Source organism: Faecalibacterium sp. Marseille-Q3530 (assembly GCF_017377625.1).
Lineage (GTDB): Bacteria > Bacillota > Clostridia > Oscillospirales > Ruminococcaceae > Faecalibacterium > Faecalibacterium prausnitzii_E.
Genome location: NZ_JAFREH010000001.1, coordinates 346,030 through 403,700 on the forward strand (window position 1 = coordinate 346,030; position 57,671 = coordinate 403,700).

Genomic DNA, 57,671 nt, shown 5'->3' on the forward strand with positions numbered 1-57,671 from the left:
CAGTCTGCTAGCCGAGATTCCCAGCGGGATGGCCGCTGACCTGTTCGGCCGTAAGCGCGCCCTCGTCTTGGGCGGTGTCCTGGTCGTGGCCTACAACTTATTGATAGCCTTTGCCCCGAACCTGTTTGTCATCTGCCTTGCTATGGCGTTGAACGCACTGTCCAACGCCCTGTTCTCTGGCACCAGTTCTGCACTGACCTACGACAGCTTGAAGCAAGCGGGCCGCGAACAAGATTATATTCAAGTATCGGCCAATGAGTACCAGATCACAAATGTTACCAATGCCCTCGGTTCACTGACCAGTCTTCTGCACAAATTTCTGGGCTTTTCCGGATTTTATCTTCTGAGCGCCGCTTTTGAGAGCATTTCTGCCCTTGCCATCACACGTTTAGAGGAACCCATCGTCACCGAAATGCAGGCCAGCCGGAAGCAGCATCCTCTGCGGGAGCTGCCCGCCCAATTTGCTCAGCTGATCCAGGACAGCCTGCGGGTCCTCCGCTCCTGCCCGTCAGTCGGGAGACTCATTCTGTCCAGCGCCGTCATCAGCGGCTCCAACTATCTGAGCATCATGTTCTTTCAACAGCGTCTGGTAGAACTGGGATATCCCACTTCGCTGCTGTTTCTTCCGTTACTGCTCAGCAATCTGGCTGCTATGCTGGGTACGGAATGGGGTCGTCGAATCCACCTGCACAGTTTCCGGCGGTTTTATACCCTCTGTGCCCTGCTCTGCGGCATCGGATGCCTCTGCGTGGGTGCCGCGCCTGCACTGGTGGGCATTTTGGGTTGTATGCTGGCCGAAGGCGTATTGGGTGCCTGGCTCCTGCACGAGAACCGACTGTTGAACGATGCCATCCCCAGTGACCAGCGGGCCACTCTCATCAGCATGGACAACATAGCCTACAGTCTGCTGATGATTCCCGCCAGCCCGCTCGTGGGTGCAATCGGGGACATTTTCGGGCAGGCCGGGGCCGGACTCGTTCTTCTGGGACTTGCCGTTGCCCTCAGTGGGCTGATCGTACAAAAGCAGAACTGACACAAAAGGCAGAGCCGGGATTTCTCCCGGCCCTGCCTTTTGTTTGATCTCTTAATACCGTTCCACACCATCTTTGGTGACGAGGGCATACACCAGCGGGGCCTCTTCGGGCTTTTCGGTGCCGTAGACAAGGCCGCTGCGGTACTCCTCGGCGGCAGCAGCAAACTTGTCCGCTGCGCCGTAGAAGGTCGCCAGGCTCTCGCCCTTGTGGACGTAGTCGCCGCGCTTTTTGTGCAGGACGATACCGGCGGCAAAATCCAGCGGGTCGCCTTTTTTCTGGCGGCCTGCACCCAGCAGCACACTGGCCGAGCCGATCTTCTCGGCGTCATTGGCCGTGATGTAGCCATCCTGTTCGGCCAGCAGCTCATAACGGGCAGCGGGCTTCTCGAACCGGTCGTAATCGTCCAGCACACGGATGTCGCCGCCCTGGGCCGCGAACATCTCCTTGCACTTGGCGAAGGCGGAGCCGTCCGCGATGACCGCTTCGGCCATGGCGCGGCACTCTGCCGGCGTGCCCTTACCGGCCAGCACCAGCATGTTGGCGGCCAGCTGCAGGCAGACCTCGGTGAGGTCTGCCGGGCCTTTGCCCTTGAGGACGTCCATGCTCTCCATCACTTCGAGGCTGTTGCCGATGTTGTGGCCCAGCGGGGTATCCATATCGGTGATCATCGCGGCCACGCGGCGGCCATGGTGGGTGCCGATGGAGACCATCAGCTTGGCCAGCTCGATGCTCTGGTCCACGGTCTTCATGAAGGCACCGGTGCCGGTGGTGACGTCCAGCAGGATGGCATCCGAGCCGGACGCCAGCTTTTTGGACATGATGGACGACGCGATGAGCGGGATGCAGCTGACGGTGGCCGTCACATCCCGCAGAGCGTACATCTTTTTATCGGCGACCGCGATGCCCTCGCTCTGGCCGATGACCGACAGGCCGATCTTGTTCACCTGCGCAAAGAATTCCTCCTGCGAAAGGGCCGTCCGGGTACCGGGCACGCTCTCCATCTTGTCAATGGTGCCGCCGGTGTGGCCCAGGCCGCGGCCGCTCATCTTGGCGATCTTGACGCCGCAGGCCGCCACCACCGGCGCGATGACCAGCGTGGTCTTGTCGCCCACGCCGCCGGTGGAGTGCTTGTCCACCTTGATGCCGGGAATGGGCGAAAGGTCTACCATCACGCCGCTGTGGGCCATCACATTGGTCAGCTCGGCGGTCTCTTCGTCGGTCATGCCGCGCAGGTAGACGGCCATCATCCAGGCGGCCATCTGGTAGTCGGCCACTTCCCCGCTGACGAAGCCGTTGACGATGGCTTCCAGCTCCTCACGGGTGTGGGTGCCGCCGTCGCGCTTTTTGGCGATCAGATCATAAATGCGCATAAAGTCACACTCCTCGAATATTCTTGTCTCAAGTATATCAAATCCTGCCGCAAAATCAAGCTGCATTTGTTCGTTTTCCACGAAAACGGGCGCAGCCGCCCGAAAGCAGCTGCGCCCTGTGGAACTGTTGCGATGCGAACGGATCAGCGGGAGCCCTTGTCGTAGGGGATGCCCTCGGCCTTGGGGGCCATGCTGTTCTTCGACGTGAACGCCAGAATGATCATCGAGGCGATGAACGGCATCATGTTGTAGATGTTGCTGGACCAGTGGAACTGGGCCAGGAAGGTGGAGTCGGCGATGTTGGCCAGGCTCTTGAACACCGCAAAGAACATGGCGGCAGCGCAGATGTTGAACGGCTTCCACTGGCCGAAGATCATAACGGCCATGGCCAGGAAGCCTGCACCGGCCACACCGACCTCGAAGTTCCAGGTCTGGACGGGCGGCACGATGTAGGCCATGCCGCCGATGGCGCCCAGCGCACCGGAGATGAGCACACCGGCATAGCGCATCTTGTAGACGTTGATGCCCACCGAGTCGGCTGCCTGGGGGTGCTCACCGCAGGCCCGCAGACGCAGGCCGAAGCGAGTCTTGTACAGCACGACATAGCTGATGATGAGCAGCACGATGCCCAGCGGTACAAAGATGCTCAGCTCCAGCCCGCCGATGCTGAACAGGAAGGGCTTGTTGGAATAATTCAGCTTGGCACTGCCGCTGTCGCTGAAATACTTGGCGATGACCACCGCGATGGCTGTCGCCAGCAGGTTCAGGGCCGTGCCGCCGATGGTCTGATCCGCTTTTAGGTTGATGGAAGCGAACGCCAGCAGCAGGCTGTACACCACGCCCGCCAGCGCAGCCACCAGCACCGAGATGAGCACGGTGAGGAACGGCGACAGCTCGGCCGGGAGCATGGTCAGGGTGAGCACACCCGCCACGCCGCCGATGACCATGATGCCTTCCAGCGCGATGTTGATGATGCCGGAGTGCTCGCTGAACATGCCGCCCAGCGCCACCAGCATCAGAACGATGCCATACAGCAGGGTATATTTGATCAAAAGCAGCATCTTACTTGCCCTCCTTCTTCACGTTGGCCTTTTCCGCCGGGGCAGGCTCTGCGTTCACGTTGGTCTTGTCCGCGTTCTTGAACAGCAGCTTCTGGATCTTGCCGCGGAAGAGCATGGAGAATGCGCACAGATAGATGATGATACCACTGATGAGGTCTGCGATCTCGGTGGGGTAATACTTGGTGGAAAGGAAGGTGCCGCCCACCGAGATGTGGGAGATGAAGATGGCCGAGAAGATGGTGCCGATGGGGTTGGAGCTTGCCAGCAGGGCAACGGAAATGCCGTTGAAGCCCATGGCGGGCAGGCTGGTGGAGTTCAGCGGGTTCCACTGGCCCACGTTGGACAGATAGAACAGGCCCGCACCAAAACCGGCCAGTGCACCGGCAATGGCCATGGAGAGGATGATGTTCTTCTTCTCGTTGATGCCGGCATAGCGGGCAGCGCTCTTGTTCAGGCCGACGGCCTTCAGCTCATAGCCGAAGGTGGTCTTGTTCAGCACTACCCAGACCAGGACCGCCACGACCGCCGCCAGGAAGATGGCGATGGTAGTGCTGTTGGTCTGGAACAGCTTGTTCAGGCCGAAATCCGGGATGATGGACTGCGCAAAATCTGCATTCTTGCCCAGGTTCAGGGTGCGCGTGTTGCGCACATCGTACATGGGGCCGGTGCCGTTCTGGTAGATCAGCTCATTGACGAGGTAGAGGCCGATCCAGTTGAACATGATGGAGGTGATGACCTCGTTGATGTTGAAATAGGCCTTGAAGAAGCCGGGGATCGCGCCCCAGAGGCCGCCCAGAACCGCCGCAACCAGCAGGCAGACGAACCAAGGCAGCTTGAGCATGATGGCGCAATAGAGGGCACCGTAAGCGCCCAGCGTATACTGACCGGCTGCGCCGATGTTGAACAGGCCGGTCTTGAAGGCAAAGCCGACCGAAAGGCCGGTCATGATGAGGGGAGCCGCATTGGCCAGCTCCTTGCCGACGCCGTAGGGGGTATCGTAGAAGCCGCCCTTGAAGATGCGGACGAAACCGTCGCCCCAGGCGTGGGCCGGGTTGATGGCCAGCAGCACCAGGAAACCGACGGCCATGCCAATCACGATGCACAGCAGCGCGGCCAGAACGCTCGTGATGGAGCTGTTCAGATTGCTGTGGGAAAGTTTTTTGTTTTTCATCTGTTAATTGCTCTCCTTTCCCTGCTTGCGCGCGCCTGCCATATACAGGCCCAGTTCCTGCACGGTGGTGGTCTTGGGATCGAATTCGCCCACGACCTCGCCCTCGTACATGACAAGGATGCGGTCGGACAGGTTCATGACCTCGTCCAGTTCCAAACTGACCAGAAGCACGGCCTTGCCCTTATCGCGCTGGGCCACGATCTGGCGGTGGATGTATTCGATGGCGCCGACATCCAGGCCACGGGTGGGCTGCACGGCCACCAGCAGCTTGGGGTCTTTGTCGATCTCGCGGGCGATGATGGCCTTCTGCTGGTTGCCGCCGGACATGCTGCGCACGATGGTGGCACTTCCCTGACCGCTGCGCACGTCGTACTGCTCGATCAGCCGGTCGGAATACTCCCGCACCTTCTCGCTGCGGATGAAGCCGTTCTTCTGGAACTCCGGCTGCCAGTAGCGCTGCAGCACGATGTTGTTTTCCAGACTGTAATCCAGCACCAGACCATGCTTGTGGCGGTCTTCGGGGATGTGGCTCATGCCGTCCTTCGAGCGCTCGCGGATGGAGGCATTGGTGATGTCCTTGCCGTCCAGCGTGACCTTGCCGGAGTTGAACTTTTCCAGACCGGTCAGGCCGTAGACGAATTCGGTCTGGCCGTTGCCCTCGATGCCTGCCAGACAGACGATCTCACCGGCATGCACCTGGAAGGAGACGTTCTTGACGGAATCCTTCTTGTGCTGGGCGTTGTGCATGGTGACATTCTCCACGTCCAGCACGACCTTGCCGGGGGCTGCGGGCTTTTTTTCGACCTGAAGCTGGACATCGCGGCCGACCATCATGCGGGAAAGCTCTTCCTTGGTGGTGTCCTTGATGTCCACGGTGCCCATATACTTGCCCTTGCGCAGAACGCTGCAGCGGTCTGCAACGGCCATGATCTCGTTCAGCTTGTGGGTGATGAAGAGGATGGACTTGCCCTCCTTCTTGAACCCGCGCATGATCTCCATCAGCTCGTCGATCTCCTGCGGGGTCAGAACTGCGGTGGGCTCATCGAAGATCAGGATCTCGTTGTCGCGGTAGAGCATCTTCAAAATCTCCACGCGCTGCTGCATACCGACCGAGATGTCGCTGATGAGGGCGTCCGGGTCCACACGCAGGCCGTACTTCTCACTCAGGGCCATGACCTTCCTGCGGGCCTCCGCCTTCTGCAAAAAGCCCAGCTTGTTGGGCTCCACACCCAGGATGATGTTGTCCAGAACGCTGAAGCACTCCACCAGCTTGAAGTGCTGGTGCACCATGCCGATGCCCAGTGCATTGGCATCGTTGGGGTTGCGGATGGCGACCTCCTTGCCATTTTTGAGGATCTTACCCTGTTCCGGCTGGTACAGGCCAAACAGAACGCTCATCAGCGTACTCTTGCCCGCGCCGTTCTCGCCCAACAGAGCGTGTACCTCGCCTTTGCGCAGTTGCAGGGTGATGTCGTCGTTTGCCTTGATACCGGGGAATTCCTTGGTAATGTGGAGCATCTCGATCACAAAATCCTCTGCCAATCTGCTCACTCTCCTTTCGTGCCGGTTCGACACCTATACTATTCTGTCTCTCATTATACCGTATTTTTGCCGGTTTGCACACTTCTTTTTGAATTTTTAAGGATTTGTCCTGCCAAAAGTATGACTTTTGTGCAACCTGAACAGTTTTCTGCGAGACGTTCTTCTCCAGAAATTGCAAAAAGAGGCTGCTGCACCCACTCCCTCCGTCACAGCTCCGCCGCGTCTGCTCCCTCTGGGAGGGAGCCTGAACGTGACGGCCCGCAATCAAAGCCTCCCTCATTGAGGGAGGTAGCATTGCACAAGCAATGCCGGAAAGAGTGATGCAGCAGCCTCGCAGACTACAGAAAAATTACTGGATGTAGGTGACGGTGGTGAACTCGCTGACGGTGGGCTTGGTTGCGTCGTCGGAGCTGTTGTCCACGGTGATCTCGCCGGAAGCGATCTTGGCCTTGACTGCCTCGTACTCATCCTTGGTGAAGGACTCGAAGTTCCAGCTGTCGTCATCGGTGGGCAGGCCGATGTAATCGCCATCTTCCAGACCGAAGTTGCCGTTGGTGGCAGCGATCTCGCTCCACTCGCCGCCCTCGATGTCGGTCAGAGCAGTCTCAACCGCAGCGGACAGGCCCTTCATGGCAGAGGTGATGAACGGATTGTAGGCATAGGTGCCATCTGCCACGCCGTTTGCGCCGATGTAGTTCTGGTCAACGTCAACGCCGATGACATAGCCGTTGTTCTTCAGAGCAGCCTCAACTGCAGAGGTGTAGATGCCGCCGCCGCAGGCGAAGACGACCTGCGTACCGTTGGAGTACCAGCCCTCCATACGGGAGGTGATGTTGGCATCGCCGTAGAACTGGCCGCCGTAGAAGTAGTTGATCTCGATGTTCTGGCCCAGCTCCTGTGCAGCAGCGTCAGCGCCCTGCACGAAGCCATAGCCGTAACGGATAACAGCGGGAACTGCCATGCCGCCCAGGAAGCCCAGCTTGTTCTTGCCGTCCTTGGTGATGGCATAGCCTGCCAGATAGCCTGCCTGCTCCTCCTTGAAGGTGATGCAGTAGCAGTTTGCGGGGATGGCATCGGTGCCGATGTCGCCCTGGGTGACATCAATAGCGATGAACTTGACATCGGGATACTGCTCAGCAGCCCATGCCAGAGAAGCACCGTACAGATAGCCGACGCAGACGATGACCTCAGCGCCATCGTTGACAGCCTGGCGGATCATGGTCTCGCGGTCCTCATCGGAAGCATCTGCTTCGGGGATGTAGTACTGGCAATCATCGCCCATGTAGCCGGAAACAGCAGTCCAGCAAGCCTGGTTGAAGCTCTCGTCATCGATCGTGCCGGTATCGCAGGTCAGAGCGACCTTCGTGATCTTACCAGCAGCCTCAGAGCCAGCAGATGCTGCGGAAGAAGCAGCAGCGGAAGAAGCGGTGCTGGTGGAAGAGGAAGAACCACCACAGGCAGTCAGAGCGGCAGCAGCGGCAGCGGCACCAGCCACAGCCAGGAAGTTACGACGAGAAATCATCATAGTGAAAACTCTCCTTTTATGTGATTTGAAAACTTGCGTTTTACGTTCCAAATGTGCACACTGGCACATTTACTGAACCAAGTATAGCCGGGATCTGTGACGAAAGCAAGGAATTTCTGATTACAAAATATTTACAGATTTTTTGTAAAATTCGCGTGAAAGTCTCACTTTTTGTCCAATTTTGCGCTTTTTCTGCCCGGTCTGCGGCCTCATTCCTCCACCGCTTTGTTGCCCGCCACGTTGGACGGCCCGAAGCCGAAGGGCAGCAGCTCGTCCATGCTGCGCTCGATGAAATCATCCGGCGTCCTTGCCATGATGACGTTCAGCTCCGGCCCGCCGAACTCGAACAGTGCCTGACGGCAGACCCCGCAGGGCGACGTGATCTGTTTGTTCACCTCGCCCCGGCGGGCCCCCACGACGGCAATGTCGGTGAACCGGGTTACGCCCTCACTCACCGCCTTGAACAGCGCCGTGCGCTCGGCGCAGCTGGTCGGGGTAAAGGCGGCGTTCTCCACATTGCAGCCGGTGAAGACGCGGCCGTCCTCCGCCCGCAGCGCCGCACCGACCAGAAAGTCCGAATAGGGCGCATAGGCCCCTTCGCGGGCCTTCAGCGCCATCCGGATCAGCTCCTTCTTTTCTTCCAGCGTCAGATTCGTCATGGTGTATTCCTCCTTTTTATCTCAGCGGATAAACAAACATTTCTGCATCCTTCTGCACAAATCCTATTGAGCGGAACATTGCCTGGGACTGTGCATTGAACGAATAGATCTCCGCAAAGCACTCCGGGTTGCCCTTTTCCCGTGCCAGCTCCAAAATCTTTCCTATCACGGCCCGCCCGATGTGCCGGTTCTGGTATGCCTTGCAGATCACAATGGCAATTTCTCCGCTGGTCTGTAAACAAACATCGCCGCAGAGGGTTCCTTCGCACTCGATGTAAAACAGATCGCCATGGGTGTTCAGATACTCATACATGTTTTTCAAAATGGACAAATCATAAATGCGGTTTTGATTGTCCACCTGGTGACATAGCTCTGCATCCTGATACCACGGAAGCGTAGTCTCGTAGGCTGGGTAATAGGGAACGAGGCGGAGCGATGGAGTGATGGGAATAGTTTTCCTTCCCTGCTTTTCCATTGTCCTTCCTCCTTTTTCATATCAATTAAAGTATACCCCATTTCTTCTTTTCCCGCAAGCGTTCCGATTTTTCACATTTTCTGTAATGAGATTTCTTGCATTTTTCATTACATATGCATATAATAGGTTTGAGAAGGAGGCTGAGATATATGGCAAACGCAGTCAACGTGAATTTTCGAATGGACCCGGATCTGAAGCGCAGTATGGAAGAGGTCTGCGCCGAGATGGGCCTTTCCATGACGACCGCTTTCACGATTTTTGCAAAGAAAGTCTCGCGCGAGCACCGCATTCCGTTTGAGGTCTCTGCTGACCCGTTCTACGCAGAGAGCAACATCAATCACCTGCGTCAGATCGTGCACGATATTGATACCGGAAAAGCCAAGCTGACCGAACATGACCTGATCGAGGTAGATTAAATGAGACTGCTTTGGGAAGAGGAAGCCTGGGAGGATTACTGTCTTTGGCAGACGCGGGACAAAAAGCTGCTGAAACGGATCAACACTCTATTGAAGGACATCCAACGGAACGCCTATGAGGGCATTGGAAAACCCGAACCGTTGAAGGGCGATCTGAGCGGCTGGTGGAGCCGCCGAATCGACGACACACACCGAATCGTTTATAAAGAGCAGGACGGAAACATCATCATCGCGTCCTGCTTCGGGCATTATGATGACACCTGAAAAGAGGGGGCAGCTGCCGTGTGGCAGCCGTCCCCCTCTTTCTTTTCAACCCATAATCAGTATTCTGCCCCCAGGGCGACCTTCATCATATTGGTGAAGCTGGTCTGGCGCTGCTCGGCGGTGGTGATCTCCGGCGAAACGAAGCTGTCGGAGATGGTCAGCAGGCAGGCGGCGTTCTTGCCCAGGACCTGGGCATTGGCAAACAGAGCGAAGCTCTCCATCTCGACGCAGAGGCAGCCGCGCTCATCCCGCAGCTTCTCCCAGTAGGTAGGCTTTTCCTCGGAGGGCTGGCGGTAGAAGACATCCGAAGAGTGGATGTTGCCCTCGATGAGGGGGATGCCCTGCCTGGTCGCCGAAGCGCGGAGCTTGTCGTTCAGAGTCTGGCTGGGCAGGGTGATGTCCCCCTCGAAGCCGCTCTGGACGCGGGCATAGTTGGACTCGCTGACCGCACCGTTGGCCAGCACGACGTCGAACAGCTTGGCCTTGTCGGTGTAGCTGCCCGCCGAGCCGATGCGGATGATGTTGTCCACATCGTAGAACTTGAACAGCTCGTAGGAGTAGATGCCGATGGAGGGCATTCCCATGCCGCTGCCCATCACGCTGATGGGGCGGCCCTCATAGGTGCCGGTAAAGCCCAGCATCCCGCGGACGCCGGTCACCTGGCGGACATCCTGCAGGAAGGTGTCTGCAATGAATTTTGCGCGCAGGGGGTCACCGGGCATCAGGACAGTTTTTGCGAAGTCGCCTTTTTCGGCGCTGATGTGGGGAGTTGCCATAGTAATCGTCTCCTTTTCCTTGATTATGTTATAATGAACCTCTCAGGCATCACGCAGCAGAACGAGAGGTTTTTTCCTTATCTTTTGCCGGGGAAGAAGTTCTGCGGTGCCAGATACGAGCCGCTGCGGCGGATCTCGAAGTGGCAGTGGTTGCCGCTGGAACGCCCGGTGCTGCCCACGTAACCGATGAGCTGGCCCTGACGGACTCTCTGGCCTGCACTGACGGTCAGCGACAGGCAGTGGGCATAGACCGTGGTGTAGCCGCCGGAGTGGCTGATGATGACCGAGTAGCCATAGCCCGTGCCGGCACCGGCCTTGTTGTAGCCCGCCTTGGTCACGGTGCCGCCTGCCGACGCATAGATGGGCGTACCGGCCGGTGCGCAGATGTCCACGCCCTTGTGGCCGCTGCCGTACCAGCGCGAGCAGTAACGGTAGTTGGGCACCGGCCAGATGAACTGGCCGCTGCCAGTGATGTAGGCGGTCTTGTTCGTCACCTTCTTGGTGCCGACGACCACCTTCTTGGGCACGGCTTCCTTGAGGGTCTGGGTGGAAACGACGGTCTGTTCCAACAGGGTGCCGTTCGCGTCGTAGACATTTTGCAGCGTCACAAGACGCAAGCCGTTCTCACCCTCCTGCAAGGTTTTGGTCGTGCCCTTGGTATATTCGTTCGACTGGGTGGTCTCTGTGGTGAAGGGCACCTCCTCCTGCCGGGTCTCTATCTTGGTGATGCGCACTTCCAGCGTCGCTTCCTCTTTGGTCACGATGAGGGTGTCGCCCTCCTGGATGTTGGAGCCTTCGGTCAGAGCTGCGCCCTTGAAGTTCGTATTCAGCGCACACAGCTCGCGGAAGGTCAGGTCATTCTTCTGGGCGATGGACCACAGGGTATCGCCGGTCTGGACCGTGTAGGTCTTCTCCTGCTGGCGGACGCCGGAGATCATATCCTCGATGGAATTGTCGTCCTCGAAGCTGTCGTTGAAATAGATGCCGTCTTCGAGCAGAACGGTCTTGTTGAAGCCGACGGTGACGTTTCCATCGTTCTTGTACTCTTCCTCGTAGGGGGCCAGCAGGCTGTTCAGGTAGCTGCGCAGGGCGTCGCCGTCTGCGCACACGGCCGTCAGCTCACCGTTCAGGTAGAGAGCCGTGCCCTCGCTGATCTCATCGCTGGCGCTCTTCAGGATGGCGTCGGCGGTCTCGCTCTCGTCCATGACCTGATGCGCCACCGTGATGGTATAGCTCGGCTCGATGGTCCAGTCGGTCTTGTCCGTACCGGCGTAATTGATACGCTCCATCACGTCCTCACGGGCAAGGTTGAAGACTTCTTCGTTGGCCACATAGCCGACGGTCTTCCCGTTGACCTGCACCGCCAAGGCATAGGGCTGCTGGATGGTGCGGTCATACACCGTCACGAACACCGCCAGCATACACACCGGCAGGATGTACATGGCCATCCGGGGCAACAGCCGAAAGTTGCGCCGGATGCCGCTGGTAAGATAATGGACACTGGCTTTGACGGCCGTGCCGAAGCCTTTCTCCTTCCGGACCGCGCGGGCATGCACCAGCAGTGCCCCCGTGCCTCGGAAAAAGAGGATCACCGGGCCGAACAGGTCCCGGAACATCTGGGCAACGCCGGGGAACGCCAGCGCGGCCAGTTCATGGAATACATTGCGGATGCCGTGCGCCAGCCACCGCGCGACGGCGGAGAGATTCCGGCCCGTGCGCACCACGGCATATTCGGCGGCAAAGCCCAACGCATACAGGGTCTCGCCCACCCGCAGCACCAAAGCGCTCCCCCGCAGCTTCTGCGAAAGGTCGTTCATGCGGCGCTGCGTCTTCCGGCGGAAGCGGTGTTTCTGCAGCAGCCGGCTGCACTGGAGCTGTGCCCAAAGGGACCGCAGCGTCCGCTTGTGCTTCACCGGCGGTGCTGACGGAGCCTCCTGCATCGGCTCCTTTGTCTTTTCATCGATCAAAAGGGGGTGCTCCTTCCTGACTGTAAGGATCAAAAATCACAAATTCATTTCAATTATACACGCCGTCCGCGCTGAAACAAGGTTCCTCACAAAAATTGGGCAGACCTTTCACGGACTTTTCACTTAGTTTTCATATTTCCAGGGGGTCTTCCCCGAAAAGTGCCCGCAGATCGGGCGGGAGCGGGCTTTTCACGGTGACGGCCCGGCTCTGTTCCAGAGGCGAGGCCGTGATGCGGATGCCCTCCGGCGTCACCTCGTATTCCGGCACCCAGAAGCGCTGCTCTGCACAGTGCAGCGCCTGCCGCCCGATCCGCTCCCGGCTCCCGCCGTAGAGGTCATCTCCGGCCAGCGGGTGGCCGATGGAGGCAAAGTGGACCCGGATCTGGTGCGTCCGCCCCGTCACCGGGACACAGGCGGCCAGGCTGAAACCGTGCTCTGCTCTTATTATGGTATACTCCGTCCGGCTGGGCTTGCCGTCCGGCGTCACGCACCGGCCGATGATGCTCTCGGCCTGACGGCCGATGGGGGCGTCGATGACGCCTTTACCGAGGGGCAGTTCGCCCTCCACGACGGCATAGTAGAGCTTTTCGACGTTCCGGGCCAGCAGCGGAGCGGCGTAGCCATTCTTTGCGGCCAGCACAAGGCCGCTGGTGTCCTTGTCGATCCGGTTCACCGGGCGGAAGACCGGGCTCTCGCCCCGCGCCTCCATCCGGGCCGCATAGCCGTTGGCCAGCGTATCCAGCGGATAGTTCAGCGTAGGATGCACAGCCAGGTGCGGCGGCTTGTCCAGCACGATGGCGAACGCATCCTCATAGACGGCCTGCACCGGGATCTCCGGCTGCGGGGCCACACCGGCCCCGTCAGCAGGCAGTTCGAACCAAATGTCCTGCCCGGCTTCGACCCGGCGGTTCGCCAGGATGGGCTGTCCACCAGCCCAGAAGCCGCTGCCGTGGAACTTGACCGCGCGGGCCAGCTCGGTGGAGACGGCACACCGGCGCAGAAAATTGCGCAGCAGCGCGCCGTCGGCTTCGGGCGGCACCGGAAAGATCAGTTTCATCCCTGTGCCACCTCCCCGAAATCTTTACGCCATATATAAATTATTATAACAAATTTCGCCTCCACTTGCAATTCTTGTTTTTTTATGGTATCATGAGGAACGGAAAACGAGTGGAACATACGGCGGCGGGGCGGCTTTGACCGCCCTGAGGAAAGTCCGGGCCTCACAGAGCACGGTAACTGCTAACGGCAGCCGAGGGTGACCTCAGGGAAAGTGCAACAGAAAGGAAACCGCCGCAGCAATGCGGTAAGGATGAAAGGGCGAGGTAAGAGCTCACCAGCGTATGGGTGACCATGCGGCTTTGTAAACCCTACCGGAAGCAACACCTATATGGGACGGATAGCGCTGCTCGCGTGTCCCGATGGTGGCATGAGCCTGTCAGCAATGGCAGGTCGAGACAGATCGTCGTTTAATACAGAACCCGGCTTACGGTCCATCTCGTTTTCCATGTTTGGTTTTGTCTGAGCTGCTGCGGAGGCCCCGCAGCGGCTCTTTTTGTTTGTTCCCGCAACTTTTACCACTCTGTGACTTTCCGTTTGGCCCGGAGTGTGGTATACTATGTGCACCACGGCGATTCATCTGTCCGCCGTGGTCAAACACAACAGACAGGATGTGAAATCCTCCGATGAAAGATGGTTTTTTGAAAGCAGCCGCTCTCTCGCCCGCACTGCGGGTGGCGGACTGCGCCTATAACACAGAGCAGATCCTTCAGGAGCTGCGCGCAGCCTCTGCACGCGGCGTGAAGCTGGCCGTATTCCCGGAATTCTGCCTCACCGGCTACACCTGCGGCGACCTGTTTTTGCAGCGCACGCTGCAGCAGGGCGCGCTGACCGGCCTGCAGACACTGCTGGACGCCAGCCGGGAGCTGGACGTCGTGGCGCTGGTGGGCCTGCCACTGCTGGTGCGGGGCAAGCTGTACAACTGCGCCGCCGTGCTCTGCCGCGGCCGGCTGCTGGGCCTTGTCCCCAAGACGTACCTGCCCAATTACGGCGAGTTCTACGAAAAGCGCCAGTTCACCCCCGGCTCCACCGAGGTCGAGACCCTCACGGTCTGCGGCCAGCAGGTGCCCTTTGGCACCTCGCTGCTTTTCCGCTGCCGCGAGATGCCCAGCTTCGTGCTGGGCGTGGAGCTTTGCGAAGACCTGTGGAGCGCGCTCCCGCCTTCCACCTTCCACGCGCTGGCCGGAGCCACCGTCATTGCAAACCTCTCCGCCAGCGACGAGACGGTCGGCAAGGCGGAGTACCGCCGGGCGCTGGTGGCCAACCAGTCCGCCCGCCTGCTCTGCGGCTACCTGTATGCCTCCGCCGGGCACGGTGAGAGCACCCAGGACATGGTGTTCGCAGACCACGACCTCATTGCGGAAAACGGCACCCTGCTGGCTGAAACGGCACCCTTCGCAGGCGGTCACGCCGAGACGGAGCTGGACTGCCAGCGGATGGAATCCGAGCGGGCCCGCAACACCAGCTTCGAGCCTTCCACGGACGGCTATCAGACCGTGGACTTCAGCCTGACGCTGGCTGACACCACCCTGACCCGCTTCGTGGACCCGACCCCCTTTGTGCCCGGCGACCCGCAGCGCCGCGCTGAGCGCTGCGAGCTCATCCTGAAGATGCAGGCCGACGGTCTGGCCAAGCGGCTGGAACATGCCCACGCCAAAACGGCCGTCATTGGCATCTCCGGCGGGCTGGACAGCTGCCTTGCTCTGCTGGTGGCCGTCCGCGCCATGAAGCAGCTCCGCCGCCCCACCACCGATGTGCTGGCCGTGACCATGCCCTGCTTCGGTACTACCCGGCGCACCCGCAGCAACGCGGAGATCCTGTGCGAGGAGCTGCATGTTTCCTTCTCCGAGATCGACATCGCCAACACGGTCCACAGCCACTTTGCCGACATCGGCCAGGACGAGAGCGTGCTGGACGTCACCTTCGAGAACGGTCAGGCCCGTGTCCGCACACTGGAGCTGATGGACACCGCCAACCGCACCGGCGGCCTCGTGGTGGGCACCGGCGACCTCTCGGAGCTGGCGCTGGGCTGGGCCACCTACAACGGCGACCACATGAGCATGTACGGCGTGAATGCCGGGGTGCCCAAAACGCTGGTGCGCCACCTCGTTCGGTACGAAGCCGACATCGCCGCCACCGATGCGCTCCGGACCGTGCTGCTGGACATCCTCGACACCCCCGTCTCCCCCGAACTGCTGCCCGCAAAGGACGGCGAGATCGCGCAGAAGACGGAAGACCTGGTCGGCCCGTATGAGCTGCACGACTTTTATCTCTATTATGTGCTGCGCTTCGGCTTCGGCCCGGCCAAGATCTTCCGGCTGGCCAAAGCTGCCTTTGCAGGCCGGGCCGAATACCCGGACGAAGTGCTGTACAAATGGCTGCGCAACTTCTACTGGCGGTTCTTTGCCCAGCAGTTCAAGCGCAGCTGCCTGCCCGACGGCCCCAAGATCGGCAGCGTGACCCTCTCGCCCCGCGGCGACTGGCGGATGCCCAGCGATGCGGCGGCAGCGCTCTGGCTGGCCGAACTCGAACAACTGTTTCCGCACAAAGGATGACCCATGAAACAACATTCCAAGCTTTTCGTCAACCTGATCTTTGTTCTGGCCGTGCTGGCCATTGCGGGCGTTCTGTTCGCCCTGCGGGCCGCACACGCCACCGGCAGCACCTTGGAAGCCGAGCTCATTTACGGCGACGCCAACACGGTGCAGAAGTTTTCTCTGGACAACGACGCCACCTATGATGTGGACACCGGTTACTACACCGTCCACATCGAGGTGAAGGACGGGGCCGCCCGCTTTGTGAATTCGCCCTGCCCGGACCACATCTGCGAAAGTTTCGGCTGGCTTTCGGCGGAAGATCAGACCGCCACCTGCCTGCCCGCTCGCGCCGTGCTGACCATCGCGCCGCTGTCCTGAGGGCACAGTCAAAAGGAGAGTTTCCATGTTCGATGAAAAAGACACCACCCGGCACATCCACCGGGGCGCACGGAAGGACCCGGACCGCACCGTTGAGGTGGACAGCTCCGCATTTTTTGCGCCGCAGACTGCCCAGCCGGTGACGCCGCCGCCCTCCAAAAAGCCGCCCCGGCAGAACAACTCCCCGGCCCGGCCGCCCCAAAAGCCCGGCAAAAGGAAAGGCTCCGGCTCGAAATTCGGGTCGTTCCTGCTGGTCTTGCAGGCCGTTCTCAGCGTGGCAGCCTTCGTGCAGCTCTGCCGCACCCAGATGCTTCCCGCGCTCTACCTCGTCATCATTGCAGCGCTGCTGGCCCTGTTCTGGCTGCTGGTCAAGCGCTGCCAGGAGTACAGGACCCCCGGCAGAGTCTCCCGCGTCTTCTCGGTCTTCCTGTGCGCGGCGCTGGCCCTCGGCTGCGTCTGGGCGCAGCAGGGCCTTGCCGCGCTGGGCAGCGTGACCTCCGGCCTGCTCACCGGTGCCGAGGCGAATAAGATCACCAAGGAGCCGTTCGTCGTCTACCTCAGCGGCGTGGACACCCGCGGAGAGCTGACCGAAAAGGCCCGCAGCGATGTGAACATCCTGGCCGTGGTCAACCCCGCCACCAAACGGGTGGCCCTCATCAACACCCCGCGCGACTACTACGTCGATCTGGCGGGCACCAGCAGTAAGGACAAGCTGACCCACGCCGGTCTGTACGGCGTGGAGACCAGCATGGCCACCCTGGGCAACCTCTACGGCGTGAATGTGGAGCACTACATCCGCATCAATTTTGCGGGCTTCATCAGCATCATCGACGCCGTGGGCGGTGTGGATGTCTACTCCGACCAGGCGTTCACCTCGGTGGGCAGCCCCGGTTACTATGACCCCACCACCTTTGCCGAGGGCTGGAACCATCTGGACGGCAAGAGCGCGCTGGCCTTTGCCCGCGAGCGCCACGCCTTCGCTTCTGGCGACATCCAGCGCGGCATCAACCAGATGAAGGTCATCGACGCCATGGTGAACAAGCTCAAGTCCCCCACCGTCCTGATGAGCTTTTCCAAGCTGATGGACGCCGTGTCGGACTGTTTCGTCACCAGCCTGTCGCAGGAGCAGATCTCCGCGCTGGTCCGGATGCAGCTGAGCGACCTCGCCAACTGGGATATCCAGAGCTACTCCGTCACCGGTTCCAGCGGCAAGAGCTCTCAGTGCTACTCCGCTAAGGGGCAGAGCCTCTACGTCATGAAACCGGACGAAAGCTCGGTGGCGCAGGCCAAGGAGCTGATTGCCTCCGTGCTGGGCGGTGAGGGCACGGTCAGCGACACCCAACAGACCCCGGAGAAGACCGAAGTCCACACGCCGACGGCAGACCCCAACGCCGCCGTTTCCGTGCCGGAGACCCCGGCGGACAGCGTTGTCCTGGACGAGCCTGCGGAGAGCGTCCCGGAGGAGATCCCTGCCAGCAGCGAGCAGCCCGCAGAGGCTCCGGCTGAGACCCCTGCCGAAACCCCGGCCGGCGGCGAACCGTCGGCCTCCACCGAAGTGCCCGCCGAGGAGCCTCCTGCCGAGAGCAGCAGCTCCACCGAAGCACCGTCCATTTCCCTGCCCACGCAGGAGCAGGTCGAGCAGGCGGCCTCCTCGCTCCATCAGGCGGCGTCCACCGTTCTGGATGCCCTGTTCGGTTCCAGCAGCTCCGCAGAATAAGACCCAGTTACAAAAAAAGTCCCGACCAGACCGGTCGGGACTTTTTCTTGTTTCATGTGGGAGCGGATTATTCAGCGGACTCCAGCTCGAAGGTCTTGACGGAGGCGGTGCCGTTGCGGCCAGCCTTATCGGCGCGCAGATACTGGCGGGTGGTCTCGCCGTTTGCGGTCACGTCTGCCACATACACGGTGTTCTCCTCAGCCTCGATGGGGAACTCCTCAACCATGCCCTTCATGGGCAGGGCGCTCAGGTCGTCGTATGCGCCGTTCAGCTTCCACAGCTTCATGGTGTCGCCGTTGGAGAGGGTGAACTCGCCGTAGCAGTCGGCATCGTAGGTCTTGCCGTTCACTTCGAGGGACTCGGTGCTGACCACGCTGGCGGCGGCAGCCTCGCTGGATGCGGCCTCCGAAGCAGCCACAGAAGAGGCAGCCTCGCTGGAAGCAGCAGAGGAAGCAGCAGAGGAAGCGGTGGAAGATGCGGTGCTGGAGCAGCCGGTCACAGCAAAAGCCAGAACAGCAGCGGCCAGTGCCAGACCCATTGCACGATTCAGTTTCATTGTATGATCTCCTTTGTTTGAACCAATCCTTTTTCTGTCCGGAAGCAGGAGCGGTTCTGCTCTTCCCTCACGAACAGGCACAGGGCCTAGTTTACCACAACCCCAACCATACTTCAAGCATCTTCAGCGCATTTGTTTTCAAACTGTGACTTTTACTTCCGGATCTTCTCCCATACGCTCTGGCCGTCCAGGGTCGAAGCGTCTACACCGAGGTAGTCGCAGACGGTGTGGGCGATGGTGCCGAAGCAGAGCTTCGTGCCCAGGTCCACGCCGGGCTTGACGCCCCTGCCGCAGATGAGGTACGGCACATACTCGCGGGTGTGGTCGGTGGTTTTGGTATAGGACGGGTCGCAGCCGTGGTCTGCCGTGATCATCAGCAGGTCGCCCTCCCGCATACCGGGGATGAAGTCGGCCAGGAACGCATCGAACTCGGTGGCAGCGGCGGCATAGCCTGCCACGTCGCGGCGGTGGCCATAGAGCATATCAAAATCGACGAGGTTCACAAAGGCCAGGCCCTCAAAATCGCGGGTCTGCAAGGCTTTGGTGAAGGCGATGCCGTTGGTGTTGCCGGTTGTCTTGATTTTCTCGGTCACGCCCTCGCCGTCAAAGATATCGAAGATCTTGCCCACGGCGATGACGTCCTTGCCTGCGTCCTTCAGCAGGTCGAGCATGGTGGCGCGGGGCGGCTTCAGGCTCAGGTCGTGGCGGTTGGTGGTGCGGTAGAAGGTCTCCGCCGTGCTGCCCAGGAAGGGGCGGGCGATGACGCGGCCCACGCCGTATTCGCCCTTCAGCATCGCGCGGGCGATCTCGCAGTAGCGGTACAGTTCGTGCACCGGCACCAGCTCCTCGTGCGCGGCCACCTGAAAGACGCTGTCGGCGCTGGTGTAAACGATGAGGGCATCCTCCCGCATGGCCTGCTCGCCGTAATCCCGGAGCACCTGTGTGCCGGAATAGGGCTTGTTGCAGAGGACTTTGTGGCCGGTCTTTTCCTCGAACGCATGGATGAGTTCCTCCGGGAAGCCGTTCGGGAAGGTGGGCAGCGGTTTCGGGCTGACCACACCGGCGATCTCCCAATGACCGATGGTGGTATCCTTGCCCATGCTCTGCTCCTGCAGGCGGGCAAAGGCCCCTGCCGGGGCAGCGGTCTTCTCCCCTGCCGTCACACCGTCGATGTTAAACAGGCCGAGCTTCTGCAGATTGGGGCAGTGAAAGTTCGGGTGCTTTGCAATGGCACCGAGGGTATTGGTGCCCGCGTCGCCAAAGGCGGCTGCATCCGGCTCTGCACCGATGCCAAAGCTGTCCAGAACGATCAGAAACACACGTTTTTCCATAGTTTTGTTCTCCATTTCATTTCCAGAGCGTCCCACCCGAAAGTGAGACTTTTTCTGGTTCCATTATAAGCAGTTCCGCTCCCGGATGCAAGGGCTTTCCGGATGCAGGCATTCCTTACGAAATTTTAACCAATTCTTTGCTAACTCCCTCTTGCCCTATTGTATCCAAGCGTTTATAATATAATATGGTATGGTTTTGAGAACGACCATATTGGCGTCTTTCGCCGCGGCAGGCCCCGAATGCCGGAGCCTGCCAAATGCAGCCGATCGGGCTGCTGCGTTAAGATAGAGAGTAGAATAGAGAAAGATCGAGGTAATCAACATGAGAAAAACGAAGATCATCTGCACCCTGGGCCCTTCCACCGACAAAGGGGATGTCCTGCGCGAGCTGATCGCCAACGGCATGAACGTGGCCCGCTTCAATTTTTCCCACGGCTCCTATGAGGAGCACGGCGGCCGTCTGGCCAATCTGAAGGCACTGCGCGAAGAGCTGGGCAAGCCCGTTGCTGCCCTGCTGGACACCAAGGGCCCTGAGATCCGCCTGAAGGAGTTCAAGAACGGCGTCGAGATGCTGGAAGCCGGCCAGACCTTCACCCTGACCACCCGTGAGGTGGAGGGCACCAAGGAGATCTGCTCCATCACCTACAAGGACCTGCCCCACGATGTGCACGAGGGCGGCACCATCATGCTGGACGACGGCCTCATCATGCTGCGCATCGAGAAGGTCACCGACACCGACATCACCTGCACCGTGCTGAACAGCGGCAAGATCAAGACCAAGAAGGGTGTCAACGTGCCCGGCGTCCATCTGTCCATGCCGTACCTGAGCCAGAAGGACCGCGAGGACATCATCTTCGGCATCCAGAACGGCTTCGACTTCATCGCAGCCTCCTTCGTGCGCACCGCACAGGACGTCTACGATATCCGCAACCTGCTGAACGAGTACGACTCCAACATCCGCATCATCGCCAAGATCGAGAACCGTGAGGGTGTCAACAACATCGACAGCATCCTGTCCGCTGCCGACGCCGTCATGGTCGCCCGCGGCGACCTGGGCGTCGAGATCGACTTCACCGAGCTGCCCGGCATCCAGAAGAACATCATCGACCGCTCCTTCTCCTTCGGCAAGCCCATCGTCACCGCCACCCAGATGCTGGACAGCATGATGGTCAACCCCCGCCCCACCCGCGCCGAGATCTCCGACGTGGCAAACGCCATCTATGACGGCACCTCTGCCATCATGCTCTCCGGCGAGACCGCTGCGGGCGCTTACCCCGTCGAGGCCCTGAAGACCATGTCCGCCATCGCCGAGCGCACCGAGAACGAGCCCCACTACCGCGACGAGCGCTTCAAGGATGCCGCCCACGGCCAGATCAGCGTCAGCGATGCCACCGCACACGCTGCCTGCCTGACCGCACGGGACGTCAACGCTGCCGCCATCGTCACCGTGTCCGAGTCCGGCAACACCGCCCGCCTGCTGAGCAAGTACCGCCCCACCCAGCCCATCATCGCCTGCGTCATGAACGAGCAGGTCCAGCGTCAGCTCTCCCTGAGCTGGGGCATCACCACCCTGCTGATGGGCCCCGCCAAGAGCACCGACGAGCTGATCGAGATGTCCACCGCGCTGGCCCAGAAGAACGGCTACCTGCACAACGGTGAGCTGGCCGTCGTCACCGCCGGTGTCCCCGTGGGCGTTTCCGGCACCACCAACATGATCAAGATCCACATGGTCGGCAACTGCCTGTCCACCGGTGTGGGCGTCGGCCGCGAGAACGCCGACCTGACCAGCGCTTCCGGCAAGGCCTGCGTCTGCCGCACGCTGGACGAGGTCCGCGCCAAGTTCAAGCCTGGCATGGTGCTGGTCGTGCCCTCCACCACCAACGAGATGCTGGAGTACGTCCGCGATGCTGCCGCTCTGGTGGTCGAGGAGGCTGGCCTGAACAGCCACGCCGCCATTGCCGGCAAGGCCCTGCTCAAGCCCACCATCGTGGGTGCCCTGGGTGCCTGCAGCCACATCCGCGACGGTCTGGACATCGCTGTGGACTGCGCCCACGGCAGCGTCCAGCGCCTGCAGGCCTGAGAGGTGCACGAGATGGAACGGATCGCGAGTTTTTGCGTGGACCACACCAAACTGGACCGCGGCATGTACCTGAGCCGTCAGGACGGCGATGTGCTCACCTGGGACATCCGGATGAAGAAGCCGAACCACGGCGATTATCTCTCCACCGGGGCCGCCCACACGCTGGAGCACCTGTTCGCTACCTACGCGCGGAACAGCGCTTTCCGGGACGGCGTCATCTACGTCGGCCCCATGGGCTGCCGCACCGGCTTCTATCTGCTCACGCGCGGCCTTGCCCCTGCCGAAGCGTTGAAGCTGACGGTGGAGTCCTTCCGCTTCATGGCGGCCTTTGAGGGCGCTGTCCCCGGTGCCAGCGAAGTGGAATGCGGCAACTACCGCGACATGGACCTGCCCGCCGCCAAGGCCGAGGCAGCCGCCATGCTCCCTGTTCTGGAAGCGCTGACCGCTGACCAGCTGCACTACTAACTCCCATCAAACCAACGACCGGGAAGTCTCTCACCCAAGAGGCTTCCCGGTTTTTTGATAAAAAGATGGATTTTTATGTGCAAATCCTTTATAATGATTTTAGTCTAATTCCCTCTTTTCACGGAGATCCCGATCCTGCGAGGGGCTGACAAGATCACATTGCGGAGGTTCAGGATATGGCAGAATACATTTTGCTGATCGACAGTAACTATGAGGAGGCCGAGGGCTTTGTGCGCGGGCTGAAAGAAGCGACCGCTTCCCCCTGGGAAGTCGAGCTTTATCCCAACAACACGACCTACGGTCTGCGCCGCTACCTCAAGTTTTTCACGGTGGCGCTCCATGTGGTCACCCACCCGGCCCGGTATTCCGGCAAGACCCTGCTCTGCTGGCAGCAGTTCTACGGCATCGCCATCGCGTTTTTCTGCCGGTTGTTCCACCTCAAAAAGCGGTTCCGGCTCGTCATCATGACCTTTATCTACAAGCCGCGGTCCGGCTTTGCCGGGAGGCTGTTCGAGCGTTTTGTGCGGTACTCCGTCACTTCCGACGCAGTGGACCGCATCCTGCTGACCACCCGCGCCGAGGCCCCGCGCTACGCCGAGACCTTCGGTCTGCCCCTTTCCCGATTCGGTTTTGCCCACTGCGGCTCGATCCCGCACGACCCCGCCGCCTACGACGACCCGGCACTGAAAGCGCAGGGCTACTATTTTGCCACCGGCCGCAGCAACCGCGACTATGACTTCCTCATCCGGGCGTTCCGGGGCCGCCCGGAAACGCTCTGCATCGCCTGCGATGTCCTCGCCCCCTGCCCGGAACCCAACATCCAGGTCGAACAGAACCTGTTCGGCGAGGCCATGCTGCGCCGGATGCGGAACGCCAGAGCCGTTCTCTTCGCCTTTGAAAACGACCAGGTCGCCTCCGGGCAGCTGACCTTCCTCACGGCCATGGATCTCGGTGTACCCGTCATCGTGACCCAGACACAGGGCCTGACAGACGACTATCTCACCGATGGCGTCACCGGCCTTGTGGTGCCCAAGGAGGAAGCGGCTCTGCACGAGGCGATGGACCGGCTGGCCGCAGACCCTGCCTTTGCCGCCCGGCTGAGCGCCAACGCAGAGCAGGCGTTCCGCACCCGGTTCACCTATTACCATGCCGGCAAAGAAGTCGGCGCACAAGTTTCCGAAAGCGAGGTGGCCTGAATGCCCTGCATCAGCGTGATCGTCCCGACCTACAATGTTCTGCCCTATCTGGACCGCAGCATGACGTCCCTGCTGGGGCAGACCCACCGGGACCTTGATATCCTTCTTATCGACGATGGTGCCACCGACGGCTGCGCCGCCCGCTGCGACGCCTATGCCCGGCAGGACCCGCGCGTTCGGGTCGTCCACCAGCCCAACGGCGGCCTCAGTGCAGCCCGCAACACCGGGCTGGACCATGCAGTCGGCGATTTTGTCGCCTTCCTTGACCCGGATGACTACGCCGACCCCCACATGCTGGAACGGCTTCTGACCACGCTCACCCAGGCGCAGGCCGACACCTGCTTCTGCCGCTATTACGATGTCTCCGCCGACGGCAGTGTCCGCCTTGCCCCGGAGGACTATGCGCGTTCCCTCTACACCGGTGCTGAGATCGACCAGCTTCTTCTCGGCATGGTCGGCTCCCGGCCGCACCATCCCCACGATGTGGAGATCGGAATGTCGGTCTGGAAGGGGCTCTACTCCCTGCCCATCCTCCGGGCGCACCACATCCGGTTCCTCTCCGAGCGGGAGTACCTGTCCGAAGATCTGCTGTTCCATCTGGACTATCTTGCCCACGCCGGGGCAGTCGCCATCGTACCGGAGCCTCTCTATTATTACTGCCAGAACCCTGCCTCCCTCACCGGTGTATACCGGGCCGACCGCTTTGCGCGGGAAAAGCGGTTCTACGAGAAGGTCTCGGCAGAGCTTGCCCTGCGCTTCCCGCCCGAAGTCTACCGTCCGCGGCTCGACAAGGCCTTTTTAGGCCGGGTCCGCCGCTGCATCGCGCAGGAGGCCGCACACAACAAAAACAGCCTGCGGAACATCGCGGCCATCTGCCGGGATCCTCTTGTGCAGGCTGTTCTCCGGGAGCTGGATGAGAGCCAGCTGCCCCGGCTCAAGCAGGTGCTCCACTGGGCTATCCAGCACCATTGTGCGCTCTTTTTGTATGGGGCATTCCGGCTCAGATAAGCCCCAGCGCTGCAAATTCCCGCGCCATGCCGTCGTCGGTGACGGCGGGGCAGAGATGTAGCGCAACGACCGGGAAGTCTCTTTCCAACGAGGCTCCCCGGTCGTTTTTCTGTTTGATCTTCTAATTTTTTCTCCGGAACTGTTCGGTGAGTGCCCTTGCGCCTTGGACCAACACTTCTCGTTCGGTGTCCCAATGCTTCAGGACCTGTTCCAGATGAAGCGTCAAAAGAGACGCTTCGTAGTAATTTTCCGTGTGGCCGCACCGAACATTTTCCCACGCCCACATGCTGTCCGGTTCAAATTCGTATGTACAGATTGCCTTGATCTGCGCACGGTGCTTCCGATACGCCTCCACATGCGTCTGCTTTTCTGCCACATCTTTCTTATTGTACGGATCATAAAACCGAAGTGAAAGATAGGTCCCGTCCTGATCACTATCCATCCGCCAGAAAATGCGATATCCGTCTTTTTGAGTGGGAAACAAATACTCCGCAATGACCATTTCCGTCCAGGGCCTGCCAAAACTGGAGCCATGGTAGACCTCATAAAGAACACTGCCTCGTTTCCAGAGCGTTTCCGGAAAGATCATCCGCATCAATGTATGTTGCGCGATCGCACTGTTATTCAGCCGTTCCGGCTCCTGCAAAAAATCCTTTTCCCGCGCCTGTTGCTCCAGTTTTCGCTCCAGAAAGGTGAGATAGGCGTCCAAAATCTCGCTTTTTCCTTGATAAGGTGTCAGGCATTGTAAAAACGCTTCGCCCGTAATGGTGACGTCTGCATCTACGAGTCGGTCTGCATCATAGAGAAAGCCCGTCTTGAAATAAACCGTCCTGAGTTCCACATTCTCATGGATGCCGCAGAGCCGCCGCTCTTCTTCGGAGAGCTGCGTCATTCGTTCGCGATATCTGCGGATCTGTTCCCCATGTTCCGAGCTGTCCGTCTTATCTTCCACCAGGATCACACGATTTTTTCCCGTCAGGCAGATCAGAATGTCCGTTTTATAAAACTGCTGTATCGTCTGAAGCGTCTGTCCGCTTTCGATCGTCACCTCGCCCATTTTCTTCAAAAGGTCTACGGCCAGCGGGTACAGATTCGATGCCGGTTCATTCAGCCAATTCAAACACCAGCAGATCACTGCATCCTGCGACAATTCACTGGTCGCATAGTCAAAAAGATTATTCATTGGTTTGTCCTCAGATCAGCCCCAGCGCTGCGAACTCCCGCGCGATGCCGTCGTCGGTGACGGCGGGGCAGATGCGGTCACAGCGTTTTTTCAGGTTGTCTGAGCCGTTGGCCATGCAGACGCTGATGCCGACAACATCCGTCATCTGCAAGTCGTTGTCGCTGTCGCCAAAGCCGATGGTATCGGCCAGCGAGCAGCCCAGGTGATTGCAAATAGCCCGGATGCCGCTCCCCTTGTTGAATTTGCGGTTGATGAGTTCTCCGTTCACGATGCCGCCGCCCTCGTCGCCAAGGCGGGATTCGCAGAAGACGAACTGGTCTTCGTACTGCCGCTTCACCTCCGTCAGGCAGGCTTCGTTGGGCGCAATGAAAACGATCTTGTAGACCGGCTCGCCGTGGTATTCCTCGATGGGGCGGATGGTCATCCCGAACTCCATCATCTTCCGCCAGCGCTCGGCCTCGCTGTTGGTCTGGCCCGGCTTTTTGGGGAAGAGGTTGGCAAACCGCTCGATCATTTTGATGCCGCCATAAGTATCGTCCCGCACTTCCAGTGTACACTCGGCCCCGCATGCTTGCAGCGCCGCCCGCAGGCCGCGCACCTGCTCCGGCTCCATGGGGAGGTCCACCAGGACCTTTCCCTCACAGCCCACATAGCCGCCTGCCGAGCAGACGAAGCCGTCGAACCCGTAGTGGAAGAGCGGTTCGGTCATCCGGAGGTTCCGCCCGGTGCAGAGAAAGAGCTTGTGCCCGTTGGCGCGGGCACGGCGGAGGGCCTCCACCGCGCTGTCCGGCACGGTCATCTCACCCGGCGGCAGCAGGGTGCCGTCGATATCCAGAAAAATCAGTTTTTGTTTCATTTTCCCATCCCCATCCAGCGGAAGAGCAGGCCCAGCACCAGCATAGCCAGCAGCAGGCCCAGCACCGCGTAATTCGTGCGGGGCGTCCGGCTGCGTCTGCCGCCCCCCTGTTTGCGATTCGTCGTGTTTTTGCGGGCCGTGCCGTTCCGGCTGCCCGCAGTGCGGCCCGCGCTGCCGGAACGCGGTCTGCGGTTGGCCGCATTGCCCGAACCTGATCCGTTCCGCTGGCTGGCGTTCCGGGTTTTTCCGGTGCTGCGCGTCTCCTGTCCCTCCGGCTGCGATGCCCTGGCGACGGGCTTTCTTGCCCCGCAGCGGTTCAGAAATGCCTCTGCCTGCCGGTAATACTGCTCCAGCTCACTGGTGCGCAGGGCTGTACCCGCATAGCTCTCTTCCAGCGCCTCCACGGCTTCGTTAAAGAGGATGGCCGCCTGGGTCCCGGCGGTGCGGTCCGATGCGTGTGCGGCCTCGTTGCGGGCCGTGCGCACCGCGTTGCAGGCGCGGCGGGCAGCACCGGGGTGTTCGGTATTGCCCAGCAGGTCCAGCGGATGAGCAGCGTCCTTTTCGGGGTCCAGCAGCACCCGCATACACAGGGTGGTGTCCAGCTGGCTCCAGCTCGTCTTGCCCGAAAGGTCGGGCATCCGCTCGTAATACTCCGGGCTCTCCTGCTGGCGCTGGGCGATGTGTTCCAGCAGGGCGTTCAGGCTGTGGGCACCGGGCTTTCGCTCCCAGTGCCAGCGCAGCAGCTTGCGGCTGATCTCGTCGCAGGCTGTTTTGATCTCAAATGCCACTTGCAGTGTTTCGTCTGGCATAGTATCCTCCCTTGAGAAAACCAAAAACGGAGGAAGCGTTGGGCCTCCTCCGTTCGTTTTTTACATCATGAACTGATAGTACACAAAGCCCCACAGCGCGATGCCGGCGCAGATGATGGCCGTGAGCGGCGGCACCCAGCGGATGAGCGTTTCGGCCACGCCGTCGTGGGCTTCGGTCTGCTCTTCCTCTTCGGCGTCCTCCGGCTCGGCCGGGCGAACAGCCTCCCGCCCTCTGGCCGGGATGACGCGGGTCCCCTCGTCGTCCGCATGGGCCGGGCTGGTTTTGCCGGGAAATGCCGCACGGGTGGAAGCATCCAGCACACGGGTGCTCTCTGCATCCGGCGCGTTCTCCAGCGGCGGCGCAAAGGAAGCGGGCCTGTCCACTTCCTCAGCCGAAGGCCGCAGGGTCGTGCGCGGCGGCATCACGCGGGTGGCCTCCGCATCCGGTTCTGTCCGGGGCGGCACACTGCCCACGATGCGGGTCGGCTCTTCCGGCGGGACCGGGGCAGCGCCCACAACACGGGTGCGCTCGTCCGGCTCCGTCTGCACAGGCCGCACCGGCTCGGCGGCGGGCACAGGCTCCTTCTTTTCCGGCTGCAGCAGGGTGTTCAATGCGTTTTGCAGCAGGATGCGGTCGCAGCCGCACTCGGTGCAGTAAACGGTGTCTTCTTCCTTCGGGTGGAAGGAACCGCAGGCGCAGTACCAGCCGTTCTCGAAGACCTGGGGCATATACTTGAGGCCCTGACGGTTCATCCGGGCTTCCAGCGCCTTTTGCAGCTCCGGGCTCAGGCGGCGCGGGGCGGGCAGGCGGACGCGCTTGATGGCGTCCAGATGCACGACCTTTTTGCCGCTGTAAACATTTCGGAGAGACACATCCACGCTGGTGATGGCCTTCTGGGTCACGAACACCGCATCGTCCATGCCGAAGCTCTCGCCGGGCTTGACCTCGATGTCGCGGTACTCGAACTGGTCCTCACAGAGGATGACGCCATCCACGCCCTTGCACTTGAAATGGATCTCCAGTGCGGTCAGGGTCACGCGGGAAATGTTCTTAAAGGTCAGGCAGACCGCATGGTCGCCGCTGGCCTCGCCCTTGAGCAGCTCCACGCAGACGAACTGCACCGGGCTGCCGGGAGTGTAGTAATTCGCTCTTGTCCGTGCGACCGGATCAAAATTTTCCTCCACAACACTCGCTCCCTTCGTGGTTTATTCTTCGCTCGTCGGAGCATCCTGCTCCGGGATGAACGCTTCGCCGAGCTGGGCATTCTCGGCCTGCTCGGCAGGTTCTGCCGGTTCGGCCGGCTCAGCAGGCTCCACCGGGGCCGTCTCCACGGGGGCCGATGCCTCCGCTTTGGGTTCGTCCCCGTCACGCGGGGACAGCTTGCCGCCCGCCATCACGGTATTGAACTCCTGCTCGTTGAGCTTTTCACGCTCCATCAGGGCCTGTGCCAGTGCATGCAGCTGGTCGATGTGCTCGGTCAGGGTGCGGCGGCAGGTCTCGTAGGCCTCGTCGATGATATCCCGCATCTCGCTGTCGATCTCGGCGGCGGTCGTCTCGCTGTAGCCCTTGCCCTGGCCGAAGTCGCGGCCCAGGAAGGTCTCCTCCTGCGAGGTGCCGTAGACCACCGGGCCAAGCCGCTCGGAGAAGCCGTACTTGGTGATCATCTGGCGGGCGATGTTGGTGGCCTGCTGCAGGTCGTTGGAGGCACCGGTAGAGATGTCCTCCAAAATCAGCTGTTCGGCCACGCGGCCGCCCAGGCTGGACACGATGTCCTCGAACATCTCGCCCTTGGTCACGTAGCTGCGGTCCTTTTCGGGCAGATACATGGTGTAGCCGCCTGCCTGACCGCGCGGGATGATGGTGATCTCATGCACACGGGGGTGGTGCTTGCAGTAGAAGCCCGCCACCGCGTGGCCTGCCTCGTGGTAGGCCGTGAGCTTTTTCTCTTCGGGGGTCACGACGCGGCTCTTCTTTTCAGGGCCTGCCATGACCTTCATGGATGCCTCCTCGATGTCCTCCATCGTGATGGCCTTGCGGCTGCGGCGGGCTGCCAGCAGCGCGGCCTCGTTGACGAGGTTTTCGAGGTCTGCACCGGCAAAACCGGCGGTGCGCTGGGCAATGACCTTCAGCGACACATCCGGGGCCAGAGGCTTGTTCTTGGTGTGGACCTTCAGGATCTCTTCACGGCCCTTGACATCCGGCAGGCCGACATAGACCTGACGGTCGAAGCGGCCGGGGCGGAGCAGCGCCTTATCGAGGATGTCGGCACGGTTGGTGGCCGCCATGACGATGACGCCGTCGTTGGCCTCAAAACCGTCCATCTCGACCAGCAGCTGGTTCAGGGTCTGCTCGCGTTCATCGTGGCCGCCGCCCAGGCCGGCGCCGCGCTGGCGGCCGACCGCGTCGATCTCGTCGATGAAGATGATGCAGGGCATGGTCTTCTTGGCCTTATCGAACAGGTCACGCACACGGGAAGCGCCGACGCCGACGTACATCTCCACGAAATCCGAGCCGGAGATGGAGTAGAACGGCACACCGGCCTCACCGGCGCAGGCGCGGGCCAGTAGGGTCTTACCGGTACCCGGAGGGCCCACGAGCAGGACGCCGTGGGGGATGCGGGCACCGAGGGAGTTGAACTTGTCCGGGCTCTTGAGGAACTCGACGACTTCCTTCAGCTCTTCCTTCTCCTCGTCCTCACCGGCCACATCGGCGAAGGTCGCGGTCTTCTTGTTCTCATGCTCATCCTTGACCTTGGCTTTGCCGACGTTCATGATGCCGCCGCCACCGGCACCGCCCCGCATCATGGAGAAGAGCAGGAAGCCGGTGCAGCCCAGCATCCCCAGATAGAACAGGATCTCCATCCAGGGGATGGTCTCCTTGAGGGTGGTGTAGTCGTAGGTCATCGGTGCGTCGGGGTTCGCCGCATCGTAGGAAGCGATATATTTGTCCACATTCTCAATGAAAACGTAGGCATAGGGCAGCTTGTAACGGACGGTCACGGTGCCGTCGTCGTTCTTCACCGCGCCGACGGAAGCCGCCGAGGAGGTGGAGAACATCCCGCTGAGCAGGCCGCCGGTAGCCTGCGTGGTGCCGGCTGCGGACGCGGTGTCCGGCAGGGCCAGGTCGCCCTCCTTCAGCGTCAGGGTGATGATGCTGGTGTTCCGGTCCAGTGTGAAGTCCGTGACCTGATTGTGCTCAAAGTAATGCACCACGGTGGAGTAGCTCATGGTCGAGCCGCTCGTGCTGCTGCCGCCGGTGCCCAGCACCGACCAGATCATCAGCACAGCCGCCAGCGCCAGCGCCAGGATCAGGGGGTTAAAGCGAGGTCGTTTCGGTTGCAAAAGGGATCAACTCCAGTTCTATTCTTACTTATTTTTCGTAGACAGCGGGCTTGAGCACGCCGACATAGGGCAGATTGCGGTATTTCTCATCGTAGTCCAGGCCATAGCCCACCACGAACTCGTCCGGCACCTGATAGCCCTCGTAGTCGGGCTGGATGTCGGCCTTGCGGCGGCTGGGCTTGTCGAGGATGGTGCAGATCTTCACGGAGTTCGGGTTGCGCATCTTGAGCATCGGCACCAGGTTGGACAGGGTGACGCCGGTGTCGAGGATATCCTCCACGATCAGCACATCCTTGCCGGAGAGGTCGCCGTCCAGATCCTTGATGATCTTGACCAGACCGCTGGAGGTGGTGTTGCTGCCGCCGTAGCTGGACACCACCATGAAGTCGATGCTGCACGGGATGCTCACCGCCCGCATCAGGTCAGCCATGAAGACCACCGAGCCCTTCAGGATGGAGACGAGGACGAGGTTTTTGCCCTCGTAGTCTTTGCTGATCCGGGCGCCCAGTTCCGCGACCTTGGCCTTCAGCTGTTCTTCGCTGACCAGGACTTTCTCGATATCGTCGTGCATACTCATTGTTGTTCCTCCATTTTTTGCGCTTCCATCTGCAAGACGTTTTCACTGTCCGCCGTGGGAGCCAGCCCGTCGGCAAAGCCTGCACCGCAGACCCACACGACCTCGCTCCCCGCCGCAAGCAGCGGCAGACGGTCTCGTTCTTCGGGCGGGATGCCCGCTTCGTTCATCCATTTGCGCAGCTCTTTGCGGATGCCGCGTCCCGCCGGGCGGAACGTATCCCCCGGCTGGCGGCAGCGCAGCGTGAGCGCAGAATATAACATTATTATTCTAGCATAATCTGCCTGATTTTTTAAGTCTTTTTTATGAACACCCTGTGTTTTTTCTTGAAAACCGCCCGGAATCTGCCGGGCTGCGAGCATCCAGCCCCCCGGAAGGGCAATTTCCAGCGGTCCTGCCGGGTCAAACGGCAGCGGGAGCACCGCAGCCGCCGGGTCGTCCGGGGCTGCCGCGGTAGGCATTTCTTCCATCCAGAGCACTCCGCCGCCCGCACAGAAGCGGACGCTTCCGGTCAGCTGGACGGCCCCGCTCCCCTGCTCCACCAGCGCGCAGAGCAGGCGGATGTATTTTTCCTCCGCGTCCCGCACTGGGGCCACCAAACTGTGCAGGGCGGCTTCCAGGATCAGCAGGTCGGCCTCCTGCAGCCCTTCCAGCCCCCAGACGGGCCGGCCGCTCTGCAGCGCATACCGCGCCCCCGCCGGGAGGGCGGGCGGCAGCAGGACCTCCGCGTCTTCCAGCAGCTCTTCCGCCCGCTGTGCAAAGTAGGCATCCGCGCGGGCGGCCTTTTCGCAGAAGCGGGCGAAATTTTCCTCCGCCGCCTCGTTCACCGAGCGCAGAGCCGGGAGCGCCGCGTGGCGCAGCCGGTTGCGGGCGTAGGCGTCGGAGGCATTCGTCTCGTCCGTCACCCAGCGTTGGCCGCATGCCGTGCAGACCTGCTCGGTCTCCGCGCGGGTCAGGCAGAGCAGCGGGCGGCAGAAGCCGGGGCGGCTGGGCCGGATGCCCGCTGCGCCGTGGAGACCGGCCCCCCGCGCCAGCCGGAACAGCAGCGTCTCGGTCTGGTCAGTAGCAGTATGGGCGGTGGCGACCGCATCTATCCCACCGGCCCGCAGAGCATCGAAGCAGGCATAGCGAAGCTTCCGCGCCCAGTCCTCCCCCGGATGCGCCGGGACGGCAGCACCCACGTCAGCCGGATGGAATACGCGCAGCGGCACGTTCAGCCGGGCGCATTCGGCGCGGACAAAGGATTCGTCCCGGTCGGCGGGCTCTCCCCGCAGGCCGTGATTCACATGGCAGGCCGTCAGCTCGTAGCCGAACACCGGCTGGACCAGTAGCAGCAGCCGGAGCAGCGCCATGCTGTCGGCCCCGCCCGAAACGGCGGCGCACAGCCGCTGCCCCGGCGCGAACAGCTCGTTTTCCTGCGCGAAGGCGCGCACTTTTTTCACGATCTCGTTCATCAGCGTTTGAAATCCACATCCATAAAGCGGGTATGCGCTCCATCCCAGCCCAGCGGCACCGTGCTGGTCTCGCCGTGGCGGTTCTTGGCCACGATGCACTCGGCGGTATCGGCGTCCACCTCGCCGCCGTCGGGATTCTGGCTGGCGTAATAGGAATCGCGGTAGAGGAACAGGACGCAGTCGGCGTCCTGCTCGATGGAACCGGAGTCACGCAGGTCAGACAGCTGCGGCCGGTGGCTGGAGTTGTTGCCCTGCTTTTCCACCGCACGGGACAGCTGCGACAGCGCGATGATGGGCACGTTCATCTCTTTGGCCATGATCTTGAGATTTCGGGTGATGGAGCTGATCTCCTGCACACGGTTCTCGGTGCGCTGGCCGGTGGTCATCAGCTGCAGATAGTCGATGACGATGAGCCCGACGTTCGGGCGGGTGGGGTCCTGATTGACCCGGCGGATCTTCGCCTTCATCTCGGTGATGGTGATACCGGACGTGTCGTCCATATAGATGGGCGCATCGTGGAGCTTCTCGGTCGCCATGGCCAGATACTCCCAGTCCTCGGCGCGGAGGGCACCGGTGCGGAACGCCTGGCTGTCGATGCCCGCTTCCGCCGAGAGGATGCGGTTGGTCAGCTGTTCCTTGGTCATTTCGAGGCTGAAGATGGCCACCGGTACCTTCTGCTGCATGGCCACGCGGGTGGCGATGTTCAGCGCAAAGCTGGTCTTGCCCATGCCGGGGCGGGCAGCCAGGATGACGAGGTCACCGCGGCCCAGGCCGGTCAGGACGGTATCCAGCAGGCGGAACCCGGTGGGGATGCCCTTGTATTTGTCGGCATCGGGGCCGCTGATCTTCTGCAGGTTGGTCAGCGTTTCCACCATGCTGGAAGAAAGGGGCGTCAGTGCGCTGGAATCCCGCCCGGAGCGGATCTCGTAGATGCGCTGCTCGGCGTTTTCCAGCAGCAGGTCGGCGTCCGGTTCATCGCCCGCATCCTGCAAGATATCCTTCGCCACCCCCATCAGCTGGCGGACCAGATATTTTTCCTGCACGATCTGGGCATAGGCCTTGACGTTTGAGATGCTGGGCACCGTCTCGGCCAGACCGGTCAGGTAGACTTTCGCCTCGTCCGCGCTGGGGAAGACGCCGTCCGAGATGACTGCGTCCAGCAGGGTGACGAAGTCGATGGTCTGGTCGCTCGTGAAGAGCCGCAGCATCTCGGAATAGATCTGTGCATTCTGGCGGGTGTAGAACATCTCCGGCCGGATGATCTCGACCAGGTCGGTCAGGGTATCCGGCTTGAGCAGCACCGCGCCCAGCACACTCTGTTCGGCCTGCATGTTGTAGGGCAGGTTGATGCCCACGCTCTCCAGATTCAGTTCATTGGAATAGTGTCGTTCGTTCGGCATGGTATCGTTTTCCTCTCAGAAACCCAAAAAGCGCCCCCTGCACTGAGGGGGCGCTGACAGGCATTTTGGAATCAGGCCTGCTCCACTTCCACCATGATCTTGAAGGAAGCCACGACACCGACATGCAGACGCACCTTGGCGTTGAACACGCCTGCGTCCTTGATGTCCTTGGTCTCCAGCTCGATCTTCTTCTTGTCGATGGGAGCACCGGCCAGCTGGGCCAGAGCCTCGGCAACTTCCTTGCCGGTGACCTTGCCGTGCAGGCGGCCGGATGCGCCGCCCTTGGCCTTGATGGTCACAGTCTTGCCGTTGATCTTCGCCGCCAGAGCCTGGGCAGCAGCCACCGTCTCGGCCTCGTGGAAATCCGCAGCAGCCTCCTTGCCGCGTGCGATATTCACCGCGCTGGCGTCGGCCACAGCGGCCAGTTTGCGCGGGAACAGAAAGTTGCGGGCGTAGCCGTCGGAGACCTCGTGGATCTCGTCCTTCTTGCCAATGCCCTTGACGTCCTGCTTCAGAATCACTTTCATGATAGTATCCCTCACTTCTCACCGGAAAAACCGGTGCCGTTCTTGTAAGTTCTAGTATACAGCAATTGACCGCTTCCGTCAACTTGATATCAGGCCGCATCGCCGGGTGCTTTTCCCTCGTGCAACCGGGAAACCGCTGTTATGCCAGTTCGTTTTCCGCCACCGACAGTGCCACCTCGATGACCTTGTCCATATCGTAGTACTTGTACTCGCCCAGACGGCCGCCGAAGATGACCCCCGGCTCGGCATCGGCCAGCTTCTTGTATGCGGCGTAGAGCGCACCGTTCTTCTCGTCGTTGACGGGGTAGTACGGCTCATCGCCTTTCTTCCACTCGGCGCTGTACTCGCGGCTGATGACCGTTTTGGGCTGAGTGCCGAACTCAAAGTGCTTGTGCTCAATGATGCGGGTGTAAGGGGTCTCGGCGTCGGTGTAGTTCACGACGGCGTTGCCCTGATAGTTGTCGGTGTCCAGCACCTCGGTCTCGAACCGGACGCTGCGATACTGCAATGCGCCCAGCTGGTAGCCGAAGTAGGCATCGACGGGGCCGGTGTAGACGACTTTCTCCGCCAGCTTGTCCAGAGACGCCTTCTCGGCCAGATAGTCCACGTTCAGGCGGACTTCCACACCGTCCAGCATCTTCTCCACCAGAGCGGTATAGCCGCCGTTGGGGATGCCCTGATACAGCGCGTTGAAATAGTTGTTGTCGTAGGTAAAACGGACGGGCAGGCGCTTGATGATGAACGCGGGCAGCTCGGTGCAGGGGCGGCCCCACTGCTTGCCAGTGTAGCCCTTGACCAGTTTTTCGTAGATATCGGTGCCCACCAGACTGATGGCCTGCTCTTCCAGATTCTTCGGCTCGGTGATGCCCGCTTCGGCCTTCTGCTGCTCGATCTTGGCCCTGGCCTCGGCCGGCGTGACCACGCCCCACATCTTGTTGAAGGTGTTCATGTTGAAGGGCATGTTGTAGATCTCGCCGTGGTAGTTGGCCACCGGGCTGTTGGTGTAGCGGTTGAACTCCGCGAACTGGTTCACATACTGCCACACGGACTTGTTGTTGGTGTGGAAGATGTGGGCGCCGTAGCGGTGCACGTTGATGCCCTCCACCGGCTCGGTGTAGATGTTGCCCGCGATGTGGCCGCGCTTGTCGATGACGAGGCAGCGCTTGCCGGCCTTCTTCGCCTCATGGGCAAACACTGCGCCGTACAGACCGGCACCCACGATGAGATAATCATACTGCTTCATGGGAAGATTCCCCTTTCCTCATTTTTTCGTATCCGGGGCGCTCTTTTTCTGCGACTCCCGGTACTGGTCGATGGCGGTCTGGATGCGCGCCCGCGCCGCCTCCGGGGTGATGTGCTTGAGCTGGGCCGCCGCCATGGTCTGGTGGCCGCCGCCGCCCAGCGACTCCATGATGACCTGCACATTCACGGCCCCCAGACTGCGGGCCGAAACGTTCACGCCCGTGCCCACCTGAACAGCCACGAAGCTGGCATCGACGCCCTGAATGGTCAGCAGGTCGTTCGCAGCCTGCGCCACGGCCACGCGGGCCTCCGGGGCAAGCTCGCCGCCCACCGAGATGGCACAGCCTTTGTACATCTGGGCGGCTTCCACCAGCGCAGCCTTGGCGTTGTATTCCACCATCGTCACATCGAACAGCTGGCGGACCCGCTCGGTCTCCGCGCCATAGCGGCGGAGGGCCGCAGCGGCCTCAAAGGTGCGCACACCGGTGTGCAGGGTGAAGTCGCGGGTGTCCAGCATAATGCCGGAGAGCAGGCCCTCGGCCTCGACCCGGTTGGGCTTGTCGTCGCGGGTGCCGACATACTGCAGCAGCTCCGTGACCAGCTCACTGGCCGAGGACGAATACGGCTCGTGGCAGACCAGAGCCGGGTTCTCGATGAAGCCGACGCCCTTGCGGTGGTGGTCGATGACGGCCACCTTGCCGCACTTTTCCAGGATCTCCTTGCTCTCCACGAGGCCGGTCTGGTATGTATCCACCACGATGCAGAGCGTTTTTTTCGAGACGATGGGCAGCGCCCCCTTGGGGTCGATGAAGTCATCCTCCTGCCCGGCCCGGACCAGAGCGTCGATGAGGGAGCCTGCCAGCGTGGCGTCCCGGCGGACGGCGATGACGGCGGGCACATCGCAGATCTTGCAGATGCGCAGCACACCCTCTGCCGCGCCGATGGCGTCGAGGTCGCTCATCCGGTGGCCCATGATGACCACATGGTCGGCCTCCTTGATGAGCTTGACCAGCTGGTCGGCCACAATGCGGCTGCGGACCTTGCTCCGCTTTTCCACGCCGTGGCTGACGCCGCCGTAGAAGGTGAAGCCGTCCGGCGTCATCTCGGCGGCCTGGTCGCCGCCGCGGCCCTGCGCCATATCCAGCGCCTGCACCGCCATATCCTGCGCCTCCCGCAGGGTCTTGGCCCCGCGGCCGATGCCGATGGAGATGGACAGGTTCACGCTGGGGTCGAGGGCGCGGATCTTATCCAGCACATCATAACCGCGCTTTGCGTACTGCTCCAGATGGCGCTCTTCCACCACGGCGATATACCGGCCGCTGGCCACCCGGCGCAGAAAGCCGGTGCCCCGCCCGATCAGATCCTCCAGCACACGGTTGATGCCCTCCAGCAGGCGGGCGCGCTCGCTGTCCAGCATATCGCTGAAGACATCGTCGTAGCCGTCCACCAGAAAGACCATGTAGCCGGGGCGGCTGGCCTTGTACTCGGCCTCCACCCGGCGCAGCGCGGTCTCTTCGTTGAAGATCAGGAGCGTGACGCTCTCGCTCTGGCCCGGCACCGTGGAGCTGTGGATGCTCCACACGCCGTCGGCCAGGTTGAGCTGCTGGCCGTCCGCCGTGCGGCAGAGCTGCAGGTCCAGGCCGGGCAGCAGCTTCTGCGCCCGGCTGGCCAGACGGTCTTCGCCGCCCAGCAGCCGCTGGCGGAATGCCGTGTTGTACCACAGCACCGTCTCGCCGGAGAGCACCGCCGCCGGCTGAGACAGGGATTCCAGACTGTACTGGGTCTTGGAGTTTTCAAAGCTCCCGCCCGTTACCCAGCGCGCAAGCCAGCTGCGCAGCCGGTAACGGAAAAGCCCCATCCCGATGCCCCACAGCACCACCAGCACCGCCAGCACCGGCCAGCCCGCCGGGCGCTGGACGAGCAGCACCAGAAACAGCAGGCCGCACAGAACGGCCAGCGCGCCGGTCAGTATCTCAAGCGTCCATCTCGGTTTTCGTTTCATCAAATCTTCTGCCTCCTGATCTGCCGCCGCGTCGGGCGGCCTCTATCAGACCTCCATCAGGATGGGGAGGATCATCGGGCTGCGCTTGGTGCGGCGGTAGATATAGCTGCTCAGCGCCTCGCGCACACGGGTCTTAACGCTGTTCCAGTCGCGGACGTGTTCGTCCACGCAGCGATCCAGCGCGTTTTCTACGATGCTCTGGGCACCGTCCATCAGGCTCTCGTTCTCGCGCACGTAGACGAAACCGCGGCTCACGAGATCGGGGCCGGCCAGCACCTTGCCGGTCTTGCTGTCCACGGTGGCCACGATGATGACGAGGCCGTCCTCCGACAGGTGCTTGCGGTCCCGCAGGACCACATTCCCCACGTCGCCCACGCCGAGGCCGTCCACCATGACGGCACCGGCGGTGACCGGTTCGCCCAGCTTGATCTCATCCCTGGTCAGGATGACGTTGGAGCCGTTTTCTGCGATGAGGATGTTGCTGGTGGGGATGCCGAGGCTTGCGGCGGTGAGGGCATGCTTTTTCAGCTGCTTGTACTCGCCGTGCACCGGCAGGAAATACTTGGGCCGGGTCAGGGTGAGCATCAGCTTCTGCTCCTCCTGGCAGGCGTGGCCGGAGACGTGGACATCATACATGCTCTCGTAGATGACCTCTGCGCCCAGCAGCAGCAGACCGTTGACGATCTTGGTCACGCTCTTCTCGTTGCCGGGGATGGGGTTGGCGGAGATGATGATGAAGTCGCCGGGGCCGACGCGGACCTGACGGTGGCTGCACGAAGCCATGCGGGAAAGGGCGCTCAGCGGCTCTCCCTGGCTGCCGGTGGTGATGAGGACCACCTGTTCCGGCGGATACTGGTTCAGTTCTTCCACGCTGATGAGGGTGCCCTCCGGGATGTGCATATACCCCAGCTCCTGCGCCATGGCCGTGTTGTTGACCATGCTGCGGCCGCTGAATGCCACCTTGCGGCCATCTTCCACGGCCAGGTCGATGATCTGCTGGACGCGGTAGATGTTGGATGCAAAGGTCGCAATGATGATGCGCTTGTTCCGGGCACGGGCAAACAGGTTGCGCACACCGGCGGCGACCTTCTGTTCGGTGGCCGTAAAGCCCGGACGCTCGGCATTGGTGGAGTCGCTCAGCAGGGCCAGAACGCCCTTCTGGCCGTACTCGGACAGGGTGGTCAGGTCGGTGACGCCGCAGGCCAGCGGGGTGTAGTCGATCTTGAAGTCACCGGTCTGGATGATGGTGCCTGCCGGGCTGTCGATGGCAAAGGCCACCGCATCCGGGATGGAGTGGTTCACATGGATGGGCTCCACTGTAAAGCAGCCCAGCTTGAGCTTCTGCTTGGGGGTGATCTCCACGAACTTGGTCTTGCCTGCCAGGCCGAACTCTTCCAGCTTATTCCGGATGAGGCCGCAGGTCAGGCGGGTGCCGTAGATGGGCAGATCGAACTTTTGCAGCAGATAGGGGATGCTGCCGATGTGGTCTTCGTGGCCGTGGGTGATGAGCAGGCCCTTGATCTTCTCCTTATTCTGCACCACGAAGGTGAAGTCCGGGATGACCAGATCCACGCCGTACATGTCGCTGTCCGGGAAGACGAGGCCGCAGTCCACGATGATCATATCGCCGCAGCACTCATAGACCGTCATATTCTTGCCCACTTCGCCCAGGCCGCCCAGCGGGTAGATGTGGATGGGCACAGCGGCCTCCTTGGGCTGCTGCGGGCGGCGGGGCCGCCGCTGATAATAGGGGCGGCGGGTGCGGGGCCGCTTTTCGCCGGTGGATTCCGTGTTTCTGTTCTGAGCCTGTGCCATGGTCTGGCTCTGTTCCTTTGCCTGTGCCATTCGTACCTCCAAAAATCAATCACAAAACGCAGGCTCGCCCGTTCTGCGGGCGGCCTGTCCTCACAAAGAAGCGGGCAAGCTCTGCCGCTTCCACCAAACCATCGTATAGAATTTATCGTTTCAGCGCCGTTTCACGAGCGCAGAGTCGGGTCTGCGCAGCACATTGCAACCTGTCAGTCCATCTGTTCGATGCGACCGCGGCGCAGCCGTGCAGCCCCCTGAGCGCACCCCTCCGGTGCACCCCTATACGCATTTTGTTACAAACAGTATAGTATTTCTCACCCTTTTTGTCAATTCCAAGGTTGGGCTGTGCGGCAGCAAATTATGCGTCCCCCTCTTGACAGAAACGGAAAAATGGCTCTAAATAGAAGCATCTACAACAATACACCGGGAGAACCACATGAAACAAGTTGAAGTTTACACCGACGGCGCATGCAGCGGCAACCCCGGCCCCGGCGGCTGGGGTGCGGTGCTGCGCTACCGTTTCAACGGCAAAGTCTACGAGAAGGAGCTCAGCGGCGGCGACGCGTCCACCACCAACAACCGGATGGAGCTGACGGCCTTCATCGAGGCGCTGCGCCAGTTGAAAGAGCCCTGCGAGGTGCGCCTGTGCTCCGACAGCCAGTACGTCATCAACGGGCTGGAAAAAGGCTGGGCCAAAGGCTGGAAGCGCCGGGGCTGGAAAAAATCCGACGGCTCCCCTGCCCTGAACCCGGACCTGTGGGAACAGGCGCTGGAGCAGGAGGCCCGCCACAAGATCACCTATGTCTGGGTCAAGGGCCACGCAGGCCACCCGGAGAATGAGCGCTGCGACCAGCTGGCCGTGGCACAAAGTCAGGCACACGGAGGGAGACAGGGACGATGAGCGATACGTTTTTGCCCGGCAGCGGGTTCGACACCTACGAAGAACAGGATAAGGTCCTGGTGGGCCTGTGCGGCGGCAGAGGCTGCCGGGCCGCCGTCCGCATCCTGCAGCAGCAGGGCTTTGCCGTGGCGGGCGCAGTGGTCCGCCTGACCGACGCCGACGACACCGTGCAGGCCGCAAAGGACGCGGCCAAGGCCCTCGGCATCGAGTGCGTCACCCTGAACGCTTCTGAGCTGGCAAGCCAGCTGGCCGAAGAAGCGCTGCCCGGCGACCTGCGCTTCCCTGCCCTGCTGGCCGCTGCCGACCGGCTGGGCATCCAGTACATCGCCACCGGCCACCATGCGCGGGTGGAGACGGATGCAGACGGCGTGAGCCACCTGCTGCCCGCCGCCGATGCAGCCAGCGACGAGAGCGCCGCTCTGGCCGCTCTGCCGCAGGAGACGCTGGCCCGGCTCATCCTGCCGCTGGGCGATTTCTCGCCCGATGAGCTTTCCGACCTGGCCGAAGAGCTCCAGTTCTGATCCTGCCCGGAAACGCACAAGAGGCCCTGGACCGTTCGGTCCAGAGCCTCTTTCTTTTTGATTTCAGCTGTTCTGGGGGTGGACGATGTCGCGCCAGTCGAGGTCGCCGCGCTCCAGACCATGGATGAGCACCTCTGCGGTGGCGATGTTGGTGGCCAGCGGGATGTTGTGCACATCACACAGGCGCAGCAGCGTCATCTCATTGGGCTCACTGGGCTTTGCATTGATGGGGTCGCGGAAGAACAGGAGCAGATCGACCTCGTTGCAGGCGATGCGGGACGCAATCTGCTGGTCGCCGCCCTGGATGCCCGCCAGGAATCGCTGGACCTGCAGGCCCGTTGCCTCGGCGATCATCTTGCCGGTCGTACCGGTGGCCACCAATTTATGCTGGCTCAAGATCCGGCAGTATGCCGTACAGAACTGAACCATCAGCTCCTTTTTGGAGTCATGCGCGATCAGTGCAATCGTCATCGGTCAACCTCTCCTTTACGTTTCCCATGTGCTGGGCCATTTCCTTGCACATATCATAGTATCATAATTTCTCTCTTTTTACAACAGGTTTTTGGACAAAAGCGCCGATTTTTTCGGGAGTTTCTCCAATTTCCACCGAAATCCGCGCATCATCGTCACGCACCTGCCGTGGCTGCGGCATCCGCCGGAGCCGCAGCTGTGTCGTTCTGCCCGGCATCCTCTGTCTCCCCGGCGGCAGGGTCGGCTGTGCCGTCCGCAGGGGCCTCGGCCGCATCGGCTGCCGTTTCGGGCTGCGCCAGCGACTCTGCTGCCGCCTCGTCCACGGTCAGGGTGCCGTCCTTCATCGCATAGTAGGCGTTGAAGATGTCCGCCACCAGTGTGCCGGTACGGGCACCGGCACCGCCGTATTCCACCACGATGCCGATGGCGATCTCCGGGTCTTCTGCCGGGCCGTAGGCGATCATGGCGGCGTTGGTGTAGTGCTTATAGGTGCTGCCTGCATAGTAACCCTCGCTGCGCTGGGGGCTGCCGGTCTTGCAGGCGATGGTGTGAGGATAGTTGGCCAATGCCGGGATGGTCTGGGCCACCCCCAGCATCCCTTCCTTGACCAGGTCGAAGGTCTCGCCCTTGTCCTCGACGACATCCATGACCTCCGGCTGGGTCTCTTCCAGCGTCTTGCCGGTGTTGGAGTCGAGGATGGCCTTGACGAAGTGGGTGCGGTAGCGGGTGCCGCGGTTGGCCAGCGTGGCGGCATAGGTCGCCAGCTGGATGGGCGTGACCGCCGTGTTGCCCTGGCCGATGGCGGCCTGTACGTCCAGCGACTCGGTGTAGTTGGAGTCGTTCTTGGTGGTCAGGCGGCCCAGCGCCTCGCTGACCTCCACGCCGGTGCGCTGGCCCAAGCCCAGCTTGTAGGCATAGGCGTCGTAGACATCGCTGGTCAGGCGCCGGCCCACATCGTAGAAGAAGATGTTGCAGCTCCACTTGATGGCAGTCACGACGTCGATGTTGCCGCTGTGGCCATGGCGGGTGCATTTGGGGTGATAGTCCTTATAATAGGTATAGACGCCGTTGCACAGCACCGTGGAATACCGGTTGATCAGCCCCGTATCCAGCGCCGCCACCGCCACGCTGGGCTTGTAGGTGGAGCCGGGGGTATACAGGCCCTGCAATGCGCGGTTGAACAGGGGCATGTTCTCGTCCTCGCTGTATGCGCTGTAATTGGCGGCGTAAAGGTTCTGGTCAAAGCTGGGGTAATTGGACGCTGCCAGCACACCGCCGGTCTTGACGTCGATGACGACGACCGCACCGGCGCTGGCCTGCTTGCTGTCCCCATAGCTGTTCCGGATCCACTCCACGTTCTTTGCCAGCGCCTGATCGACGGCCTTCTGGAACTCGCTGTCGATGGTCAGCTGGACGGTGTGGCCCGGTTCCGGCACGGTGGTCAGGGCCGTGTTCACGATGACGCCGTCCGAGTTGCGGGTGATGGTCTCCACGCCGTCCTTGCCGCGCAGCTCGTCCTCATAGGCAGATTCCAGGCCGGAAATGCCGATGACGTCGTTCATGTTGTAGCCTTTTTCCTTGAGCGGATAGGTCACCTGACCGTTCTCGTCGGTCACCTTCCACTTTTCGGCCGTGATCTTGCCCACCCGGCCCAGCACATGGGGCAGAACCGTGCCCTGCTCGTAGCTGCGGGCGCTCGTCTCCACGATCTCCACGCCCGGCAGGGTGAGGCTGTTCTCCTTGATGGTGGCCACAGTGGCCTCGCTGACGTTTTCCGCCAGAATGAAGTTGTTGACGTTGGAAAACGCCTGCAGCTGCATCTCGTAATGGATGCCGCCCAGGATGCGCTGCCAGTAGAAAGAGAAATCGGCAAGGTCATAGTCCTCCACCAGCTTTTCCATCACATCGTCGGCGGTGGCATACTGCTGCAGGCCGAGGTTCTCCTTCATGGCGGCAAGGGAGCGCTGCTCGGCGGCGTTGTCGCTCTCCGCCGTGTACGCATAGTGCCCGGCGGCATCGGCCTGCCCGATGAGCAGGCTGTCGTTCCAGCTCTCGCCGTTCTCGCCCAGCAGGCCGACCAGCTTCTGGAGCAGGGCGTCCAGATCTTCGTCGCCCATCAGCAGCTTGTTCAGCACCACGTTGTAGCCCGTCACGCTGGAAGCGATGCGCTCGCCCTTGCTGTCCACGATGTTGCCGCGGGCGGCCGTGACGGTAAATTTATAATCGGTCGTGTTGGTGGCCTGCGCCTTGAAGCTGTCGCCGTTGACCAGCTGCAGAAAGATCAGCCGGAAGCCGTACAGCCCGATGATCACACCTGCGGCGGCGATGAGAAGCATCATCCGCCGCGCGGCCGTTTTGCGTTCGTCTTGGTTCATCCGTTCTCCTTTTGGCGCAGCCGGTTCAGACTACGTCGTTGTCGATCTTGAATTCCGCATGGATGCGGCGCACTGCCCCGAACAGCACCAGACAGACCGGGATGGTCAGCGCCGCCGTGGGCAGCACGAACCACAGATACCGCTCCACTGCCCCGCTGTAACCGGGCATGTAGTAGAAGAACAGCCAGTCCAGCGAGAGCACCAGCAGCACCGCCGCCGTTTCCAGCAGGACAACATTCGCCGCCGAGGTCTTGAAGTAGAGCTGCATGACCGCCGAGAGCAGAAAGCAGAGCAGCAGCAGCTCAAAGGCCAGCAGCCCGGCGGTGCGGCCTGCGGTGTAGTCCCACATCAGGCCACAGACGGCACCGAAGATGCCCCCCGCGAACTCGCCCTCCTCCACCGCGACGGCCAGCGCCAGCGGCAACAGCCAGAGGGGCTTTGCCTCCCCCAGCCGGAACAGCCCCGGCAGGGTCTGCAAGACCGTGCACAGCAGCATCAGCAGCGCATAGCAGACCCATTTGGTGATCTGGCTGCGCTTGCGCTTGCGGCGTGATTCCATGGCAGGGCCTCCTCAGAAATTGGTAATGATGAATGCGTGGCGCACCGTGCGCGGGTCTGCGCCCGGCTCGATGACCGCGATGGACGATTTGCCGCTGACCTCCGGCACCACTTCCCGGACCACGCCCACCAGCACATCCGCCGGGAAAACGCCGCCCAGCCCCGTGGTGATGACCTGGTCGCTCTTCTGCGTCAGGGTATTGCGGTTCAGGTTGGTCAGCACACACAGGCCGTCGGCCGCATAGTCCGAGCTGCCGGTGATGATGCCGTTGTCCCGCGTGCGGGAAACGACGCCCGCCGCGTTGAAGTTGGGGTGCAGGATGGTCATGACCTTGCAGCTGGTGGTTTCCACTTCCACCACCACGCCCAGCAGATAACCCTCGTCGCTGACGACGGTGTCGTTCAGCTCCACGCCGTCCACCGAGCCCTGATCCAGCGTGAAGCCGTAAAAGGCATCCAGCGGGTCGCGGCCGATGACGAAGGCTGAGACGCAGCTCATCTCCGGGCGGGTGTTCTGGATGTTGGCCAGCGCCTTGTAGGCTTCGTTCTCCGCCTTGAGCCGGTCGTAGTCCACCATCTGTTTGCGCAGCTCGGCGTTCTCGGCGGTGAGCTGCTCGTTCTCGTCCAGAATGGCCCCGATGTTGGTATAGTTCTCCCACAGGGAGGCCACGCGGTCGCCCACCATGGCAGCCGCCTTCTGGAACGGGGCCACAGCCACGCTCAGCAGCTCCTGCGGGGCGGCGGTCAGGCGGTCGTTGGCACCGGCATAGGCCATGATGCCCACCAGGAACACCGCGATGCCGATGAGGATCTTAAATTTCCAGGTTTCGAAAAAATCTTTCAAGGGAACTTCCTCCGGTTGCAAAAAAGCGCGGACAGCCAGAGCCGTCCGCACTCTCTGTTACATATGGGGCCCGTCGGTATCCAGAACGTCATGCAGGACGTCCACATGATCCAGCACGGCACCTGCGCCCTTGGCCACGCAGTCCAGCGGGTCCTCAGCCACATGCACGTCGATGCCGGTCTCGCTCTGGATCAGCTGGTCCAGACCGCGCAGCAGTGCGCCGCCACCCGTCAGGGTGATGCCGTGGTCGATGATGTCGGCGCTCAGTTCCGGCGGGGTGCGCTCCAGCGTCTCCTTGATGGCGCTGGTGATCTTCACCAGGCACTCCAGCAGAGCCTCGCGCACGTCCTCGGAGTGGACGACGATGTTCTTGGGCAGGCCGTCCACCAGATTGCGGCCCTTGATCTCCATGGTCATTTCGGGGTCCAGGGGGTAAGCAGAGCCGATCTCGATCTTGATCTGCTCGGCGGTGCGCTCACCGATGAGCAGGTTGTACTTGCGCTTGATGAACGCGATGATGGCCTGGTCGAACATGTCGCCTGCCATCCGGACGCTGCGGGACGCCACGATGCCGCCCAGCGAGATGACGGCGATCTCAGCCGTGCCGCCGCCGATGTCCACGATCATGCTGCCCGTGGGCTCGCTGATGGGCAGGCCTGCACCGATGGCCGCAGCCATGGGCTCCTCGATGACGGAGACCTGGCGGGCACCAGCCTTCAGGGTCGCCTCACGCACCGCGCGGCGCTCGACTTCCGTCACGCCGGACGGGATGCAGATGACCACGCGGGGGCGGGAGAACATGCTGTTGCCGCAGGCCTTCTTCAGGAAGTTCTCCAGCAGATTGGCCGTGATGTCAAAGTCCGCAATAACGCCGTCCTTCAGGGGGCGGACGGCCACGATGCTGCCGGGGGTGCGGCCGATGACGGCCTTTGCCTCGGTGCCCACGCAGCGGACCTCATCGGTCTTGGTGTCCACCGCCACAACGGACGGCTCGCGCATGATGATGCCCTTTCCCTTCATGTAAACCAGGGTGTTGGCTGTACCCAGATCAATGCCAACGTCTTTTGAAAACAAACTCATAATGAAGCTCTCCTTCGTATTTCCGGTCTATCCAAAACGCAGGGCGGCGCAAACCAGTCCGCCGCCGATCGCAGAATAACACGACTATATTATAGCCGCAAGTAGAAGTTTTCTCAAGCGTTTTTACAGGTTTTTCCGGATTTTTTCATAAATCTCCGCGCCAAGCCGCTCAAAATCGCTCCAGCAGCCGGATGGTGCGGCTGACGGGCAGCCCCATGATGGTGTAATAGTCGCCCTCGATGCCATCCAGCCAGAGGGCCGCACGGCCCTGGATGGCATAGGCACCGGCCTTGTCGTAGGGTTCTTCGGTGGCGGCATAGCGCTCGATCTCCGCTTCGGAGATGGGGAAGAACTTCACGCGGCAGGTGTCCACGAAGCTCTCGGTGCGGGTGCCGTCCGAGATGCAGACGCCGGTGTGGACCTCGTGCACCGCACCGGAAAGGGCCCGCAGCATCCGTCTGGCGTCCTCCACGCTGTGGGGCTTGCCGAACACTTCCCCTTTCACATCCACGACGGTGTCGCAGCCGATGACCACCGCGCCGGGGTGCTGGGCCGAGACTGCCTGGCACTTGCCCCGCGCCAGCATTTCCACCAGCTCAGCAGGGGTGTCGGCGGTCACGGTGCTCTCGTCAAAATCGCTGGCGCAGACGGTAAAATCGGTGGTGTACAGGCTCAGCAGCTCTCTGCGCCGGGGGCTGCCGGAGGCCAAAATCAGTTGTTTCATTTTATTTTCCCGTCGAGCCGAAGCCGCCCTCGCCGCGCTGGGTACCGCCCAGCTCCTCCACCTGCGCGAAGGCTGCGGTGTACACCGGCGTGATGCAGAGCTGCGCCACCCGTTCGCCGGGCTGGATGGTGTAGGCCTCGCCGCCCAGATTGACCATGGGCACCTTCAGTTCCCCGCGATAATCGCTGTCCACGACACCGACGCCGTTGGCCATGCACAGGCCGTGCTTGATGGACAGGCCGCTCCTGGCATAGACCAGCGCCACGCAGTGAGCGCCGGGCAGCTCGATGGCAAGGCCGGTAGGCACCAGCACCCGCTGCATGGGGGCCACGGTCAGGGGTTCGTCCAGCACAGCGCACAGGTCGGCTGCGGCCGCGCCCGGCGTCGCGTAGGCGGGCACCTTCGCCCGCGCATCCAATACTTTATAGTTTACCGTGATGGGTTCCATGTTATACCTCAATTCGTTCCTTTGAAATACAGCCCGCGGGTGAACTCGCCCTCGAACGGGGCATGCTGGCGGATGCTGTCCAGAATGGCGGCGGCTTCCTCGCGGGTCTCCAGCGTGAAATAGGCCACGCCGTAGTCCACCGTCAGGGCACCGGGCTTGTCACCCATGTAGATGGGCACCGGATTATAAATAGTACGCACCCCCATGCCGCAGCGCACCGGGAACTTTTTGGCCTTGCGGTCGGTCAGCAGGCCGGTCTTGTCGCAGTGGGCGCAATCGTGGATATTTTGCAGCGGGCAGGCACGGGTGACCATCAGCGGCATGTGGCCGTAGACGATCACGCCCGTGGGCACCGGCTGGCCGTTCTGCGCCGGAGCAATGGACGCGATGTCGCTGTCCTTGACCTCCGGCAGGATGAGGATGGCGTTCAGGCCGTGGTCGGCATAGAACTGAGCCGACAGCTGGTTGGTCACATTCAGGCCGAAACCGCCGGAGAGCGGCAGGCCCCGGCACATCCGCAGGTGGGCGATGTTGCCCGCCTCGTAGCCCGCAAACCCGGCCTCCTGCGTCGCCGCAATGCGGCGGGCGGTGTCCGCTTCCAGCGCGCCGAACATGACGCGGGGCAGTTCGAGGATGGTCTTGCTGCGCCACGCACGGGGGACGCGGTCTGCCTGCGCGATGGGCAGGATGAGCGCTTCGAGGCCGGAGAGTGCCTGTTCCGGCACCTGGTCCCAGCTCTCGAACCGGGCGCGGAGGGTCCGATGGGGCGGCAGTGTGCGCTGCGGCAGCGGCGGCAGCTCCACCTCGTGCATCGGCCAGGGGCGCAGGGTCTCGCGCTTCTGCTGCAGGCCCTCCAGCGCGGTGCGGCGCAGTTCATTGACGGCGCTGCTCGGCACGAACCACGGCCCGCCGTCCATCTCCACGTCGATCTTTTCCACCGCGAACGGTGTGCCGCCCGTCTTGGACAGGCTGCGCTGCAAGCTCTCGGTGGGGTCGGTGCGGGCGGGCTGGGGTTCGGCGTCGCCGTAGGCAAAGGCGCGGTTGCCGTCTGCATCGGTGACGGTCAGCTTCTCGCCGCCCTCCTCGATCTCCAGCTTCATCTTCACCGGCACGCGGGAGCGCTCCCGGCGGTACAGCTCCCGCAGGGCGGGCAGGGTCTTCCGGGTCAGTTCCGCGTCGGCCTCACTGCGGACGCCGAACATCGTGCCGTCGATCTTGCCGTCCAGATAGCCGGACGTGAAACCGGACCGGCTGAACGCATTCTTCAGCAGGTCGCGGTCATAGGCGCGGCCTTCGCGGCCCGCCAGGCAGGCATTGACCGCCGCCGCCACGTATTCCGGTGTGCGCAGACGGCCCTCGATCTTGGCCGAGGCCACGCCGATGGCCTGCAGCCTGTCCAGCTTGTCGATGACGGAATTGTCCTTCAGGGACAGGTGATGCAGGCGGCCCGGCCTGCCCTCCGGCAGGGGGTTCGCCTCAAACGGCAGGCGGCAGGGGCCTGCGCAGGAGCCGCGGTTGCCGCTGCGCCCGCCCAGAAAAGCCGACATGTAGCACTGGCCGCTGACGCACATGCACAGCGCCCCGTGGACGAAGCACTCGGTCTCGATGCCGCAGTTCCGGGTGATGGCTTCCACCTCCGGCAGGCTCAGCTCACGGGCCAGCACCACGCGGGTGAAACCCAGGTCCTTCAGCTCCAGCGCGCCCTGCAAGGTGTGGACGCTCATCTGGGTGGAGCCGTGGCGGGGCAGTTCCGGGGCGATCTCCCCGATGAGCTTTGCCACGGCCAGGTCCTGGCAGATGACGGCATCCGCGCCGCTGGCGGCCACTGCCCGCACGGCATCCGCCAGCTGGGCCAGTTCGGTTCCGTAAACGGTGGTGTTCAGCGCCACATGCACCTTGACCCCGCGCACATGGCAGAAGCGGACGGCCTCCTTCAGGCTGTCCGCATCAAAGTTTCCCGCGCTGGTGCGGGCGTTGAAGCCCGAAAACCCCAGATACACGGCGTCCGCACCGCTGAACACAGCGGCATGGAGCATCTCTTCACTGCCCACCGGGGCAAGGATCTCAATCTTCGACATTCTGTTCCCTCTGTTTTTCCTGTTCCTGCTCGGTCTGCGCGGCCTTTTCGCGGTCCTGTTTTGCCTTCAGGCGGGCCAGCTGCTCCCGCAGGGCTGCATTTTCGCGCCGGAGCGTCTCATTCTCAGCTTTTGCCTTATCCTCCGCGAGCTTCGCATGGGCTGCATCCGCGATATAGCTCTGGATCTGGCTGCGCATGTTCTCGGCGCTGCCGGTGCTTTTTTTGTACTCGTCCAGATAGTCCATGGCGCAGAACACCGCCGCCTTGGTCACCGAAAGATTTTCGTTTCCGTCCAGCAGCTTTGCGATATCCTCGTCCAGCTTTTTGGCCAGAGAGGTGATATACTTTTCCGAATCCGTCGTTGCGATCGCATAGGGCGCGCCCGCAATGTTCACTCGCACTTTATTAACCATCGTATCCTCACTTTGCACGCCGCGCGGCTTCTGCACGGCGGGAGCGGTTCCGAGTTTCCCGGTTTTTCGGACTCATTTTCGGGATTTTCGGGCACAAACCCGCCTGCGCCCGAAAACCGGGGCGCGGCTTTTTCGTTCTGAGCGGAATTTCTCTCCGAATTGCCGGGGTGCCGCCGTTCTCCTGCAGCAGCTCCCGGCCCGCTGTACCCTTATTATAATATAAATGGAGCGCAAGAAAAAGTGCTAAATCTGAATTTTTAGCAGATTTGTCAGAAAGACGGGTCCAAAAATAGCAGTAACGGCAAAAATTGGCTCTTTTCCTTGCATTCATGCGCAGAACTGATTATAATATCATTGTTGTGTGGCAGGGCTGAGGGAAAGAGGAGAGTTTCCCTGCTGCGTTCAAATTCAGAAAAAGCACCCGTGAGTGTGCGGATAGGAGTTCCTTTATGACTACGAAAGAATTTGCAAAAATTCTTCAGGACAAGCTGACCAGCGAGTACGGCGTGGATCTGAGCGTTGCTTCCAACCAGCAGATCTATCGTTCCCTCGCTCTGATCTGCCGCCAGATGATGAGTGAGAACCACCAAAAGTTCCAGTCCAAGGCGATCGGCACCGGCGCCAAGCAGGTTTATTACCTGTGCATGGAGTTTCTGATGGGCCGCAGCCTGAAGATGAGCCTGTTCAATCTGGGCCTGAACGATGTGGCGCAGCAGGCTCTGGCCGCTGCTGACATCAACATCGACGGCATCTTCGAGGAAGAGCCCGATGCCGGTCTGGGCAACGGTGGTCTGGGCCGTCTGGCAGCCTGCTATCTGGACGGCATGGCCACCACCGGCATCTGCGGCACCGGCTACTCCATCCTGTACGAGTACGGCATCTTCAAGCAGAAGATCGTGGACGGCTGGCAGCAGGAGCGCGCCGACAACTGGCTGCCCGGCGGTCAGGTCTGGCTGAAGAGCCACCCGGACCAGGCCATCGAGGTCCGCTTTGACGGCGAGATCCACGAGAACTGGGATCACGGCTTCCATTATATCCAGCACACCAACTACAACAGCGTCATGGCGGTTCCTTCCGATATGTACGTGCAGGGCTACGACGGAAAGGGCGTTGCCAAGCTGCGCCTGTGGCAGGCAAAGGCCCCGGACTTTGATATGTCCAGCTTCTCTCTGGGCAACTACAACACGGCCATGAGCAAGAACGCCAACGCCGAGCTGATCTCCAAGGTCCTCTACCCCAACGACAACCACGTCGAGGGCAAGATCCTGCGCCTGCGCCAGCAGTACTTCCTGTCTGCCGCTTCCATCGGCGACATCGTCCAGAGTCACCTGGCTACCTACGGCACCCTGGAGAACCTGGGTGACAAGGTGGCCATCCAGCTGAACGATACCCACCCGACCCTGGCCATCCCCGAAATGATGCGCATCCTGCTGGACGAGTGCGGCTTTGGCTGGGACAAGAGCTTCGACATCTGCCAGAAGGTCTTCGCCTACACCAACCACACCGTCATGGCCGAGGCTCTGGAAAAGTGGAACGTGGACATCTTCAAGATGACCCTGCCCCGCATCTACCAGATCGTGGTCGAGATGAACCGCCGCGCCCGCGAAGAGCTGGAGAAGGCTTTCCCCGGCGACGAGGGCAAGATCAACTACATGGCCCTGATCGGCGACAACCAGGTCCGCATGGCCAACATCTGCGCCTATACCTCGCACAGCATCAACGGCGTGTCCAAGCTGCACAGCGAGATCATCAAGGACAGCGTCTTCCACGATTACTACCTGTTCAAGCCGAAGGCGTTCAAGAACGTGACCAACGGCATCGCTTACCGCCGCTGGCTGCTGGCCTCCAACCCGGAGCTGTGCAAGCTGCTGGATGAGACCATCGGCGACGGCTACAAGCACGACGCTGCCGACCTGAGCAAGCTGAACAAGTATGCCGATGACAAGACCGTGCTGAAGAAGCTGAACGAGATCAAGCTGGACAACAAGAAGAACTTTGCCGCCTATCTGGAGAAGAGCACCGGCCAGTCCATCGACCCGAACTCCATCTTCGACTGCCAGGTCAAGCGGATGCACGAGTACAAGCGCCAGCACCTGAATGCGCTGAACATCGCTGCTCAGTATCTGTATCTGAAGGAGAACCCCAACGCCGACTTCATCCCCAAGACCTACATCTTCGGCGCAAAGGCTGCTCCCGGCTACTACATGGCCAAGCAGATGATCCGCATGATCTGCAAGCTGGGCGACCTCATCAACAACGACCCCGCCGTCCGCGAAAAGCTGCGCGTGGTCTATCTGGAAGAGTACTGCGTCTCCCTGAGCGAGCACCTGATGCCCGCTGCCGAGGTCTCTGAGCAGATCTCTCTGGCAGGCACCGAGGCTTCCGGTACCGGCAACATGAAGTTCATGCTGAACGGTGCCATCACGCTGGGCACTCTGGACGGTGCCAACGTCGAGATCGCCGATGCCGCCGGCAAGGAGAACGAGCTGATCTTCGGTATGCTGACGCCTGAGGTCAACAACCTCAAGCAGGTCGGCTATCACCCCAACGCCTTCATCATGGGCGACGATGTGGCCAACGCAGCCCTGAACTTCCTGGAGCGCGGCTGGAACGGTGAGAACTTCCACGAGGTCACCGAGAACCTGCGCAGCAGCGACCCGTACATGGTCATGGCCGACTTCAAGGATTACCGCCGTGCACAGGCCGACCTGCAGCGTCTGTATGCCGACCGTGAGGCCTGGGCCCGCATGAGCCTGAAGAACATCGCCAACAGCGGCATCTTCAGCGCCGACCGTTCCGTCCTGGATTACGCCCGCGACATCTGGAACGCACCTGTCGTGAAATAAACCTCTCAGTCAGCACTTCGTGCTGCCAGCTCCCCCGAAGTGGGAGCCATTGGCAGACGGGTAAAGCGCAGTTTCGCAGAAAACGTTCTGCGGCGCGGCTTTGCTTTAACCTCATGATACCAAAAGCTCCGGACTGTACAACGGCTCCGGAGCTTTTTTCGAGAAAGGAACGACCCGACTTGTCTTGCCTGTTCAACAGCTACGATCCCTATTTCAAGCAGCCCTTCGGTGCCGTGCGGGCCGGGCAGAGCGTCCGGCTCTCCCTCTGCATCCCCGAAGAACTCGGCTATGTGGACCCGCACCTCGTCCTTCAGAAAGAAGGCCGGTTCGACGTGCCGGTGTACTACCGGATGAACTTCAACGGCCAGACCCCCAAGCAGAACCACTTCTCGGTCGAAGTCACCCTCAACGACCCCGGCCTCTACTTCTACTATTTTGACCTCTATACCGACTTTCGCCGCATCGTGCGCGGGCCGGACAACTGCGGCATGGTCAGCTGGCAGGACGGTGAGAAATGGCAGATCACGGTCTACGATGCCGCCTTCGAGACGCCGGAGTCCATCAAGGGCAAAGTGTTCTACCAGATCTTCCCGGACCGCTTCTGCGAAGGGGTAGAGAACAAGCCCATGCCCTTCCCGGACCGCATCTATCAGGCCGACAAACACGCCGAGCCCTTCTGGCAGCCCAATGAGGTGGGCGGCCACCTGAACGAGGACTACTTCGGCGGCGACCTGAAGGGCATCCAGCTCAAGCTGCCCTACCTGCACGAGATGGGCGTGGATTTCCTCTACCTGAATCCCATCTTTGAGGCCCACTCCAACCACCGCTACAACACCGCCGACTACCTCAACGTAGACCCCCTGCTGGGCACCAACGAAGAGTTCGAGGCGCTGTGCGCCGAGGCGAAGAAGTACGGCATCGGCATCGTGCTGGACGGTGTGTTCAGCCACACCGGTTCCGACAGCCGCTATTTCAACCGCGAGGGCCGCTACGGCGAAGGCGGCGCTTACCGCGATCCCAGCTCCCCGTACCGCAGCTGGTACGATTTCGACCCGAAGTACAAGGGCGGCTACCGCAGCTGGTGGGGCTTCGAGACCCTGCCCGAAGTCAACGAGGAGACCCCCTCTTACGTCGAGTTCATCACCGGCGTGGGCGGCGTCATCGATACCTGGCTGCGGCGCGGTGCCGCCGGTTTCCGGCTGGATGTGGCCGACGAGCTGCCGGACGAGTTCATCGAACAGATCCGCACCGCCGTCAAGCGGGTCAGCCCCGAAAAGTTCCTGCTGGGCGAAGTCTGGGAGGACGCCACCACCAAATACGGCTTCAACCAGCGCCGCACCTACCTGCTGGGCAAGGGGCTGGACAGCGTGATGAACTATCCGTTCAAGAATGCCGTGCTGGATTTCGTCAAGGGCAAGCCCGCCGAGCAGGCTGCCAACGAGATCCTGACCATCTGCGAGCACTACCCTGCCCCCGCCATGGACACAGCGCTGAACTTCCTCTCCACCCACGACACCGAGCGCGCCCTGACCGTCATCGCCGACGAGCCCGCCAACGGCCGGGGCCGGGAATGGCAGAGCGGCCGCTGTGTGACCGGCGACGCCTACGAGGAGGGGCTACTCCGGCTCCGGATGGCCTACGCCATCATCTACACCCTGCCGGGTGTGCCCTGCCTGTACTACGGCGACGAGATCGCCATGCAGGGCTACCGCGACCCGTTCAACCGGGCCTTCTTCCGCTGGGACGCCCACGAGCAGCGTCTGCGCCCCGTTCTGGCACAGCTGGCCCAGCTGCGCCACACCTGCGAGGCGTTCCGCACCGGCAAGCTCAACGTCCTGCGGGCCGAGGGCGGCATCCTGCACTACCAGCGCATCGGCGAGGCGGAGACGGCGGAGATCATCGTCAACCGCACCGAACACATCATCGTGGAGACGCTGGCCAGCGGCAAGAGCACCGAAGTGAACCCCATGGGCTTCACCATCGTGGTGGAAGAGGTCGGCCACAACCCGAACCACAGCTACTACGATTATATCTGACCCTCAACGAACAAGGCCCGTGGGATCGCAAGACCGCGGGCCTTGTTTTCTTAAATCAGGACATCTTGTAATCCCGCCCTCGTTATTATATAATAAACAAAAAGAGGCCCTTCGTCTCGTTTCCATCTGCAAGGGAGGGAGTATCTATGCCCATTGACCCCATCTTCTGGCTCATCGCAGCCATCGGCTTTCTGGTGCTGGAGGGAATGACCTTCAGCATGGTATCCATCTGGTTTGCAGCGGGCAGCGCGGCCGCTCTGCTGAGCTGCCTGTTCTGGCCGTCGTTCCGGGTGCAGGCGGTGGTGTTCATCGTGGTCAGCATCCTCTGCCTGGCGGCGTTCAAGCCGCTGGCCGACAAGCTGCGCCGGAAGCACACCCCCACCAACGGCGACCGCAGCCTTGGCCGCGAGGCAAAGGTCCTGACCCCGGTCTCCGCCGGGAAGACCGGCCGTGTCCGGCTGGACGGCGTGGACTGGAACGCCCGCTGCGCCACCCCCGGCGACGCACTGGAGCCGGGCCAGACCTGCCGTGTGACCGAGATCCACAGTACCCTGCTCATCGTGGAGCCTGTCCTGACCGAATCATCCACCCACTGAAAAAAGGAGCGTCCCTATGCCCATCATGCTGTTTGTGATCCTTGCACTGGTCTTCGTCATCCTTCTCATCGTCATCACCAACATCGTCATCGTGCCCCAGTCCATGACCTACGTCATCGAGCGGCTGGGCAGCTACTCCGACAGCTGGAGCGCCGGCCTGCACGTCAAGATCCCGTTCGTGGAGCGGGTGGCCAAAAAGGTCAGCCTGAAGGAGCAGGTCGCCGACTTCCCTCCCCAGCCGGTCATCACCCGCGACAACGTCACCATGCAGATCGACACCGTGGTCTTCTTCCAGGTCATGGATGCCAAGCTCTACACCTACGGCGTCAACCAGCCCATTGCGGCCATCGAGAGCCTGTCTGCCACCACCCTGCGCAACATCATCGGTGAAATGGAGCTGGACCACACCCTGACCAGCCGCGATGTCATCAACGGCAAGATCACGGCCATCCTGGACGAAGCCACCGACAAGTGGGGCATCAAGGTCAACCGCGTCGAGGTCAAGAACATCATCCCCCCGCGTGAGATCCAGGAGGCCATGGAAAAGCAGATGAAGGCCGAGCGCGAGAAGCGCGCCGTCATCCTGAAGGCCGACGGTGAAAAGCAGGCCGCCATCACCGCCGCCGAGGGCGAAAAGGAAGCCGCCATCCTCCGCGCTGACGCCGTCAAGCAGCAGCGCATCCTCGAAGCCGAGGGCGAGGCACAGGCCATCCTCGCGGTGCAGCAGGCCAACGCCGACGCCATCCGCCTGCTGAACGAGGCCATGCCCAGCGACAAGGTGCTGGCCATCCGCAGTCTGGAAGCGCTGGCCAAGGTCGCCAACGGCAAGGCCACCAAGATCATCATCCCGTCCGAGCTGCAGAACCTCGGCGGCGTGGTGCCCAGCATCAAAGAGCTGCTGACTGACCCGAAGGACGCAGAATAAGGAGCCTGTTTATGATCTACGATACCCTGAACAACCTGCCCAACTATCTGGGCATGAGCGAAAATCTGGACGCCGTCATTGAGTTCGTCATGGCGCGGGACATCAACAACCTCCCCGCTGGAAAGACCCGCATCCTCGGCGAGAAGGCCGTCGTCACGGTCAGCACCGTGACCCCGCAGCCCGGCGACAAGGCCCCCTTCGTCCGCCGGGACACCCACCTGACGCTGGAGACCGACCTCGAAGGCAGCGAGCTGTTTGAAGTCTCGCTGGGCGAGTTCAGCCCCACCAAACCCACCGATGAGGCTGCTGACGTCACGGTCGGCAGTGCGGGCACCAGCATCGCCGGGATGCTCTGCGAAGGCCGCTTCGCCCTCTATCTGGCCGGGGAGCCGTACAAATCCGGCCTGAAAGCCCAGGGCTGCGGCAAGCTGAAAAAGGCCGTGTTCAGCATCGAGCTGGACGAGGACGCCGAAGAAAACGAAGCATAAAGAAACCCTCTCCGGTAAAGCCGACAGGCTTTGACGGAGAGGGTTTTGTATTGTGATCAACCCAGATGGAACAGATCAATGAGAACGACCATGGCAAGGCCGTAATAGACCACAACGGCCACCAGATCGTTGATGGTGGTGATGAGCGGGCCGGAGGCCACAGCGGGGTCGATGTGGATCTTGTGGAACAGCATGGGGATGACCGTGCCCACCAGACTGGAAACGACCATAGCGATGATCAGCGCCACGCCGACACAGCCGGACAGCAGGAAGGCTTCGCCCCAGGCATACGCCTTGAAGAAATGGATGTAGCAGCCCAGGAAACCCAGCGCCATCACAGCCAGCAGTGCGCCGTTCACCAGACCGACCCGCATCTCCTTCCAGAGCAGCTGGAGCTTTTTGGCGGTGGTCAGGTTCTCGTCCACCAGCACACGGATGGTCACGGCCAGCGACTGGGTGCCCACGTTGCCGGCCATATCCAGCACCATGGACTGGAAGCAGATGACGATGGGCAGCACCGCCACCACCGACTCGAACGCACCGACGACCGAGGAGACGAGCATTCCGAGGAAGAGCAGGGCGATCA

The 57,671-nt window shown here is 61.5% G+C and carries 51 protein-coding genes and 1 other RNA gene (2 of these 52 only partly in view); 18 read left to right on the forward strand and 34 right to left on the reverse strand.

Annotation, left to right across the window (positions count from 1 at the left end):
* On the forward strand, positions 1-1,033 hold the 3' portion of the coding sequence (locus J3350_RS01495) for an MFS transporter (RefSeq protein ID WP_207685455.1). It extends 161 nt beyond the left edge of the window; only the last 1,033 of its 1,194 coding nucleotides appear in the window; the start codon falls outside the window, past its left edge; its stop codon occupies positions 1,031-1,033.
* A 51-nt stretch (positions 1,034-1,084) separates the two neighbouring features.
* On the opposite strand, the gene J3350_RS01500 is transcribed toward J3350_RS01495, so the two are convergent.
* The 7 genes from J3350_RS01500 to J3350_RS01530 form a co-directional block, all read right to left on the reverse strand.
* Positions 1,085-2,404 (reverse strand): thymidine phosphorylase, encoded by a 1,320-nt coding sequence (locus J3350_RS01500; RefSeq protein ID WP_207685456.1) that lies wholly within the window; start codon positions 2,402-2,404, stop codon positions 1,085-1,087.
* A gap of 143 nt (positions 2,405-2,547) precedes the next feature.
* Positions 2,548-3,465: an ABC transporter permease gene (locus tag J3350_RS01505; RefSeq protein WP_207685457.1), complete on the reverse strand. Its 918-nt coding sequence runs from the start codon at positions 3,463-3,465 to the stop codon at positions 2,548-2,550.
* Between the two features lies 1 nt (position 3,466).
* The gene (locus J3350_RS01510) at positions 3,467-4,636 is read right to left on the reverse strand and encodes an ABC transporter permease (RefSeq protein ID WP_207685458.1); all 1,170 of its coding nucleotides are present in this window, start codon (positions 4,634-4,636) and stop codon (positions 3,467-3,469) included.
* Between the two features lie 3 nt (positions 4,637-4,639).
* Positions 4,640-6,154 carry an ABC transporter ATP-binding protein gene (locus J3350_RS01515; protein ID WP_207685645.1) on the reverse strand — a complete coding sequence of 505 codons (1,515 nt, stop codon included), beginning with the start codon at positions 6,152-6,154 and terminating at the stop codon, positions 4,640-4,642.
* Positions 6,155-6,527: 373 nt separating this feature from the next.
* Complete coding sequence (locus J3350_RS01520; RefSeq protein ID WP_207685459.1) at positions 6,528-7,703, reverse strand: BMP family protein; 1,176 nt, start codon at positions 7,701-7,703, stop codon at positions 6,528-6,530.
* Between the two features lie 209 nt (positions 7,704-7,912).
* Positions 7,913-8,362 carry a cytidine deaminase gene (locus J3350_RS01525; protein ID WP_207685460.1) on the reverse strand — a complete coding sequence of 150 codons (450 nt, stop codon included), beginning with the start codon at positions 8,360-8,362 and terminating at the stop codon, positions 7,913-7,915.
* 16 nt (positions 8,363-8,378) lie between these two features.
* Positions 8,379-8,837 (reverse strand): GNAT family N-acetyltransferase, encoded by a 459-nt coding sequence (locus tag J3350_RS01530; RefSeq protein ID WP_207685461.1) that lies wholly within the window; start codon positions 8,835-8,837, stop codon positions 8,379-8,381.
* Between the two features lie 149 nt (positions 8,838-8,986).
* On the opposite strand from J3350_RS01530, the gene J3350_RS01535 reads away from it, so the two are divergent.
* Together J3350_RS01535 and J3350_RS01540 are read left to right on the forward strand one after the other, a co-directional pair.
* The gene (locus J3350_RS01535; protein WP_097792575.1) at positions 8,987-9,253 is read left to right on the forward strand and encodes a type II toxin-antitoxin system RelB/DinJ family antitoxin; all 267 of its coding nucleotides are present in this window, start codon (positions 8,987-8,989) and stop codon (positions 9,251-9,253) included.
* Positions 9,254-9,517, forward strand: coding sequence for a Txe/YoeB family addiction module toxin (locus J3350_RS01540; RefSeq protein WP_207685462.1), 264 nt, complete (start codon positions 9,254-9,256; stop codon positions 9,515-9,517).
* Positions 9,518-9,573: 56 nt separating this feature from the next.
* Here the strand turns inward: J3350_RS01540 and deoD are convergent, their stop codons facing one another.
* From deoD to J3350_RS01555, 3 genes are all read right to left on the reverse strand, one after another.
* Complete coding sequence (gene deoD / locus J3350_RS01545; RefSeq protein WP_118551811.1) at positions 9,574-10,293, reverse strand: purine-nucleoside phosphorylase; 720 nt, start codon at positions 10,291-10,293, stop codon at positions 9,574-9,576.
* A 77-nt stretch (positions 10,294-10,370) separates the two neighbouring features.
* On the reverse strand, positions 10,371-12,260 hold the full coding sequence (locus J3350_RS01550) for a peptidoglycan DD-metalloendopeptidase family protein (protein WP_242700081.1): 1,890 nt from the start codon (positions 12,258-12,260) through the stop codon (positions 10,371-10,373).
* 130 nt (positions 12,261-12,390) lie between these two features.
* A complete protein-coding gene (locus tag J3350_RS01555) occupies positions 12,391-13,317 on the reverse strand; it encodes an RluA family pseudouridine synthase (protein WP_207685463.1) in 927 nt (308 codons plus the stop codon).
* 107 nt (positions 13,318-13,424) lie between these two features.
* Here J3350_RS01555 and rnpB point away from each other — a divergent pair.
* From rnpB to J3350_RS01575, 4 genes are all read left to right on the forward strand, one after another.
* An RNA gene (gene rnpB / locus J3350_RS01560) (RNase P RNA component class A) lies at positions 13,425-13,762 on the forward strand.
* Positions 13,763-13,942: 180 nt separating this feature from the next.
* On the forward strand, positions 13,943-15,871 hold the full coding sequence (locus J3350_RS01565) for an NAD(+) synthase (protein ID WP_207685464.1): 1,929 nt from the start codon (positions 13,943-13,945) through the stop codon (positions 15,869-15,871).
* Positions 15,872-15,874: 3 nt separating this feature from the next.
* On the forward strand, positions 15,875-16,231 hold the full coding sequence (locus J3350_RS01570) for a NusG domain II-containing protein (RefSeq protein ID WP_207685465.1): 357 nt from the start codon (positions 15,875-15,877) through the stop codon (positions 16,229-16,231).
* Between the two features lie 25 nt (positions 16,232-16,256).
* Complete coding sequence (locus tag J3350_RS01575) at positions 16,257-17,948, forward strand: LCP family protein (RefSeq protein ID WP_207685466.1); 1,692 nt, start codon at positions 16,257-16,259, stop codon at positions 17,946-17,948.
* A 67-nt stretch (positions 17,949-18,015) separates the two neighbouring features.
* Here the strand turns inward: J3350_RS01575 and J3350_RS01580 are convergent, their stop codons facing one another.
* Together J3350_RS01580 and J3350_RS01585 are read right to left on the reverse strand one after the other, a co-directional pair.
* Entirely contained in the window at positions 18,016-18,504 is a 489-nt protein-coding gene (locus J3350_RS01580) for a hypothetical protein (RefSeq protein ID WP_207685467.1), read from the reverse strand.
* 152 nt (positions 18,505-18,656) lie between these two features.
* Entirely contained in the window at positions 18,657-19,835 is a 1,179-nt protein-coding gene (locus J3350_RS01585; RefSeq protein ID WP_207685468.1) for a phosphopentomutase, read from the reverse strand.
* A gap of 322 nt (positions 19,836-20,157) precedes the next feature.
* On the opposite strand from J3350_RS01585, the gene pyk reads away from it, so the two are divergent.
* The 4 genes from pyk (at position 20,158) to J3350_RS01605 (ending at position 24,584) form a co-directional block, all read left to right on the forward strand.
* Positions 20,158-21,915: a pyruvate kinase gene (pyk, locus tag J3350_RS01590; RefSeq protein ID WP_207685469.1), complete on the forward strand. Its 1,758-nt coding sequence runs from the start codon at positions 20,158-20,160 to the stop codon at positions 21,913-21,915.
* Between the two features lie 12 nt (positions 21,916-21,927).
* Positions 21,928-22,380, forward strand: coding sequence for an S-ribosylhomocysteine lyase (locus J3350_RS01595; protein ID WP_207685470.1), 453 nt, complete (start codon positions 21,928-21,930; stop codon positions 22,378-22,380).
* Positions 22,381-22,556: 176 nt separating this feature from the next.
* Positions 22,557-23,576, forward strand: a complete 1,020-nt coding sequence (locus J3350_RS01600; protein ID WP_207685471.1) for a glycosyltransferase — start codon at positions 22,557-22,559, stop codon at positions 23,574-23,576.
* On the forward strand, positions 23,577-24,584 hold the full coding sequence (locus J3350_RS01605; RefSeq protein WP_207685472.1) for a glycosyltransferase: 1,008 nt from the start codon (positions 23,577-23,579) through the stop codon (positions 24,582-24,584).
* A 121-nt stretch (positions 24,585-24,705) separates the two neighbouring features.
* Here J3350_RS01605 and J3350_RS01610 read toward each other — a convergent pair whose 3' ends face one another.
* The 12 genes from J3350_RS01610 to J3350_RS01665 all read right to left on the reverse strand — a co-directional run bounded on the left by J3350_RS01610 (position 24,706) and on the right by J3350_RS01665 (position 39,818).
* The gene (locus tag J3350_RS01610; protein WP_207685473.1) at positions 24,706-25,767 is read right to left on the reverse strand and encodes a hypothetical protein; all 1,062 of its coding nucleotides are present in this window, start codon (positions 25,765-25,767) and stop codon (positions 24,706-24,708) included.
* A gap of 10 nt (positions 25,768-25,777) precedes the next feature.
* Entirely contained in the window at positions 25,778-26,623 is an 846-nt protein-coding gene (locus J3350_RS01615) for an HAD family hydrolase (protein ID WP_118551789.1), read from the reverse strand.
* Entirely contained in the window at positions 26,620-27,432 is an 813-nt protein-coding gene (locus tag J3350_RS01620) for a hypothetical protein (RefSeq protein ID WP_207685474.1), read from the reverse strand. Before J3350_RS01620 ends, J3350_RS01615 begins: the two co-directional genes overlap by 4 nt.
* A 60-nt stretch (positions 27,433-27,492) precedes the next feature.
* Positions 27,493-28,617: a hypothetical protein gene (locus J3350_RS01625; RefSeq protein ID WP_207685475.1), complete on the reverse strand. Its 1,125-nt coding sequence runs from the start codon at positions 28,615-28,617 to the stop codon at positions 27,493-27,495.
* Positions 28,618-28,638: 21 nt separating this feature from the next.
* The gene (gene ftsH / locus J3350_RS01630; protein WP_207685647.1) at positions 28,639-30,711 is read right to left on the reverse strand and encodes an ATP-dependent zinc metalloprotease FtsH; all 2,073 of its coding nucleotides are present in this window, start codon (positions 30,709-30,711) and stop codon (positions 28,639-28,641) included.
* A 91-nt stretch (positions 30,712-30,802) separates the two neighbouring features.
* Entirely contained in the window at positions 30,803-31,351 is a 549-nt protein-coding gene (hpt, locus tag J3350_RS01635; protein WP_207685476.1) for a hypoxanthine phosphoribosyltransferase, read from the reverse strand.
* On the reverse strand, positions 31,348-32,802 hold the full coding sequence (gene tilS, locus J3350_RS01640) for a tRNA lysidine(34) synthetase TilS (RefSeq protein ID WP_207685477.1): 1,455 nt from the start codon (positions 32,800-32,802) through the stop codon (positions 31,348-31,350). The genes hpt and tilS overlap by 4 nt, the downstream gene beginning before the upstream one ends.
* The gene (gene dnaB / locus J3350_RS01645; protein ID WP_207685478.1) at positions 32,802-34,202 is read right to left on the reverse strand and encodes a replicative DNA helicase; all 1,401 of its coding nucleotides are present in this window, start codon (positions 34,200-34,202) and stop codon (positions 32,802-32,804) included. The genes tilS and dnaB overlap by 1 nt, the downstream gene beginning before the upstream one ends.
* 71 nt (positions 34,203-34,273) lie before the next feature.
* Positions 34,274-34,729: a 50S ribosomal protein L9 gene (gene rplI, locus J3350_RS01650; protein WP_097792596.1), complete on the reverse strand. Its 456-nt coding sequence runs from the start codon at positions 34,727-34,729 to the stop codon at positions 34,274-34,276.
* Positions 34,730-34,868: 139 nt separating this feature from the next.
* Positions 34,869-35,972 carry a UDP-galactopyranose mutase gene (gene glf / locus J3350_RS01655; RefSeq protein WP_207685479.1) on the reverse strand — a complete coding sequence of 368 codons (1,104 nt, stop codon included), beginning with the start codon at positions 35,970-35,972 and terminating at the stop codon, positions 34,869-34,871.
* 18 nt (positions 35,973-35,990) lie between these two features.
* Positions 35,991-37,973, reverse strand: a complete 1,983-nt coding sequence (locus J3350_RS01660) for a DHH family phosphoesterase (protein ID WP_207685648.1) — start codon at positions 37,971-37,973, stop codon at positions 35,991-35,993.
* A gap of 45 nt (positions 37,974-38,018) precedes the next feature.
* Positions 38,019-39,818, reverse strand: coding sequence for a ribonuclease J (locus J3350_RS01665; protein WP_097792599.1), 1,800 nt, complete (start codon positions 39,816-39,818; stop codon positions 38,019-38,021).
* A gap of 400 nt (positions 39,819-40,218) precedes the next feature.
* Between J3350_RS01665 and rnhA the strand changes: the two genes are divergently transcribed.
* Both rnhA and J3350_RS01675 read left to right on the forward strand, forming a co-directional pair.
* Positions 40,219-40,683 carry a ribonuclease HI gene (rnhA, locus tag J3350_RS01670; protein WP_097792600.1) on the forward strand — a complete coding sequence of 155 codons (465 nt, stop codon included), beginning with the start codon at positions 40,219-40,221 and terminating at the stop codon, positions 40,681-40,683.
* Positions 40,680-41,204: a hypothetical protein gene (locus J3350_RS01675; protein WP_207685480.1), complete on the forward strand. Its 525-nt coding sequence runs from the start codon at positions 40,680-40,682 to the stop codon at positions 41,202-41,204. The genes rnhA and J3350_RS01675 overlap by 4 nt, the downstream gene beginning before the upstream one ends.
* Positions 41,205-41,267: 63 nt before the next feature.
* On the opposite strand, the gene mgsA is transcribed toward J3350_RS01675, so the two are convergent.
* From mgsA to zapA, 9 genes are all read right to left on the reverse strand, one after another.
* Positions 41,268-41,675 carry a methylglyoxal synthase gene (mgsA, locus tag J3350_RS01680; protein WP_097792602.1) on the reverse strand — a complete coding sequence of 136 codons (408 nt, stop codon included), beginning with the start codon at positions 41,673-41,675 and terminating at the stop codon, positions 41,268-41,270.
* A gap of 155 nt (positions 41,676-41,830) precedes the next feature.
* Positions 41,831-44,050, reverse strand: coding sequence for a penicillin-binding protein 2 (locus J3350_RS01685; protein WP_207685481.1), 2,220 nt, complete (start codon positions 44,048-44,050; stop codon positions 41,831-41,833).
* Between the two features lie 25 nt (positions 44,051-44,075).
* A complete protein-coding gene (gene mreD / locus J3350_RS01690) occupies positions 44,076-44,609 on the reverse strand; it encodes a rod shape-determining protein MreD (RefSeq protein ID WP_097792604.1) in 534 nt (177 codons plus the stop codon).
* 12 nt (positions 44,610-44,621) lie between these two features.
* Positions 44,622-45,452: a rod shape-determining protein MreC gene (gene mreC, locus J3350_RS01695; RefSeq protein WP_242700082.1), complete on the reverse strand. Its 831-nt coding sequence runs from the start codon at positions 45,450-45,452 to the stop codon at positions 44,622-44,624.
* Positions 45,453-45,509: 57 nt separating this feature from the next.
* Positions 45,510-46,532 carry a rod shape-determining protein gene (locus tag J3350_RS01700; RefSeq protein ID WP_097792605.1) on the reverse strand — a complete coding sequence of 341 codons (1,023 nt, stop codon included), beginning with the start codon at positions 46,530-46,532 and terminating at the stop codon, positions 45,510-45,512.
* Between the two features lie 169 nt (positions 46,533-46,701).
* Positions 46,702-47,256, reverse strand: a complete 555-nt coding sequence (locus J3350_RS01705; RefSeq protein ID WP_207685483.1) for a nucleoside triphosphate pyrophosphatase — start codon at positions 47,254-47,256, stop codon at positions 46,702-46,704.
* Between the two features lies 1 nt (position 47,257).
* Positions 47,258-47,704 carry a dUTP diphosphatase gene (gene dut, locus J3350_RS01710; RefSeq protein ID WP_207685484.1) on the reverse strand — a complete coding sequence of 149 codons (447 nt, stop codon included), beginning with the start codon at positions 47,702-47,704 and terminating at the stop codon, positions 47,258-47,260.
* 8 nt (positions 47,705-47,712) lie between these two features.
* Complete coding sequence (locus J3350_RS01715; RefSeq protein WP_207685485.1) at positions 47,713-49,782, reverse strand: U32 family peptidase; 2,070 nt, start codon at positions 49,780-49,782, stop codon at positions 47,713-47,715.
* Entirely contained in the window at positions 49,769-50,194 is a 426-nt protein-coding gene (zapA, locus tag J3350_RS01720; protein WP_097792609.1) for a cell division protein ZapA, read from the reverse strand. The genes J3350_RS01715 and zapA overlap by 14 nt, the downstream gene beginning before the upstream one ends.
* A 449-nt stretch (positions 50,195-50,643) precedes the next feature.
* Between zapA and J3350_RS01725 the strand changes: the two genes are divergently transcribed.
* The 5 genes from J3350_RS01725 to J3350_RS01745 all read left to right on the forward strand — a co-directional run bounded on the left by J3350_RS01725 (position 50,644) and on the right by J3350_RS01745 (position 57,085).
* A complete protein-coding gene (locus J3350_RS01725) occupies positions 50,644-53,040 on the forward strand; it encodes a glycogen/starch/alpha-glucan phosphorylase (RefSeq protein WP_207685486.1) in 2,397 nt (798 codons plus the stop codon).
* A gap of 179 nt (positions 53,041-53,219) precedes the next feature.
* Positions 53,220-55,076, forward strand: a complete 1,857-nt coding sequence (locus J3350_RS01730; protein ID WP_097792611.1) for a glycoside hydrolase family 13 protein — start codon at positions 53,220-53,222, stop codon at positions 55,074-55,076.
* A 146-nt stretch (positions 55,077-55,222) separates the two neighbouring features.
* The gene (locus J3350_RS01735; RefSeq protein WP_097792612.1) at positions 55,223-55,672 is read left to right on the forward strand and encodes an NfeD family protein; all 450 of its coding nucleotides are present in this window, start codon (positions 55,223-55,225) and stop codon (positions 55,670-55,672) included.
* Between the two features lie 16 nt (positions 55,673-55,688).
* Entirely contained in the window at positions 55,689-56,597 is a 909-nt protein-coding gene (locus tag J3350_RS01740; RefSeq protein WP_179859508.1) for an SPFH domain-containing protein, read from the forward strand.
* An 11-nt stretch (positions 56,598-56,608) separates the two neighbouring features.
* Positions 56,609-57,085, forward strand: a complete 477-nt coding sequence (locus J3350_RS01745; protein WP_207685487.1) for a YhcH/YjgK/YiaL family protein — start codon at positions 56,609-56,611, stop codon at positions 57,083-57,085.
* Between the two features lie 56 nt (positions 57,086-57,141).
* Here the strand turns inward: J3350_RS01745 and mgtE are convergent, their stop codons facing one another.
* Positions 57,142-57,671: the final stretch of a magnesium transporter gene (gene mgtE / locus J3350_RS01750; RefSeq protein WP_242700083.1), read on the reverse strand. The gene runs 850 nt beyond the window's last position; 530 of the gene's 1,380 nt are visible here — the last part of the coding sequence; its start codon lies beyond the right edge, outside the window; the stop codon is at positions 57,142-57,144.

Bases quoted from the DNA above. Each gene is read 5' to 3' on its own strand.
- J3350_RS01510 (WP_207685458.1), bottom strand. From the start codon at position 4,636: ATGAAAAACAAAAAACTTTCCCACAGCAATCTGAACAGCTCCATCACG.
- J3350_RS01675 (WP_207685480.1), top strand. From the start codon at position 40,680: ATGAGCGATACGTTTTTGCCCGGCAGCGGGTTCGACACCTACGAAGAA.
- J3350_RS01610 (WP_207685473.1), bottom strand. From the start codon at position 25,767: ATGAATAATCTTTTTGACTATGCGACCAGTGAATTGTCGCAGGATGCA.
- J3350_RS01685 (WP_207685481.1), bottom strand. From the start codon at position 44,050: ATGAACCAAGACGAACGCAAAACGGCCGCGCGGCGGATGATGCTTCTC.
- J3350_RS01595 (WP_207685470.1), top strand. From the start codon at position 21,928: ATGGAACGGATCGCGAGTTTTTGCGTGGACCACACCAAACTGGACCGC.
- J3350_RS01520 (WP_207685459.1), bottom strand. From the start codon at position 7,703: ATGATGATTTCTCGTCGTAACTTCCTGGCTGTGGCTGGTGCCGCTGCC.
- deoD (WP_118551811.1), bottom strand. From the start codon at position 10,293: ATGGCAACTCCCCACATCAGCGCCGAAAAAGGCGACTTCGCAAAAACT.
- J3350_RS01745 (WP_207685487.1), top strand. From the start codon at position 56,609: ATGATCTACGATACCCTGAACAACCTGCCCAACTATCTGGGCATGAGC.
- J3350_RS01535 (WP_097792575.1), top strand. From the start codon at position 8,987: ATGGCAAACGCAGTCAACGTGAATTTTCGAATGGACCCGGATCTGAAG.
- J3350_RS01500 (WP_207685456.1), bottom strand. From the start codon at position 2,404: ATGCGCATTTATGATCTGATCGCCAAAAAGCGCGACGGCGGCACCCAC.
- J3350_RS01530 (WP_207685461.1), bottom strand. From the start codon at position 8,837: ATGGAAAAGCAGGGAAGGAAAACTATTCCCATCACTCCATCGCTCCGC.
- J3350_RS01575 (WP_207685466.1), top strand. From the start codon at position 16,257: ATGTTCGATGAAAAAGACACCACCCGGCACATCCACCGGGGCGCACGG.
- J3350_RS01565 (WP_207685464.1), top strand. From the start codon at position 13,943: ATGAAAGATGGTTTTTTGAAAGCAGCCGCTCTCTCGCCCGCACTGCGG.
- J3350_RS01700 (WP_097792605.1), bottom strand. From the start codon at position 46,532: ATGAGTTTGTTTTCAAAAGACGTTGGCATTGATCTGGGTACAGCCAAC.
- J3350_RS01715 (WP_207685485.1), bottom strand. From the start codon at position 49,782: ATGTCGAAGATTGAGATCCTTGCCCCGGTGGGCAGTGAAGAGATGCTC.
- dut (WP_207685484.1), bottom strand. From the start codon at position 47,704: ATGGAACCCATCACGGTAAACTATAAAGTATTGGATGCGCGGGCGAAG.
- J3350_RS01740 (WP_179859508.1), top strand. From the start codon at position 55,689: ATGCCCATCATGCTGTTTGTGATCCTTGCACTGGTCTTCGTCATCCTT.
- hpt (WP_207685476.1), bottom strand. From the start codon at position 31,351: ATGAGTATGCACGACGATATCGAGAAAGTCCTGGTCAGCGAAGAACAG.
- tilS (WP_207685477.1), bottom strand. From the start codon at position 32,802: ATGAACGAGATCGTGAAAAAAGTGCGCGCCTTCGCGCAGGAAAACGAG.
- J3350_RS01600 (WP_207685471.1), top strand. From the start codon at position 22,557: ATGGCAGAATACATTTTGCTGATCGACAGTAACTATGAGGAGGCCGAG.
- J3350_RS01605 (WP_207685472.1), top strand. From the start codon at position 23,577: ATGCCCTGCATCAGCGTGATCGTCCCGACCTACAATGTTCTGCCCTAT.
- J3350_RS01615 (WP_118551789.1), bottom strand. From the start codon at position 26,623: ATGAAACAAAAACTGATTTTTCTGGATATCGACGGCACCCTGCTGCCG.
- pyk (WP_207685469.1), top strand. From the start codon at position 20,158: ATGAGAAAAACGAAGATCATCTGCACCCTGGGCCCTTCCACCGACAAA.
- J3350_RS01585 (WP_207685468.1), bottom strand. From the start codon at position 19,835: ATGGAAAAACGTGTGTTTCTGATCGTTCTGGACAGCTTTGGCATCGGT.
- J3350_RS01725 (WP_207685486.1), top strand. From the start codon at position 50,644: ATGACTACGAAAGAATTTGCAAAAATTCTTCAGGACAAGCTGACCAGC.
- J3350_RS01705 (WP_207685483.1), bottom strand. From the start codon at position 47,256: ATGAAACAACTGATTTTGGCCTCCGGCAGCCCCCGGCGCAGAGAGCTG.
- ftsH (WP_207685647.1), bottom strand. From the start codon at position 30,711: ATGATCTGGTCGGTGCTGGGCACCGGCGGCAGCAGCACGAGCGGCTCG.
- mgsA (WP_097792602.1), bottom strand. From the start codon at position 41,675: ATGACGATTGCACTGATCGCGCATGACTCCAAAAAGGAGCTGATGGTT.
- J3350_RS01620 (WP_207685474.1), bottom strand. From the start codon at position 27,432: ATGCCAGACGAAACACTGCAAGTGGCATTTGAGATCAAAACAGCCTGC.
- J3350_RS01735 (WP_097792612.1), top strand. From the start codon at position 55,223: ATGCCCATTGACCCCATCTTCTGGCTCATCGCAGCCATCGGCTTTCTG.
- J3350_RS01555 (WP_207685463.1), bottom strand. From the start codon at position 13,317: ATGAAACTGATCTTTCCGGTGCCGCCCGAAGCCGACGGCGCGCTGCTG.
- mreD (WP_097792604.1), bottom strand. From the start codon at position 44,609: ATGGAATCACGCCGCAAGCGCAAGCGCAGCCAGATCACCAAATGGGTC.
- glf (WP_207685479.1), bottom strand. From the start codon at position 35,972: ATGAAGCAGTATGATTATCTCATCGTGGGTGCCGGTCTGTACGGCGCA.
- J3350_RS01505 (WP_207685457.1), bottom strand. From the start codon at position 3,465: ATGCTGCTTTTGATCAAATATACCCTGCTGTATGGCATCGTTCTGATG.
- J3350_RS01540 (WP_207685462.1), top strand. From the start codon at position 9,254: ATGAGACTGCTTTGGGAAGAGGAAGCCTGGGAGGATTACTGTCTTTGG.
- J3350_RS01580 (WP_207685467.1), bottom strand. From the start codon at position 18,504: ATGAAACTGAATCGTGCAATGGGTCTGGCACTGGCCGCTGCTGTTCTG.
- zapA (WP_097792609.1), bottom strand. From the start codon at position 50,194: ATGGTTAATAAAGTGCGAGTGAACATTGCGGGCGCGCCCTATGCGATC.
- J3350_RS01665 (WP_097792599.1), bottom strand. From the start codon at position 39,818: ATGGCACAGGCAAAGGAACAGAGCCAGACCATGGCACAGGCTCAGAAC.
- rnhA (WP_097792600.1), top strand. From the start codon at position 40,219: ATGAAACAAGTTGAAGTTTACACCGACGGCGCATGCAGCGGCAACCCC.
- J3350_RS01525 (WP_207685460.1), bottom strand. From the start codon at position 8,362: ATGACGAATCTGACGCTGGAAGAAAAGAAGGAGCTGATCCGGATGGCG.
- J3350_RS01660 (WP_207685648.1), bottom strand. From the start codon at position 37,973: ATGAAACGAAAACCGAGATGGACGCTTGAGATACTGACCGGCGCGCTG.
- rplI (WP_097792596.1), bottom strand. From the start codon at position 34,729: ATGAAAGTGATTCTGAAGCAGGACGTCAAGGGCATTGGCAAGAAGGAC.
- J3350_RS01570 (WP_207685465.1), top strand. From the start codon at position 15,875: ATGAAACAACATTCCAAGCTTTTCGTCAACCTGATCTTTGTTCTGGCC.
- J3350_RS01515 (WP_207685645.1), bottom strand. From the start codon at position 6,154: ATGCTCCACATTACCAAGGAATTCCCCGGTATCAAGGCAAACGACGAC.
- dnaB (WP_207685478.1), bottom strand. From the start codon at position 34,202: ATGCCGAACGAACGACACTATTCCAATGAACTGAATCTGGAGAGCGTG.